Genomic DNA, 47,452 nt, shown 5'->3' with positions numbered 1-47,452 from the left:
GCCCCCCCTGGGGCGGGCGGCCCCGCCCGCGCCGCCGCGGGCCGGGGGGGGCCGGGGGGGGGGGGGGGGGGGGGGGCACCCGCAGCGGTCGGCGCGTCGGCGGACGGCGGGTCGGCACGCGAGCCCACCGCGCCGTGACGAAGACGGACATCCCGGGCGCGGCCCCGGCCACCCCCGGCGGTAAGGCTCGCACCCCGCCCACCTCGGCCGACAGAAAGCGCGAACTATCACGTAGCGCTCCGCGACGACCCGTACACCGCCCGGAATCAGTTCAACCTCTTGACGGGAGGCGACCCGAACGGCTCAGCTTAGAGTTCACTAGTTGGACATAGACGGGGCCTCATCGAAGCGGCCCCGTGCGCAGGAGGTCGTCGTGGAGACTCCGGGGTCGCAGTCGTCGCTGCACCGAGCCAACCTGGAGCGGGTCGTACGAGCCGTGCGCCTGGCGGGCTCCCTCACCCAGGCCGAGATCGCGCGGACGACAGGTCTGTCCGCGGCGACGGTCTCCAACATCGTCCGGGAGTTGAAGGACGGCGGCACCGTCGAGGTCACTCCGACCTCCGCCGGCGGCCGCCGGGCCCGCAGCGTGTCGCTGAGCGGCGACGCCGGCATCGTCATCGGCGTCGACTTCGGCCACACCCACCTGCGTGTCGCCATCGGCAACCTCGCCCACCAGGTCCTGGCCGAGGAGTCCGAGCCGTTGGACGTGGACGCCTCGTCCAACCAGGGCTTCGACCGCGCGGAACAGCTGGTCACCCGCCTGATCGAAGCCACCGGCGTCGACCGCTCCAAGATCGCCGGAGTCGGTCTCGGCGTCCCGGGCCCCATCGACGTCGAGTCCGGCACCCTCGGCTCGACCGCCATCCTCCCCGGCTGGACCGGCACCAAGCCCGCCGAGGAGCTGCGCGGACGCCTCGGCGTGCCCGTGCACGTGGACAACGACGCCAACCTCGGCGCCCTCGGCGAAATGGTCTGGGGCAGCGGCCGAGGCGTCCGCGACCTGGCATACATCAAGGTCGCGAGTGGTGTCGGCGCCGGCTTGGTGATCGACGGCAAGATCTACCGTGGTCCCGGCGGCACCGCTGGAGAAATCGGACATATTACACTCGATGAATCCGGCCCGGTCTGCCGTTGCGGCAACCGCGGCTGCCTGGAGACCTTCGCGGCCGCGCGCTACGTGCTCCCGCTCCTCCAGTCCAGCCACGGCACCGATCTGACCATGGAGGGCGTCGTGCGGCTGGCCCGGGACGGAGACCCGGGCTGTCGTCGGGTGATCGCCGACGTCGGCCGCCACATCGGCAGTGGAGTGGCCAATCTCTGCAATCTGCTGAACCCGAGCCGGGTGGTCCTCGGCGGTGATCTCGCCGAGGCCGGTGAGCTGGTGCTCGGGCCGATCCGGGAGTCCGTCGGCCGCTACGCGATCCCTAGCGCGGCACGCCAGTTGTCCGTTCTCCCCGGTGCCCTCGGCGGCCGTGCGGAGGTGCTCGGAGCGCTCGCTCTCGCGCTCAGCGAGATGGGCGATTCGACCCTTTTGGACGGGACTGCCACGGGCTCCCTGAAGGCCGCTACCCCTGCCTTCACTTAGAGAACGGATGGCACCGTTGCCATCTCGTTAAGGATTTACTTCTTGACGTCGCACGTGCGGCCGAGTTGACTTCCAGCCACCTCGGCCGCAACGTCGCGGCCTCGTCAGGGAGGTTTCTGAAGTGAACACGCGTATGCGTCGCGCCGCTGTCGCCATTGCCGCCGGTGCGATGGCTGTTTCGCTTGCTGCCTGTGGCAGCGCCAAGGAGTCGGGCGACAACGCCGACTCCACGGGCTCCGCCAAGAAGGGCGACGACATCAAGGTCGGCCTGCTCCTTCCCGAGAACGCGACCGCCCGTTACGAGAAGTTCGACCGGCCGCTCATCGAGAAGAAGGTCAAGGAACTCACCAACAACAAGGGTGAGGTCGTCTACGCCAACGCCAAGCAGGACGCCAGCACGCAGAACCAGCAGGTCGACACCATGGTGACCAACAAGGTCGACGTGCTGATCGTGGACGCGGTGGACTCCAAGGCCATCGCCGGCTCGGTGAAGAAGGCCAAGGACGCGGGCATCCCCGTCGTCGCCTACGACCGCCTGGCCGAGGGCCCGATCGACGCCTACACCTCGTTCGACAACGAGACGGTCGGCAAGACCCAGGGCGAGGCCCTGCTGAAGGCGCTGGGCGACAAGGCCAAGGACGGCCAGATCGTCATGATGAACGGTTCCTCCACCGACCCCAACGCCGCCCAGTTCAAGAAGGGCGCGCACTCCGTGCTCGACGGCAAGGTCAAGATCGGCCGCGAGTACGACACCAAGGAGTGGAAGCCGGAGAACGCCAACTCCAACATGGAGGGCGCCATCTCCGCCCTCGGCAAGGACAAGATCGTCGGCGTCTACTCCGCCAACGACGGCATGGCGGGCGGCATCATCACCGCCCTGAAGGCCGCCGGCATCGCCGACATCCCGGTCACCGGCCAGGACGCCGAACTCGCCGGCGTGCAGCGCATCGTCACCGGTGAGCAGTACATGAGCGTCTACAAGCCCTACCCGCAGGAGGCGGACGTCGCGGCCGAGATGGCCGTCGCCCTCGCCCAGGGCAAGTCGCTCGACTCGATCGCCAAGGACAAGGTCGACAGCCCGACCACCAAGGCCATCCCCTCCGTCCTCGTCCCGGTCGTCTCGCTGACGAAGGACAACATCAACGACACGGTCATCAAGGACGGCATCTACACCGTCAACGAGATCTGCGCGGGCAAGTACAAGGCCGCCTGCGACAAGATCGGCCTCAAGTAAGCAGCCGCCGAGTTCCCCGAGGGGCACGGGAGTCCGGACCGGACTCCCGTGACTCCCGTGCGGGGACAGGCGCCCCCGAGTTCCTCCGGCGCTCCGCCACATCAGCCCCGCAAGCTCCGCGGGGCGCCGGACGGATCACTCCTCCCACACTTCTGCACAACCTCCCGCCGGGTCAGGCGGCGAAGGAGATGGTTCACGTGTCCGCTACGCCCGTGCTGGCGTTGCGCGGGGTCTCCAAGCGGTTCGGTGCCGTTCAGGCGCTCACCGACGTAGAGCTTGAGGTCCACGCCGGTGAAGTGGTCGCCCTGGTCGGCGACAACGGAGCCGGAAAGTCCACGCTGGTCAAGACGATCGCCGGCGTGCACCCCATCGATGAGGGTGTCATCGAATGGGACGGCAGGTCCGTCCAGATCAGCAAGCCGCACGACGCTCAGAACCTGGGCATCGCGACCGTCTACCAGGACCTCGCGCTCTGCGACAACATCGACGTCGTCGGCAACCTCTACCTGGGCCGGGAGATCCGCAAGCGCGGCGTCCTGGACGAGGTGGAGATGGAGCGCCGCTCCCGCGAGCTGCTCGACACGTTGTCAATCCGCATCCCCAGCGTGCGCATCCCGATCGCCTCGCTCTCCGGCGGTCAGCGCCAGACCGTGGCCATCGCCCGTTCCATGCTCGGCGAGCCCAAGCTGGTCATCCTCGACGAGCCCACCGCTGCCCTCGGTGTCGAGCAGACCGCGCAGGTCCTCGACCTGGTCGAGCGGCTGCGCGAGCGCGGCCACGCCGTGATCCTCATCAGCCACAACATGGCCGATGTGAAGGCCGTCGCGGACAAGGTCGCCGTCCTGCGCCTCGGGCGCAACAACGGCGTCTTCGAGGTCAAGTCGACCTCGCAGGAAGAGATCATCTCCGCCATCACCGGCGCCACCGACAACGCCGTGACCCGCCGTGCGGCGCGCACGAACGGGGAGGGTTCCAAGTGAGCATCGACAAGACCTCCGCGGCTCCGGACGACCACGTCGTGGAGAACCCCGAGGCGGCCAAGGCCGCCGTCACGGTCGTGGACCCCCGGCTGCTGGTGCGCGAACAGGGCCTCAAGGGCTACGTCAGCGAATTCAAGCGGAAGATGAAGTCCGGTGACCTGGGCTCCATTCCGGTCGTCATCGGCCTGGCCGTCATCTGGCTCATCTTCACGAGCCTGAACTCCAACTTCCTCACCGCGGGCAACCTGTCCGACATGTCCGTCGCCATGGTCGGCACCGGCATGATCGCCGTCGGCATCGTGTTCGTGCTGCTGCTCGGAGAGATCGACCTGTCGGTCGGCTCGGTGTCCGGTGTCGCGGGCGCGAGCTTCGCGGTGCTGAACGTCACCAACGGCATGAACGAGTGGCTCGCCTTCGTACTGGCCATCCTCACCGGCACGGTCGCCGGCGTGCTGCACGGCTTCTTCTTCGCGAAGATCGGCGTTCCCGCCTTCGCCGTCACGCTCGCCGGCCTGCTGTTCTGGAACGGCTTCATGCTCCAGATCCTGGGCGACAACGGCACGATCAACCTCGACCCGGACGGGGTCGTGGCCCAGCTGACCAGCTACTACTTCTCCGACGTGGCCGCCGCGTACGCGCTGGCCGCGGTGGTGACCGCCGGATTCTTCATCAGCTCCTTCCTCGGCAACCGGCGCCGCGAGGCCGCGGGCGTACCGTCGCGGCCGCTGAGCGAGACCATCGTGCGGACCGTGCTGCTGGCGGTGCTCGCCTTCACCGTGGCCATCGTCTTCAACCAGTACAAGGGCCTGCCGCTCGCCGTGGTGATCTTCATCGTGGTGCTGCTGGTGACGGACTTCGTGCTGCGCCGCACGTCCTACGGCCGGAAGGTCTTCGCGCTCGGCGGCAGCGTCGAGGCGTCCCGCCGTGCCGGCATCAACGTGGAAATGGTCCGGATCTCGGTGTTCGCGATCTCCGGCACCTTCGCCGCGGTGGGCGGTCTGTTCATCGCCTCCAAGATCGCCGCGGCCAACCAGGGAGCCGGTGGCGGTGACCTGCTGATGAACGCGATCGCCGCGGCGGTCATCGGCGGCACGTCGCTCTTCGGCGGCCGGGGACGCACCTGGAACGCGCTGCTCGGTGTCCTGGTGATCGTGTCGATCCAGTACGGCCTCGCCTTGGAGGGCATCGCCTCCCCGGTGCAGTACATGATCACCGGTGGTGTGCTGTTGGCCACGGTCGTCATCGACGCCGTCACCCGTAAGACGCAGAAGACCGCAGGGCGCGCGTAGCCCCGGGAACACCCCTGTGCCCGGTACCTCTCAGGTACCGGGCACAGCCGTGTCGTAGGTGTGGCGCACCATGGGTAGAGCCGAACGCGTGACGTACGACGCACAGCCTCGGCGCCGCCCGCAAGGGCGGAACATTAGACTCGACAAGCCCGGCAACAGCTCTACTGCAAGGAGGCACGGGTGCCGCTGCTGACCCGTATCAGGGGACCGCGCGATCTGGACCGGCTCAACCTGGAGGAGCTGAACCAGCTGGCGGAGGAGATCCGCAGCTTCCTCGTCGAAGCGGTCTCCAAGACCGGCGGACACCTCGGCCCCAACCTCGGCGTGGTGGAGCTCACCATCGCCCTGCACCGGGTCTTCGACTCGCCCAAGGACAAGGTGCTCTGGGACACCGGCCACCAGTCCTACGTCCACAAGCTGCTCACCGGCCGCCAGGACTTCTCGAAGCTGAAGATGAAGGGCGGCCTGTCCGGCTACCCCTCGCAGGCCGAGTCCGAACACGACGTCATCGAGAACTCGCACGCCTCGACCGTCCTCGGCTGGGCCGACGGCATCGCCAAGGCCAACCAGATCCTGGAGCGCGACGACCGCGTCGTGGCCGTGATCGGTGACGGGGCGCTGACCGGTGGCATGGCCTGGGAGGCGCTGAACAACATCGCCGACGCCAAGGACCGCCCGCTCGTCATCGTCGTCAACGACAACGAGCGCTCCTACGCGCCGACCATCGGCGGCCTCGCCAACCACCTGGCGACCCTGCGCACCACCGACGGCTACGAGCGCTTCCTCGCCCGCACCAAGGAGGTCCTGGAGCGCACGCCCGTCGTCGGACGGCCGCTCTACGACACCCTGCACGGCGCCAAGAAGGGGCTGAAGGACTTCATCGCCCCGCAGGGCATGTTCGAAGACCTCGGCCTGAAGTACGTCGGCCCGATCGACGGGCACGACCTGGAGGCCCTGGAGTCGGCGCTCGCCAAGGCCAAGCGGTTCGGCGGGCCGGTCATCGTGCACTGCCTCACCGAGAAGGGCCGCGGCTACCAGCCCGCCCTCCAGGACGAGGCGGACCGTTTCCACGCCGTCGGCAAGATCCACCCCGACACGGGCCTGCCGATCGCCAGCTCCGGCGCCGACTGGACGTCCGTCTTCGGCGAGGAGATGGTCAGGCTCGGCGAGGAGCGCGAGGACATCGTCGCCATCACGGCGGCCATGCTCCAGCCGGTGGGCCTGGACAAGTTCGCCAAGCGCTTCCCCAAGCGCGTCTACGACGTCGGCATCGCCGAACAGCACGGCGCCGTCTCCGCGGCCGGTCTGGCCACGGGCGGCGTGCACCCGGTGTTCGCCGTGTACGCCACGTTCCTCAACCGCGCCTTCGACCAGGTGCTGATGGACGTGGCCCTGCACAAGTGCGGCGTCACCTTCGTGCTCGACCGGGCCGGCGTCACCGGCACCGACGGGGCCTCCCACAACGGCATGTGGGACATGTCGATCCTTCAGGTCGTCCCGGGGCTGCGGCTGGCCGCGCCGCGCGACGCCGACCAGGTGCGCGCCCAACTGCGCGAGGCCGTCGCCGTCGACGACGCGCCGACCGTGGTCCGCTTCTCCAAGGGCGCCGTCGGCCCCGCCGTGCCCGCCGTGCGGCGCGTCGGTGGCATGGACGTCCTGCGCGAGCCCGGCACCGACCGGCCGGACGTGCTGCTGGTCTCCGTCGGTGCCCTCGCGCCGATGTGCCTGGAGATCGCCGGCCTGCTCGACCAGCAGGGCATCTCCACGACCGTCGTCGACCCGCGCTGGGTCAAACCCGTCGACGAGGCCATGGCCCCGCTCGCCGAACAGCACCGCGTGGTCGTCACCGTCGAGGACAACAGCCGGGTCGGTGGCGTCGGTTCGACGATCGCCCAGGCGCTGCGCGACGCGGGCGTGGACGTGCCGCTGCGGGACTTCGGCATCCCGCCGCGCTTCCTCGACCACGCCTCCCGTGCCGAGGTCCTGGCCGAGATCGGCCTGACCGCGCCGGACATCGCCCGGCAGGTGACCGGCCTGGTCGCCAAGCTGGACGGACTCCCCACCGGCCGTGGCGCCGCGGACGCCGTGGAGAGCGCGCGCGACTGACCCGGCCGATGCGGCCGAACGGGTACCGGATGGGCCGGTTTCCCCACCATGAGGGTGGTGGAACCGGCCCATTGGCGTGAATTGGCCCGTGCCGGGGCATACGGGTGGTGCCACCTCTCGATCATGGCGAGGACGACGAGCGTGGGAGGTAACCCCGTGAGCACTACCCTCTTCCGGACGAAGAAGGTCGAGCAGTCCATCCTCGACACCGAGGAGCCAGAACACGCGCTCAAGAAGTCCTTGTCCGCGCTGGATCTGACCGTCTTCGGCGTCGGTGTGATCATCGGTACCGGCATCTTCGTTCTCACCGGCACAGTCGCCAAGAACAACGCCGGGCCGGCCACGGCTCTGGCGTTCGTGGCGGCCGGTGTCGCCTGCGCCCTGGCAGCCCTCTGCTACGCCGAGTTCGCATCCACGGTCCCGGTCGCCGGGTCCGCCTACACCTTCTCGTACGCCTCCCTCGGTGAACTGCCCGCCTGGATCATCGGCTGGGACCTGGTTCTGGAGTTCGCACTCGGTACGGCGGTGGTGGCCGTCGGCTGGTCCGGCTACATCCAGTCGCTCATGGACAACGCGGGCTGGAACATGCCGGCGGCCCTCGGCAGCCGCGAGGGCGCCGACGCCTTCGGCTTCGACATCCTCGCCGCCGCACTCGTCCTCGTCCTCACCGGCATCCTCGTGGTCGGCATGAAGCTGTCCGCGCGGATCACGTCGATCGTCGTCGCCATCAAGGTGACGGTCGTCCTCGTCGTGATCATCGCGGGCGCGTTCCTCATCAAGGGCGACAACTACGACCCGTTCATCCCCAAGGAGCAGCCCGTGGAGGCCGGGGCGAGTCTCGACTCCCCTCTGATCCAGCTCATGTTCGGCTGGGCACCCTCCAACTTCGGTGTGATGGGCATCTTCACCGCCGCCTCGGTCGTCTTCTTCGCCTTCATCGGCTTCGACGTCGTGGCCACGGCCGCGGAGGAGACCAAGAACCCGCAGCGTGACATGCCGCGCGGCATCCTCGGCTCCCTCGTCATCTGCACGACGCTGTACGTCCTCGTGTCGATCGTCGTCACCGGTATGCAGCACTACAGCGAGCTGTCCGTCGACGCCCCCCTCGCCGATGCCTTCAAGGCCACCGGGCACCCGTGGTACGCGGGCTTCATCAGCTTCGGCGCCGCGGTCGGCCTGACGACGGTGTGCATGATCCTGCTGCTCGGTCAGACGCGTGTGTTCTTCGCGATGAGCCGCGACGGCCTGCTGCCCCGGTTCTTCTCGCGCGTCCATCCGCGGTTCAAGACACCGCACCGGCCGACCATCCTGCTCGGCGTGATCATCGCCGTCCTCGCCGGGTTCACGCCGCTGACGGAGCTGGCCGCGCTGGTCAACATCGGCACGCTGTTCGCCTTCGTGGTGGTGGCCATCGGCGTGATCATCCTGCGCAAGAGCCGCCCCGACCTGCCCCGGTCCTTTCGCACCCCGTGGGTGCCGGTCATCCCGATCCTGTCGGTGTGCGCCTCGCTGTGGCTGATGATCAACCTTCCCGCCGAGACGTGGGTCCGCTTCGGCGTCTGGATGGCCGCCGGCGTCCTCGTCTACTTCCTGTACGGCCGCACCCACAGCCGCCTCGCCGGCCGTGGGGCGGGAGAGGAACAGCCGAGCGTGGGCGGCGGCACGCCGTAAGCGGCTGCGGCCCCCGGCCCACACCCGGCGCGCCTGGCGCCGGGTGTGGGCCGGGGCCGTGCCGGGGACCCGTCCTCGGAACGGCGTGCGGGGGTCGTATACCGACCGACTCCCCGTCGACGCGCCAACCGCTGTGGGCGCAGACCTCGGCCACAGTCGCGGGCGTGCCGCTCGGGGCGGCACGGGCGGGCGCAGCGGCCCTTCGTGACGCCGGGCGGTCACGCCCACCCGGCGCCGGCCCTTACGGGCGGACGGACCGCGGCCCCGCCACCTCCGCGCCCAGTTCGCCGACCCGCCTGCGCAGCTCCCGGTCCGCCGTGATCACCAGGACGGAACGCTCACCGGCCGACGCCACCACCTCGACGATGTGGTCGTCCCCGTCGCCGGGCGCCGACGACACCCGCACCCCCGGCACGGACTCCACCCCCCGCGCCGCCCCCTCCACCACCAGGACGATCTCCGCCGGACCGGGGACGGCGGGAACCCCCTTCGACGCCAGCCGGTCCCGCAGCCGTTCCGCCGCACCCCGGCGGTCCCGCCACCACCCGTCCGGCACCGATCCGACGACGTTCGCGGCGTCGACGACGACGAGGACAGGCGCGTTGGCGTTCATGTGGCCAGGGTCGCACGGCAGATGGACCCGAGGCAGGGGCCGCGAGGCGCACCGGGCGCTGTCGGCCGCATAAAGTGAACAGGTGAACGGCGACTGGCTCATCCGCGGCCGCGACGGCCGCCTCACTGTCTATCTGCCCTCCGGCGACGCCGTCCTGTGCCGTGCGGAACGGGGTCCCGCCGGCTCTTGGGAGGACGCTCCACGCACCGTCGGCGGCAGCCAGAAGCTGCACCCGGGCGCGGCGGTCGGCCAGGGCACCGACGGGTACGCCCACCTGGCCGCCTGGCGGCCCACCGTGCCGGGGGAGTCCGGGCTCGTGCACTCCACGCACTTCCGGCCGGGGCTCGCGCCCCTGGACTGGATTCCGATCGGGCACCCGGACCAGAAGGGCGAGCGGACGGGCCCGCCGGCCGTCACCGTCGACGGTGCGGGACGCGGCTACGTCTTCGTCCGGAACAACAGCGGCGGGGTGAGCCTGCGCAACCAGAAGGTCAAGGGCGGCTGGGGAGGCTGGCTGAACCTCGGAGGGCAGGACGTCGAGGGGGAGTTGGCCGCCGTGACGGGGGAGTCGGGGCTCGTCGAGGTGTACGCCTGCGTGCCCGGCGGGATCCTGCGCTGGCGGCAGGAGGGGGACGGGAAGAAGCCGGTGCGGGCCGAGGACGTCGACGCCCCCGTCCGTCCGGGGACCCTGCGCGCGCTCGCCACGTCCGCCGACCACACCACGCTCTTCTTCACCGACAAGTCGGGGGACCTGTGCGCCTGGCGCCCCGGTGAGAAGCCGGTGACCCTCCTCACGTCCGCCGGCCCCGGCCCGGTCTCCGCGGTGCGGTGTGCGATCGAGGGGCACGACTGCACGGTGCTCGCCCAGCGGTCGGCGAGCGGACGGGTCGCCTTCGCCGCGTACCCGACCGAGCAGGAGTCGGCCGGTGCCTGGTGGACCGAGTCCGGCCCTCAGCTGCCCGCCGACGCCATGGTGTCGGTGGCGCTCGACGAACACGACGAGGTCGTCGCCGCCTCCCTGTCGCCTTCGACGGGGACCGTGCTGCTCACCCGCCGCAAGGACGAGCCGGGGCTCGCGCTGGAGGCCTGGAGGGAGGTCTGACCCTCTCCGGTAACCGGAACAGGCCCCTTCGCTCTGTGGGTTCGACGCTCCAGGCAGCCGAGGCGCGTCAAGGGGCGTACGGAGGCGGGGGAACGACGGCCGGATCGTGTGAGGATCCCGTCTGTGGCGGCACGCGCAAAGGGGGGCGGGTGTACGGATGGTTACCGTACGCCCCACCCCCCTCAGGGGTAACGCGCTACGCCGGGACGCTCGCGACGCCCTGGGCCAGGAACCTCTTGCCGTTGACGCGCTCGGAGACACCCTCGCGGTCCAGGTACGGCGTGATGCCGCCCAGGTGGAAGGGCCAGCCGGCGCCCGTGATGAGGCAGAGGTCGATGTCCTGGGCCTCGGCGACGACGCCCTCGTCGAGCATGATGCCGATCTCCTGCGCCACCGCGTCCAGGACGCGGTCGCGCACCTGCTCCTCCGTCAGGACGGTGTCGCCCTGCTTCAGCAGCGCGGCGACCTCGGGGTCGAGCTCGGGCTTGCCGCTGTCGTAGACGTAGAAGCCGCGCTTGCCCGCCTCGACGACCGCCTTGAGGTTCGGGGAGACCGTGAAGCGGTCCGGGAACGCCCGGTTGAGCGTCTCGGAGACGTGCAGGCCGATCGCCGGGCCGACCAGCTCCAGCAGGACCAGCGGCGACATCGGCAGACCGAGCGGCTCGACGGCCTTCTCGGCGACCTCGACGGGGGTGCCCTCGTCGATCACGTTCTGGATCTCACCCATGAAGCGGGTCAGGATGCGGTTCACGACGAACGCCGGGGCGTCCTTGGTGAGGACCGCGGTCTTCTTCAGCTTCTTGGCGACACCGAACGCCGTGGCCAGCGAGGCGTCGTCGGTCTGCTCACCGCGGACGATCTCCAGCAGCGGTAGCACCGCGACCGGGTTGAAGAAGTGGAAGCCCACGACCCGCTCGGGGTGCTTCAGCTTCGAGGCCATCTCCGACACCGACAGCGAGGAGGTGTTGGTGGCGAGGATCGCGTGCGCCGGGGCGACCGCCTCGACCTCGGCGAACACCTGCTGCTTGACGCCCATCTCCTCGAAGACCGCTTCGATGATGAAGTCGGCGTCCGCGAAGCCCTCGGCCTTGTCCAGCACACCGGTGACCAGCGCCTTGAGGCGGTTGGCCTTGTCCTGGTTGATCCGGCCCTTGCCGAGCAGCTTCTCGATCTCGGCGTGGACGTAGCCCACGCCCTTGTCGACGCGCTCCTGGTCGATGTCGGTCAGCACGACCGGCACCTCCAGGCGGCGCAGGAACAGCAGCGCGAGCTGCGAGGCCATCAGACCCGCGCCGACGACGCCGACCTTGGTGACCGGGCGGGCCAGGGACTTGTCCGGGGCGCCGGCCGGGCGCTTGCCGCGCTTCTGCACCAGGTTGAAGGCGTAGATGCCGGAGCGCAGTTCACCGCCCATGATGAGGTCGGCGAGCGCCTTGTCCTCGGCGTCGTAGCCCTGCTGGAGGTCGCCGTTCTTCGCGGTGGCGATGATGTCCAGGGCGCGGTAGGCGGCCGGGGCGGCGCCGTGCACCTTGGAGTCCGCGATGAAGCGGCCCTTGGCGACGGCCTGGTCCCAGCCCTCGCCGCGGTCGATCACCGGACGCTCGATCTCCAGCTCGCCCTTGAGTACGGCGGCGGTCCAGATCAGCGACTGCTCCAGGAAGTCCGCGCCCTCGAAGATCGCGTCGGCGATCCCGAGCTCGTAGACCTGCTTGCCCTTGAGTTGCTTGTTCTGGTTGAGGCTGTTCTCGATGATCACCGAGACGGCCTTCTCGGGGCCGATCAGGTTCGGCAGCAGCGTGCAGCCGCCCCAGCCGGGGACCAGCCCGAGGAAGACCTCGGGCAGGGAGAACGCGGGCACCGCCGCGGAGACGGTGCGGTAGGTGCAGTGCAGACCGACCTCGACACCGCCGCCCATCGCGGCGCCGTTGTAGTACGCGAACGTCGGCACGGCCAGCTTCGACAGCCGCTTGAAGACCTCGTGGCCGCCCTTGCCGATGGCGAGCGCGTGCTCGTACTCCTTGAGGATCTCCACGCCCTTGAGGTCGGCGCCGACGGCGAAGATGAACGGCTTGCCGGTGATGCCGACGCCGATGATCTCGCCGTCCGCCGCCTCCTTCTCGACCTGGTCGATGGCGGTGTTCAGGTTCGCCAGCGAGGCCGGGCCGAAGGTGGTCGGCTTGGTGTGGTCGTGCCCGTTGTCCAGGGTGATCAGGGCGAAGCGCCCGGCACCCAGGGGGAGGTCGAAGTGGCGTACGTGCGCACTCGTGACGACCTCGTCCGGGAACAGTTCGGAGGCCTGCTTCAGAAGCTCGGCGGTGGTGCTCACTTGTCCCCCTCGAAGTGCGGGTTCTCCCAGATGACCGTCGCGCCCATGCCGAAGCCGACGCACATGGTCGTCAGGCCGTAGCGGACGTGCGGCTGCTCCTCGAACTGGCGGGCCAGCTGCGTCATCAGGCGGACGCCCGAGGAGGCCAGCGGGTGGCCGAACGCGATCGCGCCGCCGTACTGGTTGACGCGCTCGTCGTCGTCGGCGATGCCGTAGTGGTCCAGGAAGGCCAGCACCTGGACGGCGAAGGCCTCGTTGATCTCGAACAGGCCGATGTCGGAGATCGACAGGCCCGCCTGGGCCAGCGCCTTCTCCGTCGCCGGGATCGGGCCGTAGCCCATGACCTCCGGCTCGACGCCCGCGAAGGAGTAGGAGACCAGGCGCATCTTGACGGGGAGGTCGTGCTCGCGCGCGAAGTCCTCGGAGGCGATGAGCGAGGCGGTGGCGCCGTCGTTCAGACCGGCCGCGTTGCCCGCGGTGACCCGGCCGTGCACACGGAACGGGGTCTTCAGGCCGGAGAGGTTCTCCAGGGTCGTGCCCGGGCGCATCGGCTCGTCGGCGGTGACCAGGCCCCAGCCCGTCTCACCGGCCTCGGGGGAGGTGCGGCGTACCGAGATCGGCACCAGGTCGGCCTGGATCTTGCCGTTGGCGTACGCCTTGGCGGCCTTCTCCTGGGAGCGCACGGCGTACTCGTCGGCGCGCAGCTTGGTGATCTGCGGGTAGCGGTCGTGCAGGTTCTCTGCGGTCATGCCCATGAAGAGGGCCGACTCGTCGACCAGCTTCTCGGAGACGAACCGCGGGTTCGGGTCCACGCCCTCGCCCATCGGGTGGCGGCCCATGTGCTCGACACCGCCCGCGATGGCGATGTCGTAGGCGCCGAAGGCGACGGAACCGGCGACCGAGGTGACGGCCGTCAGGGCGCCGGCGCACATGCGGTCGATGGAGTAGCCCGGCACAGACTGCGGGAGACCGGCGAGGATCCCGGCGGTGCGGCCGATGGTCAGGCCCTGGTCACCGATCTGCGTGGTCGCGGCGATGGCGACCTCGTCGATCTTCTTGGGGTCGAGTCCGGGGTTGCGGCGCAGCAGCTCCCGGATCGCCTTCACGACGAGGTCGTCGGCACGGGTCTCGTGGTAGATGCCCTTCGGGCCCGCCTTGCCGAACGGGGTGCGGACGCCGTCGACGAAGACGACGTCCCTGACGGTACGAGGCACGATGGCTCTCCTCCAGGGTCAGGATCTGCATTGCTGCTGCGATGCGCTGAGCGCGCGCTCAGGCCCCATGCTACTTATGAGTAACGTAGCTGCACAGTCCTGACAGGGGGAGCGGTGAAGGTCACACCTTCGGCGGTGCCGTGGAGCCCCGGGGGGTCAGCACGGGAGTGGGCACCGGATGCGATCCGGCCTCACCCCCGGTGATCACCGAGAACAGCGTCCGGACCACCTCCGCCCCGAACCCGTGCACATCATGGCTCATCGCCGACAGGGTCGGGTGCGTCAGCCGGCACAGCTGCGAGTCGTCCCAGGCCAGCAGCGACACGTCCTGAGGCACCCGCAGCCCCATCTCCGCCGCCACCGACAGCCCCGCCACCGCCATGATGTCGTTGTCGTACACGATCGCCGTCGGCCGGTCGGCCGGCGACGCCGTCAGCAGCGACCGTGTCGCCCGCGCCCCCGCGTCCCCCGAGAAGTCCGTCGCGACCTGCCACGCCCCGGCCAGTGCCAGTGCCCCGGCCGCCTCGTCGAACGCCGCCGTCCGGATCGCCGTGTGGCCGAGTTCCGCCGCCCCGCCCACCCGGGCGATCCGCCGGTGCCCGAGCGCGGCCAGATACCGCACCGCCTCCGTCACGGCGGTGGCGTCGTCCGTCCACACCGACGTGAGCCCTCCGGTCAGCGCGGGGTGCCCGACGGCGACCACCGGCATCCCCAGGCGCTCCGCCAGGGCCGAGCGGGGGTCGTCGGCCCGGAAGTCGACGAGGACCGACCCGCCGATCTGCCGCCCCCGCCACCACGCCTCCTGGACGGCCATCTCCTCGTCCATGTTCCGCACGAGCCGCAGCAGCAGCGAACTGGAGTGCTCGGTCAGCACGCTCTGCACCCCCGAGACGAACTCCATGTACCAGGGCTCCAGTCCGAGCACCCGCGCCGGCCGGCACACGGCCAGCCCGACCACGTCCACCCGCGATCCGGCCAACGTCCGTGCCGTGAGGCTCGGCGCCCAGCCCAGCTCCCGCGCCGCCCGGAAGATCCGGTCCCGGGTGGCCTCCGACAGCCCGGGCTTGTGGTTGAAGGCGAGGGACACGGCACCCTTGGACACACCGGCGCGCGCGGCGACGTCCTTGATGGTGACGCGAGGGGTCGGCGTTGCCGTCATCGGGTGGGCTCCACGCAGTACAGGGCAGAACGAGCGGTCTCCGCGTCCGGAGTCTTCCAGCCGCGCACCCCGATGGTCACCTCTTCGCCCGGCAGCAGCGTGACCAGGCCCCGGTCGGCGCGCGCCCCGGGCTCCAGCCGGTCGGCCTGGAGCAGCAGGTCCCGGACCAGGGTGCGGGCGGTCACCGTGATGCCGCCCGGAGTGAGCGCGACGTCGAACCGCGGGGCGGGATAGGGGACGTCGCGGTCGGGCACGGGGAAGTGCACCGCCCGCAGCCCGCCCACGTCGGCGACCAGGAACTCCTTCGGCCCGTCGGGCGTCAGCTCCCGCGGCACCTCGACACGCGCCACGGTCCGCCGCCCGGCCGTCAGTTCCACATCCGCCCGCCCCAGCACCTCGCCCTCGACGGAAAACCGCCGCAGGGTCAGTGTTTCTTGCCAGTCGTCCGCTCCCTGGTTGACGGCCGCCAGCTCCAGCCCGCCGTCCCCCGCCCGGATCGTCAGCAGCCGGTCCGCGTACAACCGCTTCAGTTCGTGGTACAACGGCTTCTCCCGGCCGTCCCCGTCGATCGCCGCCCAGGACGTCACCGGCCAGCAGTCGTTGAGCTGCCAGACGACCGTGCCCGCGCACACCGGCCAGTGCGCACGCCAGTGCTCGATCCCGGTCGCGACCGCCCGGGCCTGGTTGAGCTGCATGAGGTAGTGCCACCGGTCGAAGTCCCCCTCCGGCAGGGCGAAATGCCGCCGGAGCCCCCGCTCCAGCTTGCCGTTGCCGTCGTGCGCCTTCTGGTGGTGCAGCATGCCGGGGGAGTCCGGCGCGAGCTCCTCCCCGGGCAGGGCCCGCCGCAGGGTGGTGTACGCGGGCGGCGCCTGCCAGCCGAACTCGGCGACGAACCGGGGCACGCTGAGCCGGTAGTCCGCGTAGTCCTCCCGGTTCCACACCTCCCACGAGTGGTGGGTTCCGTGCGCCGGGTCGTTGGGGTGGTGGTCCCATGACCCGGACCAGGGGCTGCCCGCCGTGTACGGCCGGGTCGGGTCCGACTCGGCCACCACCCGCGGCAGGAGGCCCAGGTAGTAGCCCTCGCCCCAGGAGTCCCCGGCCAGTCGCGGCTCCCACTCCCAGTCCCTGAAGCCCCAGAGGTTCTCGTTGTTGCCGTTCCACAGCACGAGCGAGGGATGCGGCATCAGCCGTACGACGTTCTCCCGCGCCTCGGCCTCCACCTCGCCGCGCAGCGGCTGCTCCTCCGGGTAGGCCGCGCAGGCGAACGGGAAGTCCTGCCAGACCAGCAGGCCGAGTTCGTCGCAGGCGTCGTAGAAGTCCTCGCTCTCGTAGATCCCGCCGCCCCAGATCCTTACGAGATCCACGCCCGCGCCGGCCGCCTGCTCCAGCCGCTGCCGGTAGCGCTCGCGGGTGATGCGGGACGGGAAGACGTCGTCGGGGATCCAGTTGACGCCCCGCGCGAAGAGCCGCTCGCCGTTGACCACGAGGGTGAAGCCGGTGCCGTGCGCATCGGGCCGCCGGTCCAGCTCCACGCTGCGGAAACCGATCCGCCGCCGCCACACGTCCAGGTCGTCCTCGCCGTGCAGCAGCCTCAACTCGACGTCGTAGAGCGGCTGTTCACCGTAGCCGCGCGGCCACCAGAGTCGCGCGTGGGGCACCCGCAGCCGTACGGTCCCGCCCGCGCCCTCGATCTCCGCCCGCGCCCGCACCCCCGCGACGGTCGCCTCCACGGCGAGCGGCGCCTCCACCCGGGTCCGCTCGACGTCGACGGCCAGCTCGACGACGCCCGTACCCTCCTCGACGGTGACCAGCGGGCGCACCCGGGCGATCCGGGCCGTCGACCAGTGTTCCAGGCGCACCGGCCGCCAGATCCCGGCCGTCACCAGGGTCGGTCCCCAGTCCCAGCCGAAGGAGCAGGCCATCTTGCGCAAGTACTGGTAGGGCTCGGCGTAGGCGCCGGGCCGTTCGCCCACCCGGCTCCGCACGGCCTCGGCCTCGGCATAGGCGGAGACGAACCGCACGGACAGCCGCCCGGACAGGCCCGTCACGTCGAACCTGTACGAGCGGTGCATGTTGCGCACCTTCCCCAGCAGCCGCCCGTCCAGGGAGATCTCGGCGACGGTGTCGAGCCCGTCGAAGACCAGGTCGGCCTGCTCCTGCCCCCACGAGCCGCCGATCTCCCGCTCGTACGTCCAGTCGCGGCGCGCCACCCACGCCACCTCGGTCTCGCCCGAGCCGAGGAACGGGTCCGGGATCAGCCCGGCCGCCATCAGATCGGTGTGCACGCAGCCCGGCACGGTGGCCGGCAGTGTGTCCGAGTCGTGCCGCAGGATCCATCCCTCGCCGAGCGGTGTGGCCTCCAGCATGCGCACTCCCTTAACCGGTTCAGTGAAGAGTCGGGTGACCGATTCGCATCGTTGGCGGGATTGGGACTTTACCGGTTGAGTGCACGCTGCCAGAGTTCCGAACCAGCCATACCGCACGTGCTCGTCCGTCCCGAGTCCCCCTCCGCGAACGGAGCTGACGCACATGAACCGCCGTACCCTCCTCGCCCTCGCCGCGGGCGCCGCCCTGCTGGCCTCCGGCTGTACCGGATCCCAAGGCTCCTCGAAGGGTGCCGACGCCGAGGCGCCCGATGACCCCTCCAAGGTCGACGGGACCATCACCGTCCTCACCCACCGGACCGACCTCGTGCAGGACGGGACGCTGAAGAAGTACGCCGCCGAGTTCAACAAGACGTATCCGAAGGTGAAGGTCGAGTTCGACGGCATCACCGACTACGAGGGCGAAGTCAAGATCCGTATGAACACGGAGAACTACGGGGACGTCCTCATGATCCCCGCGGTGATCGAGAAGAAGGACTACCCGAAGTTCTTCGCCTCGCTGGGCGGTCAGAAGGAGCGGAGCAAGAAGTACCGCTTCACCGACACCACGACCGTCGACGGCAAGGCCTACGGCCAGAGCCCGCTCGGCGCGCTCCCGGGGTTCATCTACAACAAGAAGGTGTGGAGAAAGGCCGGGGTCACCGAATGGCCCACGACACCGGCCGAGTTCCTCGCCGGGCTCAAGGCGATCAAGTCGAAGACCGACGCGATCCCCTACTACACGAACTTCAAGGACGGGTGGCCGCTCAGCCAGTGGACGGGGGTCAACGGCTCGGTCAGCTGTGACGAGCAGGCCACCACCAGGCTGGCCGAGGGCAACCCCTGGGCCGAGGGCGCCGACCTGCGGGTGGCGGACACACTGCTGTACGACATCGTGCACGAAGGGCTCATCGAGAAGGACCCGACGACCACCAACTGGGAGGCGTCCAAGCCCAAGCTGGCCAAGGGCGACATCGCCACCATGTGGCTCGGCTCCTGGGCGGTCATCCAGATGCGGGACGCGGCGAAGCAGGCCGGCAGCGACCCGGACGACATCGGGTTCATGCCCTTCCCCGCCCAGAAGGACGGCACGTTCTGCGCGGTGACGTCGCCCGACTACCAGCAGGCCGTCAACATCCACTCCGAGCACAAGCAGGCCGCCCGCGCCTGGATCGACTGGTTCACCGACGAGTCCGGCTACGCGCAGGACAACCTGGCGCTGTCGCCGCTCAAGGACGCCCCGCTGCCCGGTGTCCTGAAGCCGTACGAGGAGGCGGGCGTCAAGCTCCTCGAACTCGACGACCGCAAGGGCGCGGAGGTGAAGACCATCGAGAACCAGTCCGAGGTCGGCATCAACAAGCCCGACTACCGCCAGGAACTCGTGGACATGGCCCGCGGCGCCAGGAAGGGCGACCCGGACGCCTACCTGGACGGCCTCGGTGAGAAGTGGACCGAGACCCGGAAGTCGCTGGGGTCCTGATGACGGGCACGACCGAGACGGCGGCCGTCACGGCCGCCTCGGGGGCGGCCGCCGCCCCGGCCCCCAGCCCCCGCCGGGCCCGTCTGCGGCGCGGGGCCACCCCCTGGCTCTTCCTGCTCGCCCCGCTCGCCTTCCTGATCGTCTTCACCTACGCGCCGATCGCCAACATGGTCGCGTACAGCTTCACCGACTGGGACGGGGTGAGCCCCGAGCTGCGCTACACGGGCACCGAGAACTACGCCGAACTCTTCACCCGCTCCGAGCTGTTCGAGGTCTTCTGGGTCAGTGGCTACTACCTGGCGGCCTCCGTGTTCCAGATCGTGGCCGCGCTGTACTTCGCCACGATCCTCAGCTTCAACGTCCGCTTCCGGAACTTCTTCAAGGGCGTGCTGTTCTTCCCGTACCTGATCAACGGCGTGGCGATCGGGTTCGTCTTCCTCTACTTCTTCCAGGACGGCGGCACCCTCGACTCGGTGCTGGGCCTGTTCGGCGTGGAGACGGAACGGGCTTGGCTGGGCACCCCCACATCGGCGAACACGTCCCTCGCGGCGGTCTCCGTCTGGCGCTACCTGGGCCTGAACTTCGTCCTCTTCCTGGGGGCGATCCAGTCGATACCGGGGGAGCTGTACGAGGCGGCCGAACTGGACGGCGCGAACCGCTGGCACCAGTTCCGCCACATCATCGCGCCGGGCATCAAGCCGGTCCTGTCCCTGACGGTGATCCTGTCGATCTCGGGCTCCCTGTCGGTCTTCGAGATCCCGTACATCATGACCGGCGGCGCGACCGGTACCGAGACGTTCGTGATCCAGACCGTGAAGCTCGCCTTCCAGTTCAACAAGACGGGCCTCGCCTCGGCGGCCGCGGTCGTGTTGCTGCTGATCGTCCTGGCGGTGACCTGGGTGCAGCGGCGCCTCGCCCCCGACGACAAGGCGGACCTCGTATGACACGCCGCGCGATGACCCGCGTCCTCGTGTACCTGTCGCTGATCGCCGCGACCGCGGTGGTCCTGCTCCCGCTGGCCGCCGTGCTCCTGACCTCCCTCAAGTCCGAGCAGGAGATGGCGGACGGCAGCGGAGCGCTCGCGCTGCCCGACGACCCGCTCAACCTCCACAACTACGTGACGGCGTTCCAGGACGGCCGGATGCTTTCGGCGTTCGCCAACACCGCGATCATCCTCGTCGTCGCCATCGGCGGCACCGTCCTCATCGGCTCGATGACGGCCTACGCCATCGACCGCTTCCGGTTCCGCTTCCGCACGTGGGTCCTGGCCCTGTTCCTCATCGCCGCGCTGGTCCCCGGAGTGACCACCCAGGTGGCCACCTTCCAGATCGTGAACAGCTTCGGCATGTTCGACAGCCTCTGGGCGCCGATCGCCCTCTACATGGGCACGGACATCGTCTCGATCTACATCTTCCTGCAGTTCGTCCGGTCGATTCCGGTCTCCCTGGACGAGTCGGCCCGCATCGACGGGGCCAACGCCTTCACGGTCTACCGCAAGGTCATCTTCCCGCTGCTGAAACCGGCGATCGCGACGGTCGTGATCGTGAAGGGGATCACCGTCTACAACGACTTCTACATCCCCTTCCTCTACATGCCCTCCGAAGATCTTGGCGTGATCTCGACGTCGCTGTTCCGCTTCAAGGGCCCGTTCGGCGCCCACTGGGAGACGATCTCGGCGGGAGCGATCCTCGTCATCGTCCCCACTCTGATCGTCTTCCTGTTCCTCCAGCGGTTCATCTACAACGGCTTCACCCGGGGGGCCACGAAGTAGCCCGGCCTTCCTCAGGCCTCCTTCGGGGACAGGGCCTCCACCAGCACCGGCGTCACCTGCTCCACCTGCCACGGCCGCGCACCATGACCGGCCAGGGCGGCCGCCACCGACTCGGCGTCCACCACCGCCGGCGGCTCCCAGCACACCCGCCGCACCGTGTCCGGCGTGATCAGATTCTCCTGCGGCATGGTGAGCTGCTCGGCCAGCGCCGACACCCCGGCCCGGGCCGCGGACAACCGCGCCGCGGCCGCGGGGTCCTTGTCGGCCCAGGCGCGCGGCGGCGGAGGCCCGGTCACGGACAGCCCGGGCTGGGGCAGCTGCGCCTCGCTCAGCGCCTTCGCCCGGTCCACCGCCGCCTGCCACTGCTCCAGCTGCCGCTTGCCCACGCGGTGGCCGAAACCGTTCAGCGCGGCCAGCGCGTGCACATTGGCCGGAAGCGCCAGCGCGGCCTCCACGATGGCCGCGTCCCCGAGCACCTTGCCCGGCGACACGTCCCGCCGCTGCGCGATCCGGTCCCGGGTCTGCCACAGCTCCCGAACGACGGCCAGCTGCCGGCGCCGGCGCACCTTGTGCATGCCGGACGTACGCCGCCACGGGTCCTTGCGGGGCTCGGGCGGGGGAGCCGAGGCGATCGCGTCGAACTCCTGGTGGGCCCAGTCCAGCTTGCCCTGCCGGTCCAGCTCCTTCTCCAGCGCGTCCCGCAGGTCGACGAGCAGCTCGACGTCCAGCGCCGCGTACCGCAGCCAGGGCTCGGGCAGGGGCCGGGTCGACCAGTCGACGGCGGAGTGGCCCTTCTCCAGGACGAAGCCCAGCACGCTCTCGACCATCGCGCCGAGGCCGACCCGGGGGAACCCGGCGAGCCGCCCGGCCAGCTCCGTGTCGAACAGCCGCGTCGGCACCATGCCTATCTCGCGCAGGCAGGGCAGGTCCTGGGTGGCGGCGTGCAGCACCCACTCGACGCCGGACAGGGCGTCTCCGAGGGCGGACAGGTCGGGGCAGGCCACGGGGTCGATCAGGGCCGTTCCGGCGCCCTCGCGACGCAGTTGCACGAGGTAGGCGCGCTGCCCGTAGCGGTAGCCGGACGCGCGCTCGGCGTCGACGGCGACGGGCCCGGTTCCCGCCTCGAAGGCGGCGATCACCCGGGCCAGGGCGGTCTCGTCCGCGATGACGGGCGGAATGCCCTCACGCGGCTCCAGCAGAGGGATCGGCGCCTCCGTAGCAGAAGATCCGCCGTCGTCCGGAGGAGCGCCTCCGGTGGTTCGCAGTGAGCTGTCTGCTGCGGTGTCGTGGGCGTCGGTCACATGTCAAGGGTATCCATGTATGGACAGCGCCCGCCGACGGAACGTTCCGTCGGCGGGCGGTCCAGGGTCGCAAACCAGTCATGTCGGGGAAGCGGCGGGTTCGCGAACCCTGCGTGACGCGGACGGGGCCGGAGCCCGATCCCGTTCACGTGAACGAATGATCATGGGAGGTCACGGCGGAGCGGGTCAGTGGATGATCCCGGTCCGCAGCGCCACCGCGACCATGCCGGCGCGGTCGCCCGTGCCGAGCTTGCGGGCGATGCGGGCGAGGTGACTCTTGACGGTCAGGGCGGACAGCCCCATCGAGACGCCGATCGCCTTGTTCGACTGGCCTTCGGCGACCAGCCGCAGCACCTCGACCTCACGGCCGGACAGTTCGCGGTAGCCGCCCGGGTGGCTCGGGGCACCCGGGGGGCGGCGGTGCAGACGGGCGGCGGCGGCGCCGATGGGGGCGGCGCCCGGGCGGGTGGGGAGTCCGACGTTGGTACGGGTGCCGGTGACGACGTAACCCTTCACTCCGCCGGCGAGTGCGTTGCGCACGGCGCCGATGTCGTCGGCGGCGGAGAGGGCGAGCCCGTTGGGCCAGCCCGCGGCGCGGGTCTCCGACAGCAGGGTGAGGCCGGAGCCATCCGGCAGGTGGACGTCGGCGACACAGATGTCGCGGGGGTTGCCGATGCGGGGACGAGCCTCCGCGATGGACGAGGCCTCGATGACATCGCGCACACCGAGCGCCCACAGATGGCGGGTGACGGTGGAGCGGACGCGCGGGTCGGCCACGACCACCATGGCGGTCGGCTTGTTCGGGCGGTAGGCGACCAGGCTTGCGGGCTGCTCGAGGAGAACGGACACCAGGCCTCCTGGGGTGCGGACGGGGCCGGCTCGTGGGGGTGAAGCCGGGACGAACCGTGCTTTCAAGGTCACAGTCGTCTTCGGCACCGAACCCGTCCGCCTTTAGAGAATGATCACGATTCGGTGATAACAATCCGCGCAATTCGGACACCCGGTCGATCATTCGAAGGTCGAACGGTTTCGGTCTGCGTCACTACGCGGTCGAAAGTGGCCGTATCGACAAAGTGATTCGGCCAAGAGGGGGACGCGAGTGTGATCGTCGGCAGGACATGGTTGACCGCCCCGCACAAGATCGATCAGTGCGGGGCGGTCGGCGGTGGATCAGCGGGACTGCGGCCCTCGCCGCTGGGGCAGCGTCACGATCGACGCGTCCCCGGGCCCGGCCGGGGGCAGCCCGGCGATCTGGGCCAGCAGATCGCACCAGGACGCGAGATGGGCGGCCGTGTCCGGTACCCCGCCCACGCCCTCGCGCGGCGTCCACGACGCGCGGATCTCGATCTGCGAGGCGGCCGGGCGCGCGGACAGCCCGCCGAAGTAGTGGGAGCTCGCGCGAGTGACGGTGCCGCTCGGCTCCCCGTACGTCAGTCCGCGCGTGTGGAGCGCGCCGGTCAGCCAGGACCAGCACACCTCCGGCAGCAGCGGGTCCGCCGCCATCTCCGGCTCCAGCTCCGCGCGCACCAGCGTCACCAGCCGGAACGTGCCCCGCCAGGCGTCGTGCCCGGCCGGGTCGTACAGCAGCACCAGGCGGCCGTCGGCCAGGTCCTGGTCGCCGTCGACGACCGCGGCCTCCAGCGCGTAGGAGTAGGGAGCGAGCCGCTTCGGCGCAGGCGTCGGCTCGACCTCGATCCGGGGCCGCAGCCGCGCCGCCCTCAGCGCGTCGACGGCGGCCCGGAAGGGCAGCGGGGCGGAGTCCGCCTCCCGCCCGCCGTTCTCGGTGTCCTTCGCTTCGTCCATTCCGCCAGCGCCGTCCGACAGTCGTCCCTGAGCCGCAGCCATGCGGGAAGATTACGGGGACCGGAGCCCGGGTGTCGGGCTAGACACCCCGCGCCTCTCCAGGGGCTGAATCGCGCCGCACGGCAGCGTGCGAAACTTGGCCCCGTGAGTGCCAACGACGCCCCTCGGGCCCAGCAGCCGTCCGCCCCGTACGAATCCGCCTTCCTCAAGGCCTGCCGGCGCGAGCCCGTGCCGCACACGCCGGTGTGGTTCATGCGGCAGGCCGGGCGCTCACTGCCGGAGTACCGCAAGGTGCGCGAGGGCATCGGGATGCTCGAGTCCTGCATGCGGCCCGAACTGGTCACCGAGATCACCCTCCAGCCGGTGCGCCGGCACGGCGTGGACGCGGCGATCTACTTCAGCGACATCGTCGTCCCGCTCAAGGCCATCGGCATCGACCTCGACATCAAGCCCGGCGTCGGCCCGGTCGTCGAGCACCCGATCCGCACCCGCGCGGACCTCGCACAGCTGCGCGACCTGGCCCCCGAAGACGTCTCCTACGTCACCGAGGCCATCGGCCTGCTCACCCGTGAGCTCGGCGCCACACCCCTCATCGGCTTCGCCGGCGCCCCCTTCACCCTCGCCAGCTACCTCGTCGAGGGCGGCCCGTCCCGCACGTACGAGAACGCCAAGGCGATGATGTACGGCGACCCCGAGCTGTGGGCCGACCTGCTCGACCGCCTCGCGGACATCACCGCCGCGTTCTTGAAGGTGCAGATCGAGGCGGGCGCCTCGGCGGTCCAGCTGTTCGACTCCTGGGCCGGCGCGCTGGCCCCCGTCGACTACCGCCGCTCGGTACTGCCGGCGTCGGCGAAGGTCTTCGAGGCCGTGGCCGGCCACGGCGTGCCGCGCATCCACTTCGGCGTCGGCACCGGCGAGCTGCTGGGTCTCATGGGCGAGGCCGGCGCGGACGTCGTCGGCGTCGACTGGCGGGTCCCGATGGACGAGGCCGCCCGCCGGGTCGGCCCCGGCAAGGCACTGCAGGGCAACCTCGACCCGACCGTGCTGTTCGCCCCGACGGAGGCCGTCGAGGCCAAGACCCTTGAAGTCCTGGACGCGGCGAAGGACCTCGAGGGGCACATCTTCAACCTCGGCCACGGCGTCATGCCGTCCACGGACCCGGACGCGCTGACGCGGCTCGTGGAGCACGTGCACATGCGGACCCTGCGCTGAGACGAAAAGCCCGATCGGCCGGACCGGTGAACGCGGCCGTACGGGCGTGCGTATGTGTCGGCAACCGCCCGCGACGCGGGGAAGGCGGGTCGCGGGGCCGACGTGAGGAACAGGCGATGAACGACCGAGTTACTCCCGCGATGCACGCACTGCCCGACGGCGAGGCGGAGCTGACGCTGGTGGTGCGGCTGCCCTGGGAGGACGTGGCCCGCCTCGGCCAGGAGGCGGGGCGGCTGGCCACCCAGTTGCGGCGGCCCGTGACGCTGGAGGAGGCGGTGAGCCACCGGTTGCGGTCGACCCGGGTGGCCTCGCACGCGAAGCCGGCCGGGGAGCAGCCGCCGGCGGTGACGGCGTCGGCGTCGGTGTCCTCCCTGCCGTCGCGGCCGCCGGCGGAGCAGGCGCGCCAGGCGATCGACCGGATCAACGGGACGGTCGGGACGGCGTAGGACTTCGCCGCAGGGGGTGCGGGGGCCGTCGCCGGGTGCGCGACGTCTGTGGCTCGTCGCCCCGTTCCCCGCGCCCCTGAAGCACCCGCCCCGTCACGAGGCGCCGCGGACCTTTGCCGCCGCCTTGCGGGCCGCCACCAGGACCGGGTCCCAGACCGGGGAGAACGGCGGGGCGTAACCGAGGTCCAGCATGGTCATCTGTTCCGCCGTCATGCCCGCGGTGAGGGCGACCGCCGCGATGTCGACCCGCTTGCCCGCGCCCTCCCGGCCGACGATCTGCACGCCGAGGAGGCGGCCCGTACGGTGCTCGGCGAGCATCTTGACCGTCATGGGGGAGGCGTTCGGGTAGTAGCCCGCGCGGCTGGTCGACTCGATGGTGACCGAGTGGAAGCGCAGCCCGACCCGGTGGGCGTCCTTCTCGCGCAGGCCCGTGCGGGCGATCTCCAGGTCGCAGACCTTGCTGACCGCGGTGCCGACCACGCCCGGGAAGGTCGCGTAACCGCCGCCGACGTTGGTGCCGATGATCTGGCCGTGCTTGTTGGCGTGGGTGCCGAGCGGGATGTGCCGCTCCTGGCCGGAGACCAGGTCGAGGACCTCGACGCAGTCGCCGCCGGCCCAGACGTTCTCGTGGCCGCGCACCCGCATCGCCCGGTCCGTGAGGAGACCGCCGTGCGGGCCGAGCGGGAGGCCCGCGGCCCGGGCGAGGGTCGTCTCGGGGCGGACGCCGATGCCGAGCACGACCACGTCTGCCGGGAACTCGCGGTCCTGCGTGACCACCGCCCGCACCCGCCCTCCCCCAGGCTCTCGGCTTCGCTCGAGCGGGGAGGTGCCCCCATCGCCGGTGAGGATCTTCGTGACCTCGGCGTCGTTCACCATCGTGATGCCCAGGCCCTCCATGGCCTCGTGCACCAGGCGGCCCATGTCCGGGTCGAGGGTCGACATCGGCTCGCTGCCGCGGTTGACGACCGTCACCTCGTAGCCGCGCTTGATGAGCGCCTCGGCCATCTCCACACCGATGTAACCGGCCCCGACGACCACCGCCCGGCGGCCCTGCGTGTGTTCCAGGGTGTCGAGAAGCGCCTGGCCGTCGTCCAGCGTCTGCACTCCGTGCACCCCGGGCGCGTCGGCACCGGGCATGTCCGGCCGGATCGGCCGGGCGCCGGTCGCGATCACGAGCCGGTCGTACGACGTCCAGGACTCCTGACCGGAGTCGGCGTCACGGGCGCGTACCCGCTGCCCGTCGAGGTCGAGTTCCGTGACCTCGGTGCGCAGCCGCAGGTCGATGTCCCGGGCGCGGTGCTCCTCGGGGGTGCGGGCGACGAGCCGGTCCCGGCCGGTGACGTCGCCGCCGACCCAGTAGGGGATGCCGCACGCCGAGTACGACGTGAAGTGGCCCCGTTCGAACGCCACGATCTCCAGTTCCCCGGGGCCCTTCAGGCGGCGCGCCTGCGACGCCGCGGACATGCCCGCGGCGTCGCCGCCGATGACGACCAGTCGCTCCCGTGTACGGCTCATGTTCATGCGAACACGCTACGGGAGCACGGCATTTCACTCCTGCCCGTCCGGGGTCCGCGGCCGTGTGGACTCCGGTGCCGGGCGGGCCGTCGGCAGCGGGCCCAGCGCGGTCGTCGTGGGCGCGGGCTCGGGGCGGCGCGGCAGCCGGGGGCGTACGACACGCAGCCACAGCAGCACGATCAGGGCCGCCACCGCCGCGAACGGCAGCACCGCGCCGAAGGCCACCGCGAGCCAGCGCAGCATCGTCACGAAGGCGTTCCAGCCGCCCGCCAGCGCGTCCACGAACCCCGGGTCGTCGTCCTCGGCCGCCTTCTTCACCGGGGTCTCGGACAGCGACAGGGTGATGGTGGCCAGGCTGGTGCGGTCCTTGAGGGACTCCTGCCGGGCGAGCAGCGCCTCGAGGTCGGCCTGGCGGCTGCTCAGCTCGCCCTCCAGGGTCACCACGTCGCTGAGCTTGCCGGCCCGGTCCATCAGCTCGCGGATCCGGGCCACGCTGGCGCGCTGCGTCCTGATCCGGCTCTCCACGTCGACGACCTGGTCCGTGACGTCCTCGGCCTTCGCGCTGCGGTCGAGGAGCTTGCCGGCGCCCTCCAGGTCGGCGAGGACCTCGTCGTACTTCTCGACGGGAACCCGCAGCACGACCCGGGTGCGCTCATGGCCCTCGGCATCCCGGGTGGTGGTCTCGTTGCCGACGTAGCCACCCGCGTTCTCGGTGCCGGTGCGGGCCTGCTCCAGGGCTTTCGGGACGTCCTTGACCTGCACGGTCAGGGAGGCCGTGCGGATGATGTGGCTCGCGGCGAGCTTCGGCGGCGCCGTGGTCCTGGCGCCGCTTCCGGTGCCGCCGGGGTTGGCCTCCGCCGAGCCGGCCTTCTCGTCCGCCCCGGGGGCGGCGACGCCGCGGTTGGCGGCGGAGCTGCCGCCGGCCCCGTCGTCCTGGGCGCTGCACCCGGTCAGTGCGACGGCGGCCGCCAGCAGGAGCGCTGCCAGGGCCGGGGCGGGGTGTCGTACGGATCGTCGTGTGCGCATGCGGGCATCCCCCGGGGTCGATTCTGCTGACGCTTCTTCGACGCCCGGACGGCGCCGATCGTTTGGCCCTGGACGGTTCCGATGCGGTCACGGTCGGGACTCGTGACGGACACCGGGGCGCGGCGGCGGTGTCAGCGGGGTCTGAGAGGCTGGGGGCATGCGCGAAGTTCAAGGGCAGGTCGTCGTCATCGGAGCGGGCATCGCGGGGCTGGCCGCCGCACACCGGCTGCTGGAGCGCGGGGCGCGGGTGACCGTGCTGGAGGCCTCCGGCCGGGTCGGCGGCAAGCTGCTGCCCGGGGAGATCGCGGGCGCGCGCGTGGACCTCGGCGCCGAGTCGATGCTGGCCCGCCGCCCCGAGGCGGTGACACTCGCGCGCGAGGTGGGCCTCGCCGAGCTTCTGCGGCCCCCGGCCACCGCGACGGCCTCGCTGTGGACCCGCGGCGCCCTGCGCCCCTTTCCCAAGGGGCATGTGATGGGAGTGCCCGGCACCGCGTCCGCCCTGGCCGGTGTGCTGTCCGAGGAGGGCCTCGCCCGCATCGGGCGGGATGCCGAGCTGCCCCGCACCGAGGTCGGCGACGACGTGGCGGTGGGGGAGTACGTGGCGGAGCGCCTCGGCCGCGAGGTCGTCGACCGCCTGCTGGAGCCCCTGCTGGGCGGGGTGTACGCGGGCGACGCGTACCGCATCTCCATGCGCTCGGCCGTCCCGCAGCTCTTCCAGGTGGCCCGGAGCCACACCTCCCTGACGGCGGGGGTCCGCGAGCTCCAGGCGAAGGCGGCCGCGGCCCGGCAGACCGGCCCGGTCTTCATGGGGATCCGGGGCGGCGTCGGCACCCTGCCCCTCGCGGTGGCGGACTCGGTCAGGGCCCGCGGGGGCGAGATCCTCAACGGGACACCGGTGACGGATCTGCGTCGCACCCCCGAGGGCCGCTGGCACGTCGCCTCGGCCGGGCGTGAGTGGCTCGCGGACGCCGTGATCGTCGCCGCCCCCGCTCCCGTCGCCGCCCGGCTGCTGCGCGCCGAGACCCCGGGGGCCGCCGCGGAGCTCGACGGTGTCGAGTACGCCTCCATGGCCCTGGTTACCCTCGCCTACCGCCGCGACGGGGCGGCCCTGCCCGACGGCAGCGGGTTCCTCGTGCCGCCCGTGGACGGGCACACCATCAAGGCGTCCACGTTCGCCTCGCAGAAGTGGGACTGGATCGCCGAGGAGAACCCGGACCTGGTCGTCCTGCGCACCTCCGTCGGACGCCACGGCGAGACGGAGATCCTCGGGCGCGACGACAGCGAGCTCGTCGACGTCTCCCGGCACGACCTGAAGGCCGCCACCGGCCTCGCCGCCACACCCGTCGCCACCCTCGTCACTCGCTGGCACGACGGTCTGCCCCAGTACCCCGTGGGCCATCACGCGCGCGTGTCCCGCATCCGCGAGCACATCGCCCGCCTCCCCGGCCTCGCCGTCTGCGGCGCCGCGTACGACGGCGTCGGCATCCCGGCCTGCATCGCCGGTGCGTACGCCGCCGTCGACCAGATCCACGGTGACCTGCGCGGTGTGCAGGAGCTCACCGCCCACCCGGTGCAGAGTCTGCACGGCGGAGCGGGAGAATGAGGAGCATGAGTGACGACGCCTCCACCACGGCCTCCAGCACCGCGCCCGAGCGCATCCCGAACAAGGGCAAGCTGGCCAAGGACCTCAACGAGGTCATCCGCTACACGCTCTGGTCCGTCTTCAAGCTGAAGGACGTCCTCCCCGAGGACCGCGCCGGGTACGCCGACGAGGTCCAGGAACTGTTCGACCAGCTCGCCGCCAAGGACGTGACGATCCGCGGCACCTACGACGTGTCGGGCCTGCGCGCCGACGCCGACCTCATGATCTGGTGGCACGCGGAGACCAGCGACGCGCTGCAGGAGGCGTACAACCTCTTCCGCCGCACGAAGCTGGGCCGCGCCCTGGAGCCCGTCTGGTCGAACATGGCGCTGCACCGCCCCGCCGAGTTCAACCGCTCGCACATCCCGGCGTTCCTCGCCGACGAGACGCCCCGCGACTACGTGAGCGTCTACCCCTTCGTGCGCTCCTACGACTGGTACCTGCTGCCCGACGAGGACCGCCGCCGCATGCTGGCCGACCACGGCAAGATGGCCCGCGGCTACCCGGACGTCCGCGCCAACACCGTCGCCTCGTTCTCCCTCGGCGACTACGAGTGGATCCTCGCCTTCGAGGCCGACGAGCTGTACCGCATCGTCGACCTCATGCGTCACCTGCGCGCCTCGGAGGCCCGCCGGCACGTCCGCGAGGAGGTGCCGTTCTACACGGGCCGCCGCAAGGACATCGCCGAGCTGGTCGCCGGTCTGGCCTGATCAGCGGCTGCGCCCGACGGCCCTGGACCCCGGGGCCGTCGGCTTCGGCTCGGCGTGCGGGGCGCATTCCGCGTGCCGCCCCGGCAGCCGGCCCTGAAGCAGATACGCCTCCATGTGCCCGTTGACGCAGGCGTTCGGCCCGCCGGCCAGGCCGTGGGTACCGGCGTCCCGTTCCGTCACCAGGACCGAACCCGCGAGGCGGTCGTGGAGTTCGAGGGCGCCCTCGTAGGGCGTGGCGGCGTCCCGCTCGGCGGCCAGGATCAGCGTCGGGGGCAGCTCGCCCGGCCCGGCCGCCACATCGAGCGGCCGCTGCCGGGGCACCCGCCAGTACGCGCACGGCAGGTTCGTCCACACGTTGTGCCAGGTCTCGAAGGGCGCCACCCGCGCGAGCCGGGTGTTGTCCCGGTCCCACACCCTGAAGTCGGTGGGCCAGGGGGCGTCGTTGCATTCGACGGCCACGTAGACCGCGCGCGAGTTCTCCGCCTCGACGGCTGCTTCCGGGTGTTGCTCCATCTGCTCCACCAGCGGCTTGGCGTCGCCCTTGAGATATGCGGACAGCGCGTGCGCGCGGTGCGGCCACTGGTCGTCGTAGTACCCGGCCTGGAGGAACGCCCCCTGCAGCTGACCCGGGCCGACCTTTCCGCCCGCCGGCTCGGCGGCCAGCTTCGCGCTCGCCCGCTCGTAGCCGCGCAGCACCTCCCACGCGGTCCCGCCCAGCCCGTACACGTCGTCGTGCCGGGCGATCCACGCCCGGAAGTCCGCCCAGCGACGCTCGAACGCCGGCGACTGGGCGAGGCTGTTGCGGTACCAGATCCGCGCCGGGTCGGGGTGGACCACCGAGTCGAACACCATCCGCCGTACGTGCGCCGGGAACAGCGTCGCGTACAGGGCAGCGGGATAGGTGCCGTACGAGGAGCCCATGAACGTCAGCCGTTCCTCACCGAGCGCGGCGCGCACCACGTCGAGGTCCCGGGCGTTGTTCAGTGAGTGGTAGTGCCGCAGCGCGTCGCCGGCCCGCTCGGCGCAGCCCCGCGCGTACGCCTTCGCCTGCGCGACGCGTTCCCGCTTGTAGGCCTCCGAGGGGTGCGTCGGCGCTGGCGAGGGCCCGTTGAAGAATCGCTTCGGGTCGGTGCACGACAGCGGCGCCGACCGCCCGACCCCACGCGGGGCGTAGCCGACGAGGTCGTAGGCGGCCGCGATCCGTTTCCACTCGGGGAGCAGGCCGATGAGCGGGAAGTACAGGCCGGTGGCGCCCGGCCCGCCCGGGCTGTAGAGGAGGGCGCCCTGCCTGGGGACCGTGTGGGCGCCGCGGCGCGGGTCCTTCCGTGTGGCACGGGCCCTGCTGACGGAGAGTTCGATCCGCTTGCCGTCCGGGCGGGCGTAGTCCAGCGGGACGCTCACCGTGCCGCACTGCATGCGGCCGGGCAGGTCCTGCGCGTCGGGGCAGGGGCCGAAGTCGACACCGGCCGCCTTCGCGCGGGCGGCGGCGACGGCGGTGCCCCGCATCTCGGCCGCCCCCGTTCGGTCCTCGGTGGCCGGGGCCGCGGTGAGGGTGCTCAGCAGCAAGGACCCGGCGGCCGAGCAGAGGAGGGCGGCTCTCATCGCGTATCCCTTCGGTGCACGGTGGCGACGAGAGGGATGTTTCGTTCCCCACGGCGGGAAGGCAAGCACTGTCCGCCGGTGTCGGGCCCCTTGCCCCGTGTGCGCCCCCGGTCGGTCAGTCGTGCGACTCGCGGTGCGTGAACGCGGCGCGCAGATCCGGTTCGCCGATGGCGCGGACGCCGCGCACGGCCACCGAGGTGAGGTACGTACGGTCGTCTGCGGCGCCGTCCGCGGTCCGGGTCAGCGCGCCGAGCAGCCGCTGACCGGCCGGGGAGGCCCAGCGCGAGTAGGGATGGATCTCGACCCGCGCGACGGCGAGGCAGCTCAGGGTCAGGGCGAGCGGCAGCGCGAACCACAGGGCGACCAGATGCCGCGGCATGTCCGGCAAAGCGGGCGTCAGCAGTGCTGCCACGCCCAGTCCGAGGACCGCGACGGCTGCCCCGCGCACCTGCCGGACGGCCGCCGCGACCGTGGTACGGGCGCTGTCCGGCACCGCGAGCCCCGCGCGCACCAGCCCTTCGGCGATTTTGCGCACCGCGTCCGCCGTAGCGGCCGTGGCCCGCACCGGCCCGATGCGGGACTGCCCCTCGGGGCCGATGGCCCCTATCACCGACCGCTCCATCTCGTCCCGCCCGCGTGGGTCGACGACCGTGGCCCAGCCGGTGTGGGCGAGGAGCAGACGGCGCTGGCGGGCCATGGCGACCAGGGTGACGTCGGCGACCCGCCCGGGGCCGCCGGAGAGGAACGCGGCCTCGTACAGCGTGAGTTCACGCCCCCGGCCGGAACCCGTGTCCACGGCCGCGGCACGTACGGCGGCCAGGCACAGACGCGTGCACGCCGTTCCGGCCACGGCCCAGGCCGCCAGCAGGAAAAGAACCCAGAGCATATGTTCGTTGTATGTGACACGGTCCCGAAAGCACCATGCCTCGTTCGCGATCCGGACGGAGTGTTGTCGGTATGTGACGTTCCGTTTCGATCGGGTGGCGGACTGTAGGCGGGTGGCGGGTGGCGGGTGGCGGGAGCGTGTAGTGCGGTGACAGGGACGCGGGCGGGCGGTACGGCCGGCCCCGGACCGGCGGCCGGAGGGACGCTGTCGCCGGCCACATCACGGGCCACGGCGTCGAATTCGGCATGGTCCGTGGCCTCCAAGACCTTGATGTGGTCGAGGACGGCCGTGGTGGCATGTCGGGGCAAGAGGGGAAGGGCCGCCTATGGCGCCGGTCCGCTTCACATGGCGACCGCGCACCACCACGGGCGCGGCGACGCACCGGCGGGCGAGGCCGTGACGGAGAAGGCGGTGCGCTGCCGGGGGCATCTCCCGGGCAGGGGGGGGAGGCGAGGAGCCGGGGGCCCGGCCCGGCCCCCGAACTCGTCAGCGCCGCGACAGCACCCTGCGCGTGGCGCGGGCCAGGCGGTGGCCCGGGCGCCGGGAGCGTGGCGCCGGACCCGACCGTTCCAGCCACCACTCCCGCAGCTCCCGCCGTGCCCGCGTGTCCCCGGGGTGCCCGGTGGACAGCAGGTGCTCGGCGAAGGTGAGGGCGTCGCGCCGGTAGCCGGCGGTCATCGGGCGGGTCTGGGCGTAGCCGAGGAACGCCGTGCGGTAGTCGCCACCGAGGATCACCGGCAACTCCGGAGCGACCTTCGCCACGACATCCGCCCGCTTCGCGGCGAGCGCCCGCGCCTGTACGCCGATCCGCGTCCGGTCGAACCCCTCGGGCACGGGCGTCCCCGCGACCAGCGCCGACAGCAGCGCCGCCTGCGCCAGCCCGAGCCGCTGCCGAGCGCCGTCGACGCCCTCTGGGTGGGGCGGGCCGAAGGCGCCCCGTGTCGCCTCGACCGCCCCGGTCTCATGGCCCCGCGGTCCGGCGCCGCCGCCCCGGGCCTCTTCCCGCGGTCCTGCGCCGGCGCCTGCGAACGGACCAGCGTCGAGGCGCCCGGCTTCGTCCCGCCGCCCGGAGCCGGCTCGCGAAGGTGCCTCGTCGCGCCGTGCGGCCTCCGCCCGTCCAGCGGCCGCGAGGACCGTCGAACGGAACTGTGCCTTCACGCGCTCGACCGCCCCTGCCTCCAGCGCCCGGCGGATCGACGTCAACTCGCCTTCCAGTTCCGCCGGTTCCGGGAAGTTCTCGTCTCGTTCCAGGAGGACACCCGCAGGGCAGACCCGGGAGGCGAGGTCCGTGAGGATGTCGAGGACCGGCCGGGGAACGGGGTGGGCGTGGCTGTCGTGCCAGACGCCGTCGCGCTCGAAACCGCCGGCGACGTGGACGTAGGCGATGGCCTCCAGGGGGAGCTCGGCGAGGGCCTTGGCCGGGTCCTCGCCCCGGTTGACGTGGTTGGTGTGCAGGTTGGCCACGTCGATCAGGAGACGGACGCCCGTGCGGTCGGCGAGGTCGTAGAGGAACTGGCCCTCCGTCATCTCCTCGCCCGGCCAGCAGATCAGCGCGGCGATGTTCTCCACGGCCAGTGGCACCGGCAGTGAGTCCTGCGCGATGCGCACGTTCTCGCAGAGCACGTCCAGCGCGTCCCGGGTTCGCGGGACGGGGAGCAGGTGGCCCGCCTCCAGACGCGGGGACGCCGTCAGTGATCCGCCCGCCCGTACGAACGCGATGTGCTCGGTGACCAGCGGCGAGCCCAGCGCCTGCGCACGCTCGGCCAGTGCGGTCAGCCGGCCCGCGTCGGGCCGGTCCGCGCCTCCGAGGCCGAGCGAGACGCCGTGCGGCACCACGGTGACGCCGCGCTCGCGCAGCCGCCGCAGAGAGTCGGGCAGGTGCCCGGGGCAGACGTTCTCGGCCACGGCCTCGACCCAGTCGATCCCCGGCATCCGCTCCACGGCGTCCGCGATCTCCGGCCGCCACCCGATGCCCGTCCCCAGTCGCTCCATCGTCCCCTCCTCCACCCGGCCCGTTCCTCGAACGTGAGGGGGGTATGGCCCAGCCGTCCGCGCCCGAACCCCACCCGGCCCGCCTTCAGAGCAACATTTGAGGTTCGGCCGGATCACCGGTCCGTCCCGGCCCCGCCCCACCGACGGAGCCCCCGGGCTCGCGCCACCCGCTGATACGACGTACACCGGACCTATGCGCGAAGGCAGTGAGCAGGCGCACCGCCCCGCGCGGAGGCCGGGCCCCGGGGGCCGCGGCCCGGTGGCTGTGGACCGGCGCCGGCGCTCTGGTCGTCGCCGTCGGCACGGCCTACTTCCTGCTGCCGCTGGAGGGGCTCGGCGCCGACCGCCCCTGGGTGGGCTGGCCCCTGTTCGGCCTGTGCCTGGGGGTGCTGGCCGCGCTGCTGCTGCGCCAGGTGCGCGACGTGGTGCTGGAGAAACCGCACACCCGGTCGGGCATCATGATCCCGCTGCTGATGTGCCTGGCGGTGCTGGTCTTCTCGTCCGGCTACTTCGCGCTCGCCCAGCAGCCGGGCCAGTTCGCCGGTCTGCGCACCCGGGTCGACGCGCTGTACTTCACCGTCGTCACGCTCGCGACCGTCGGCTACGGCGACATCACCCCGCTCGGGCAGGAGGCCCGGCTGGTGGCCGTCGCTCAGATCCTGTACGCGTTCGTCTTCCTCACGGCGGCGGCCACCGCGCTGACCCGCCGGATGCACGCGGTGGTCGCGGAGCGCGAGCGGCGCCCGCCGCCTTCTTCCTGACCGGGGGCCCTACACCGGGCGCGAGGAGCGGTAGTTGAACACCGACCACAGGACGAACAGGCCGGTCACGATCATGATGATCGACCAGAAGGGCTGGTACGGGAGCCAGAGGAAGTTCGCGATCAGCGCCAGGCCGACCACGATCGCGCTCACGACCCGCGCCCAGGCGGCCCCCGTGAACAGGCCGCACCCGGCGGCCACCACGAGCACACCGACGATCAGATGGATCCAGCCCCACGCGGTCAGGTCGAACTCGAAGGAGTACTGGCCGAAGCTCGTGTACACCTCGTCGCCGGCGATCGCCGCGATGCCCTGGAGCACCGCGAAGAGGCCGTAGACGACCATCAGGATGCCACCGAGAGCGAGACCCCCCGCCGCCCACGGGGCACCGGGTTCGCCCGGGCCGGGGCCGCCGGGCATCCGGTCGTCGGAGGCGGGCGGGGCGGGGGGAGGGGGCGCGGCGCTGGACATGGCTGCCTCCTGGGTCGGGTCGACTGGTAACCCCACTGGAGCACTCGTCCACGGCCGCCGCGCCCGGGGCTACTCCGAACGGGTGGGCGCCGGACCGCCCGTCCCGTGCGGCTCCTTGCGCAGCGCCGGGTGGTCCGCCACCACCGTGCACGAGCCGGGCGCGATCTCCGTGAATCCCGCGTCGCGCACCAACGGCAGTCCGCTGCCGGTCAGTCCGGGCCAGCGGTGAGCATCGGCTGTACGGACGGCGAGCGGGAAGCCCGCCCCCCGCCAGGCCGTGCGCTCCCCGTCGGACAACTCCCACCAGGCCAGTTGGGCGGCGTGGCCCGCCTGCGCCATCGCCTTCCCCGCCGACATGCCGAGATCCGGGTTCAGCCACAGCACGGGAGCGGCCGGGTCCGCGTCCACCGGCGGCTCCGGGTCGTCCAGGTCCGTGCCGGACACCTGGAGCCTGGCCAGGTCCTTGGGCCAGCCGTCCAGGGGGACGGGCGGGAAGACCCGCACCTGCGCCGACTTGCCGGTGACCGTGATGCCGTCCAGCGCCTCGGCCCGCCGCCACTCCGCGCCGCGCGCCCGCCGCACCACCTTGCGGATCCGGGCGTCCTGCCAGTCCCGCATCGCCCCGGCCCACTCGCCGTCACCGGTCGACCGTTCGTCGGCCAGCATCGTCAGCACGGCTCGCGCGGCCGTCTCCAGGGCGTCCGTGCGCGCCGGCGGGTCCGCCCGCTCGATCCGCACGACCAGGGGCAGCACGAACTGCGGTGCCTCGTCGCGCGAAGAGCGCTCGGACCGGAAGGGACTGTCGTTCACGGGCGTCGGGTCTTCATGCACGAAGCCCAGTGTGCCAGCCCGAAGATCGTGCAGGATGGGCCCATGCGCCCCGACCCGTGTCTGCGGAACGCGGGCCGACGGTACGGTCCGCACGGCCCCTGGGTGCTGCGCGCTGCCGACCTGACACTGGCCCCGGGCCGGCTCGTCCGTGTCGAGGGCGCCAACGGCAGCGGCAAGTCCACGCTGCTGCGGCTGCTCGCCGGCATCGACGCCCCCGGCTCGTGGAAGGGCGTCGTCCCGCTGCCGCTGCCGCCCCTGGCCGCGGCGGCCCTGGTCACGGCAGGGACGCTGGCCCTGGCCGGTGCGCCGGCCTCCCGCAGATCACCCTGAGCAGGCGGTGCGCTGCGCCTCCTGCCATTCGCAGACGGGGCAGAGCGTGATGCCCTTGTACGACTCGGGGTACTCCGTCGGCTCCCGGCACAGCACGCACTCGGCAAACGGCGGCCCCTCCGCCCGGGGCGGCCTGGTCGCGTCGATCAGGCAGTAGTCGTCCTCGCTCATACGTCCAGCGTAGGCCCGGGCGGTCGTCAGAGGTCGCGCTGCTCCAGTGGCTTGGTCGCAGGGCCCTGGATCACCTTGCCGTCCGTGTCGAAACGGGAGCCGTGGCAGGGGCACTCCCAGGCGCGTTCGGCGGCGTTGAAGTCGACCAGGCACCCCAGGTGGGTGCAGCGGGCGGAGACGGCGTGGAGCCGGCCGTCGTCGTCCCGGTACACCGCGAGACGCCGGCCGTCGGCGCGGACCACGGCGCCCTCGCCGGGCGGCAGGGACTCCACCGGCGGGGAAGGCCGCAGCCGGTCGCCCACGAAGTGCCCGGCGACCTTGGCCTGGGTCTTGAGGAACGTCGGCGCCTCACGCACCGCGGCCTTCACCCGGCGCGGGTCGTACAGCGCGCTCCACTCGCACTCCTCGCCCGTGATCTGCGCGGTCAGCAGCCGGCCCGCCATGATGCCGCCGGTCATGCCCCAGCCGCCGAAGCCGGTGGCCACATAGGCGTGCCGGGCACCCTGGTGCAGCGGGCCGACCATCGGCACGGTGTCCGTGGGTTCGGTGTCCTGGGTGGCCCAGCGGTGGGTGACCTCCAGGTCCGGGAAGTGGCCGGTGGCCCAGGCGGTGAGGCGTTCGAAACGGGCCCGCGGGTCGCCCGTGCCCGGTGTGAAGTGTTCACCGGTGACGATGAGCAGCCGCCGGCCGCCCTCGTACGGCGCGGTGCGCACCGAGCGGGTCTCCTCGTCGGGGGTGATGAACATGCCGTCCGGGTCCTGCTCGGCGGGGATCGTCCCGGCGACCACCAGCTCGCGGCGCGTGGAGAGGCGGGCGAAGAGCAGGGCCCGGTCGAAGATCGGGTAGTGCGTCGCGACGACGACGTCCCGGGCCCGGACGGTCGCCCCCGTCGCGGTGGACACCCGGCACGGCTCGCCCTCGTCCAGGCCGAGAACGGTGGTGTCCTCGTAGATCCGCCCGCCGTGCTCGACCAGGTCGGCGGCGAGGGCCAGCAGATACTTGCGCGGGTGGAACTGGGCCTGTCCGGTGACCTGGACCGCGCCCGCCACCGGGAAGGGCAGCCCGGTCTCCGTGACGAACGAGGCGGGCAGCCCGGCCTCGGCCGCGGCCCGGGCCTCCGCGCGCAGTTCCTCCAGCCGGCTCGCGTCGCGGGCGTAGGTGTAGGCGCTCCTCGTCTCCCACTCGCAGTCGACGCCCAGTTCCCCGGCGATCCGGGCCGCGTGCTCGATGGCCTCGGACTGGGACCGCGCGTACAGCCGCGCGCCCTCGGGGCCCCGGGTGCGCCGCAGCTTGTCGTAGACCAGTGTGTGCAGGGCCGTGACCTTGGCGGTGGTGTGCCCGGTGACGCCCGCGGCGACGCGGCCGGCCTCCAGCACGGCCACGCTGCGCCCGGCCCGTGTCAGCTCCCACGCGGTGGACAGCCCGGCGATCCCGGCGCCGATGACCGCCACGTCGACGTCCAGGTCCTCCGTCAGCGGCGGGTGGTGACCGTCCGGTGCGGTCTCGAGCCAGTACGAGCTTCTGACCTGCTGCTTTTCGCCCATGCAGCATCGAGTACCCCTGTCCGTCCGCTTCATGGTCGGGCGGGTCGCTTTACAGAAGGGGTGATCAGGACTAACGTACAACCAAATGGTTGTAGATGAGTTGAGTGACGAGACGGTGGACCGGCTGTTCCACGCCCTGGCCGACACCACGCGCCGGGACATACTGCGGCGCTGCGTGCGCGGCGAGCTGTCGGTGTCCCGGCTGGCGGAGTCCTACCCGATGAGCTTCGCCGCCGTGCAGAAGCACGTCGCGGTGCTGGAACGGGCGGGTCTGGTCACCAAGCAGCGCAGCGGACGGGAGCAGCTCGTGCGCACCGACCCCGACGCGGTGGGCCGCGCACGACAGGCCCTGGACGCACTCGAATCGGCGTGGCGCGGGCGTGTGGACCGAATGGCCCGGCTGCTCGCCGAGGACACCGAAACCGAAGAGAACGACACGACGGAAGGACCCGGGCGATGAGCGTCACCAGCGTCGACAAGGACCTCGACCACCTCACCCTCACCCTGATCGCCGACTTCGCCGCCCCGGTCGAGCGGGTGTGGCGGCTGTGGGCCGACCCCCGGCAGCTGGAGCGCTGGTGGGGCCCGCCGACCTACCCGGCGACCGTGCAGGAGCACGACCTGAGCCCCGGTGGAGAGGTCGCCTACTTCATGACCGGCCCGGAGGGCGACCGGCATCGCGGCTGGTGGCGGATCACCTCGGTCAGCGAGCCGACCACCCTGGAGTTCACCGACGGCTTCGCCGACGACGACGGCAAGCCCAAGGACGACATGCCGACCACGTCCGTGCGGGTGCGGCTCAGTGAGCACGCGGGCGGCACCCGCATGGAGATGCGCTCCCTGTTCGACTCCCGCGAGCAGATGGAGCAGATGGTCGCCATGGGCATGGAGGAGGGCCTGACGGAGGCCGTCGCCCAGATCGACGCCCTGCTCGCCGCCTGACCGGAGGGATCAGGGCTGCTCCAGCAGCCGTCTGCGGCACTCGTCCACGTCGAAGTCCGCCTTCGGGTACCGCGGGTCCAGCTCCTCGAAGTGCTCCAGGAGCAGGGTGCTGACCGCCCAGTTGCGGTACCACTTGTGATCGGCCGGGATCAGGTACCAGGGCGCGTCCGAGGTGCCGCAGCGCCCCAGGGCGATGGCGTAGGCCTCCTGGAAAGCGGGCCACAGGGCACGGTCGTCGATGTCGGAGGCGGCGAACTTCCAGTGCTTCTCCGGCTTGTCGAGGCGTTTGAGCAGCCGGCGGCGCTGCTCGTCGTAGGAGAGGTGCAGGAAGCACTTGACCAGGGTCACGCCGTCGTCGGCGAGAGACCGCTCGAAGCGGTTGATCTGCTCGTAGCGCCGTGCGATCTCGGTGGCGGGTGCGAGCTCCCGGACGCGGGCGATCAGCACGTCCTCGTAGTGGGAGCGGTCGAAGATGCCCAGCTCGCCGTGGGTCGGGAGCGCCTGCTCCACCCGCCACAGGAAGGGGTGCGCTCGCTCCTCGGCGGTGGGCGCCTTGAACGCGGTGATCCGGCAGCCCGACGGGTTGAGCAGGCCGATGACGTGCTTGACCGTGCCGCCCTTGCCGCTGGTGTCCATGCCCTGCAGGACCAGCAGGACCCGGCGCCGGTCGCCCTTGGTGCTCGCCGCCCACAGCCGCTCCTGGAGGACGGCCAGCCGCTCGCCGACACGGGCCGTGGCGGCCCTGCCCGCCGCCTTGCCGTCCGGGGCGGCGGAGGTTGCTGCGGCGTCGTACCGGGTCAGGTCGACCGGCTCACCCGGCGGGAGGCGGAGCCGGTCGCGCAGCGGAGTGCTGTCCTGGTGTGTCATCGGGCCACCTTGCGGTCCTGTGCCTCGCCGGTCCGGCGGGACGCCGAATCTCGCCGGCGCCCCGTCCGGCAACTGAGCGCCGGTCAGCGGCGCCAGGGGCCCGTCACCGCGAACGTGGTGCCGGGCGTGTAGCAGTTCACGTACATCGTGTCGCCGTCGGGCGAGAAGGTCACCCCGGCGAACTCACCCCACTCGGGCTCCTGCTCGGTGCCGATGTTCTGTCGGTTGCGGGCCATCGCGTAGACCTCCCCCCGCCTGGTGACGCCGTAGACGTGCTGGGCGCCGTTGCCGTCCTCGCACACCATGAGTCCGCCACTGGGCGCCAGGCAGATGTTGTCCGGCGACTCGCCCGGCAACTGCACATCGGTGTCCGGGCCGAACACGATCACCAGGGTGAGCCGGCGGCGTTCCGGGTCGTAGCGCCAGACCTGCCCGAAGTGGTCGGCGGCCGAACCGTCCGAGCGGCGGGCGAAGGACGACACGAAGTACACCGACCGGCCGCCCCAGTAGCAGCCCTCCAGCTTCTGCGCGTGCGTGATGCCTCCGCGACCGAAGTCCTGGAACCGGATCGGCGTCCGTGCGGCCTGCGGGTCCGGGACGTCCACCCACTCGATGCGGTCGAACTCGGCGCCGACGTCCTGGACGGAGGACAGGTCCGGCACGCCCGGCACGCGCATGGCCTGGAGCCGGCCACCCGCGCGCAGCGAACCCCGTCCGCCCAGCGGGCGTTCCGGCAGGAAGCGGTAGAAGAGGCCGAAGGGCTTCTCGAAGGCGTCCTCGGTCTCGTACACCACGCCCCGCCGGGGGTCGACGGCGATCGCCTCGTGCGCGAAGCGGCCCATCGCGGTCAGCGGCACGGCCCCGGTGCGGTGCGGGTCGGCAGGGTCGACCTCGAAGATGAAGCCGTGGTCCTTGGTGTAACCGTTGGTGCCCGCCTTGTCCTCGGTCTCCTCGCAGGTCAGCCAGGTGTCCCACGGGGTGGGGCCACCCGCGCAGTTCACGGCCGTACCGGCGATCGCGACGCGTTCCGACCGGACCCGGTTGTGACAGTCCAGCGTCAGCGCCGTACAGCCGCCCTTGGCGGCCGGGTCGTAGGTGAGACCCTCGACGGCTGGGACGGGCACCTTGCCGCTGGCGCGGTTCTCGTGGTTGCGGACCAGATGGACACGGCCGCCTCTGCCCGGGAAGGCCGACATGCCGTCGTGGTTGGAGGGGACCTTGCCCTCGCCGGAGCGGAGCTCGTCTCCCTCGCGGGAGAGGATCCGGTAGCGGAACCCCTCCGGCAGGTCGAGGACGCCCTCGGGGTCGGGGACGAGCGGGCCGTAGCCGGTGCGGCCGAGGCCCTGTGCGGCGGCGGTGCCTGCGAAGAGTTCGGACAGGGCGCCGGAGAACGCGATCCCGATGCCCAGGGCGCCCGTCCCGGCGAGCATCTGACGTCGTGTGGCGGAGCGACCGGATGCGGTCATGGGGAAACCTTCCTGCTGGCGGACAGGAACTGTGATCCCGCTGTGTCTATCACCTGGTGCGGGCGGCGGGAACCACGCGCGTGGCGCTGGTCACTGCTCGACCGCGCGCCTCAGCTGCTCCATGGCCTCTTCGGCCCGTTCCGTGCGGTCGACGGAGTCCTCCGCCCGTTCCGCCCGGTCCGCCGCATCGGCGTGTCCCGCGCTCTGCGCGGGGGGCTGCTGGCCCCGTTCCAGGAACCGCAGCAGCTCCACCGGGATGGGCAGGACCAGCGTGGAGTTCTTCTCCGCCGCCACCGCCATGACGGTCTGCAGCAGCCGGAGCTGGAGCGCCGAGGGCGTGTCGGCCATCTGCTGGGCGGCCTGGGACAGCTTCTTGGAGGCCTGGTACTCGGCGTCGGCGTTGATCAGCCGGGCCCGCCGCTCCCGGTCGGCCTCCGCCTGGCGGGCCATGGAACGCTTCATGGTGTCCGGCAGGGAGACGTCCTTGATCTCCACGCGGTCGATGGTCACGCCCCACTCCACGGCAGGGCTGTCGATCATCAGCTCCAGGCCCTGGTTGAGCTTCTCCCGGTTGGACAGCAGGTCGTCCAGCTCGCTCTTGCCGATGATCGAGCGCAGCGAGGTCTGCGCCATCTGCGAGACGGCGAAGCGGTAGTCCTCGACGTTGACGATGGCGGCCGCCGGGTCCACCACCTTGAAGTACACCACCGCGTCGACCCGCACGGTCACGTTGTCGCGGGTGATGCCCTCCTGGGCGGGGATCGGCATGGTCACGATCTGCAGGTTGACCTTGCGCATCCGGTCCACCGCGGGGACGACGAGGGTGAACCCGGGCCGCCGCACCTCCCCGTGCAGCCGCCCGAGCCGGAAGACGACGCCGCGCTCGTACTGCTTGACGACCCGCGCCGCGGAGGCCAGGTACACCAGTGCCCCGGCCCCGGCCGCGGCCACCACACCGACCAGCTCTTCGACCATGCCGACCTCCCCGTTCAGAGGTCCGAAACCTTCGCCTTCTGTAACGATATGCCCGGATCACGGTGCGGGGCCACGCCCCGCGGGCCGGGACGGAACGGGAGCGGACGCGAGTGGTCCGGGGCGCGCAGCCGGCGCGCCCCGGACCGGGGATCGGGTGGTCCGGCCGCCCGCTAGGCGGCAGTGACCTTCTCAGCCGGGGCCCCGACGGGCTCCGTGACCTTCACCGGCTCGGTACCCGTCGCGCTGTGCCGCGTGGCCCAGTTCTCCAGGGCTGTCCGGCAGGCGTGGTCGAGGTGGTGCAGGCCCGAGAGGTCCAGCTCGACCGGGCGGTCCTGCGGCAGGCTCTCCAGGCTGTCGAGGATCTTCGGCAGCCGCAGGAAGGTCGCGTTGCCGGACAGGTACGCCTGGATCGGGCCGGCGCCCTTGTCGATGATCTCGAGCTTGACGTGCGAGGCCTCCCAGGCGGTCTTCACGACCGACAGGGCCAGACCGATGAGCACGCCCTCGAACATGTTCACCGCGACGATCGACACCGCGGTGACGACCAGGATGAGCGCCTCGCCCTTGTGCTCCCGCCACAGCGCCGTGATCTGGTTGAACGGGATCAGCTTCCAGCCGGCGTGCACGAGGATGCCGGCCAGGGCGGGGATCGGGATCAGAGCCAGGGCCCACGGCATCGCGGCGGCGAACAGCAGCAGCCACACGCCGTGCAGCACACGCGACGCCTTGGTCTTCGCGCCCGCGTTGACGTTTGCGGAGCTGCGCACGATGACCGCGGTCATCGGCAGCGCGCCGAGCAGACCGCACAGGGTGTTGCCCACGCCCTGGGCGACCATCTCCTTGTTGTACTCGGTGCGCGGACCGTCGTGCAGCCGGTCCACGGCCGCCGCGCTGAACAGGCTCTCGGCGGAGGCGATCAGCGCGAAGGCGATGATGGTGCCCCAGATGGCCGGGGTGGCCAACTCGCCGAAGGCCTCGGCCCCGGGCGGCTGGATGACGCCGAGCAGACCCTCCACCTGAACGGTGGCGACCGGCAGGCTGAAGGCGAGCGCGGCGACCGTGGCCAGGATGACCGCCGCGAGGGCGCCGGGCACGGTCTGAACCGCCTTCGGCAGCTTCTTCCACAGCACGATGACGGCGACGGTGCCCGCGCCGATCGCGAGGGAGGCCAGGGCCTCGGTGCTGCCGAGCGCGTCGGCGAACGCCCCGGGCAGACCCGCGATCTTTCCGAGACCGGACTCCGGGGCCTTCAGCCCCGCTGCCGCGTATATCTGCCCGGCGATGATCACCAGACCGATACCGCAGAGCATGCCCTCGACGACGGAGACGGAAATCGCCCTGAACCAGCGGCCTATCCCGAAGAAGCCCATGGCGAGCTGGAGCAGCCCGGCGAACAGCACGATCACGCCGAGCGTGGCCACCCCGAACTCGCTGACGGCCTCGAAGACCAGCACGGTCAGGCCGGCGGCGGGCCCGGAGACCTGGAGGCTGCTGCCGCGCATGAGCCCGGTGACGATCCCGCCCACGATGCCGGTGATCAGGCCCAGCTCCGCGGGAACGCCGGATGCGACCGCCACGCCGACGCACAGCGGCACGGCGACCAGGAAGACGACGATGGAGGCGAGGAAGTCCTGCCTCAGGTAAGGGAACTTCGACAGCATGGTCACAGCCCCCTCAGAGCGTCTCGAACGTGTCGGATTCCGTGCGGTGTTCCCGCACGACGCCGGTGTGGACCTCGTAGTACCAGCCGTGCAACCGGAGTTCACCCGCGTCGAGGCGCTTTTCGATGCACGGGTAGGAACGCAGCCGCAGCAGCTGCGTCAGCACGTGGTTCTGCACGGCCTCGGCGACCGTCGGGTCGGCCGGGTCGGAGCACTTGGGCTCGTCACAGGCGTGCGCGAGCCAGTCGCGCACGGCGGGTACGACCGTCAGATCGTCGTGGCGTACCACCGCGCCCACGGCACCGCAGTGCGAGTGGCCGCAGACCACGATGTCCTTGACGCCCAGGACTTCGACGGCGTACTCGATCGTGGCCGCCTCCGAGGTGGGGTGCTCGAGGGCGTGGGGGGGAACGACGTTGCCCGCGGTGCGCAGCTCGAAGAGCTCGCCGGGACGGGCGCCCGTGATCAGGGCCGGTACGACTCTGGAGTCGGAGCAGGTGATGAACAGGACGTCGGGGGACTGGCCCTCGGCGAGGCGGGCGAACTCCTCAGGGCGCTGTCCGAACTTGCGGGCGTTGTCGATGAGGGGCTGCATGGTGTGGTGACTCCTCCTGGCGCGCAGTGGGGGCGCGTCGGACGGGCATGACAGAGGTGGGGGGGGTACTGCGTTTCGCTGCTCAGCAGCGGAAGACCTGCAGGGCTGCAGGGGTGCGCGACGCCGAGGATCTCGACGTGCGTTCGTACGCGGCGCCGGGTCTGACCGGTTCGTCTGCTGTCGGTCGGGTGTGCCTCGGCAGCGGCCGTTCGGGCGCCGTGGGCGCCGAGTCGGCGGCGTGGGACCGGTCACGGGTGCGCAGGGGACCGGTCGGGTCCCCGTGGCGTCCCGCGCGGCACGAGGCCGCCTCGTCACGCAGGGCCTTCCCGGCGAGTTCGGCGCCGGGTCGTGAGGACTTCCCGGAGGGCTTGGTTCCGGAGGCAGCCTTGGCCTGGGCTTCGCTCGACGTGTGCGCGGACGCGAACGACGCCGTGGGTGCGAAGAACTGAAGGGCGAGCAGGGCGGCGGCGAGGATCGAAACCACGGTCCGTGCCGTCGTACCTCGATGCATGCGCCCCCCTTCATATGTGCCGCACGTCTAGTGCGGACCAACGGTTGGTCAACGGCTGGTCAAGAAACACGTTAACCCGGCAAAGTCATTTGCAGGGTTAACTTAACGTTTCCAGCTGAAGAGAGCCTGAAAACCGTGGGTGGGGTGGCTCGAATCGACGCTTCCCTCACGGCTGTTGAAGTTGTAGTGGAGCGGTGATCACCGCGCGTTCGCCAGTGCGCCCGCGTCGCGGGCGAGGGCGGTGAGCCGGGAGATGGCCCGAAAGTACTTCTTGCGGTAGCCGCCGTTCAGCATCTCGTCGCTGAAGAGCTGGTCGAAGGGCAGGCCCGAGGCCAACACGGGCACCTCGCGGTCGTAGAGCCGGTCCGCGAGGACGACGAGCCTGAGGGCCGTCGACTGGTCGGGGACCGGCCGTACGCCGGTGAGGCAGACGGCCTTGATCCCGTCGGTCAGGGCGCCGTACCGGCTGGGGTGGACGCGGGCGAGGTGCTCCAGGAGGGGCGAAAACGCGTCGAGGGAGGCGCCGTTCGTGGCGTGTGCCGTCTTGGTCACCTGTTCGTCGGAGTACGGCGGCGGCGCCTCGGGCAGACCGCGGTGCCGGTAGTCCTCGCCGTCGATGCGCAGGGCGCGGAAGTGGGCGGACAGGCCCTGGATCTCGCGCAGGAAGTCGGCGGCGGCGAACCGCCCCTCGCCGAGCTTGCCCGGCAGCGTGTTGGAGGTGGCGGCGAGCGCGACGCCGGCGTCGACGAGTTTGCCGAGCAGCGTGGAGACCAGGACGGTGTCGCCCGGGTCGTCGAGCTCGAACTCGTCGATGCACAGCAGGCGGTGGCCGGACAGTGTCTGGACCGTCTTCTGGAAGCCGAGGGCGCCGACCAGGTTGGTCAGCTCCACGAACGTGCCGAAGGCCTTGAGCGCGGGCTCGGCCGGGGTGGCGTGCCAGAGGGAGGCCAGCAGGTGGGTCTTGCCGACGCCGTAGCCGCCGTCGAGGTAGACGCCGCGCGGGCCGGAGGGGGCCTTCTTCGCCGCCCTGCCGAAACCGAACAGCCGCCGCTTGCCCGGACCGGCGCTCGCGCCGAGTCCTGCCGCGAAGTTCTCCAGGACGGTGACGGCCTCGGTCTGGCTGGGCTGGTTCGGGTCCGGGATGTACGTGCTGAAGCGGACGGAGTCGAACCGCGGCGGCGGCACCATCTCGGCGACCAGCCGGTCCGCTGGCACATGCGGCTCACGGGCGCACAGCGAGAGCGGGGCCGGGTCGCTCACGGGGCCGTTTCCGGAAGGGGCAGGGGAAGAGGACACGGT

At 71.4% G+C, this 47,452-nt stretch carries 42 protein-coding genes; 18 read left to right on the top strand and 24 right to left on the bottom strand.

What is annotated here, in order from left to right:
* Positions 1-373 precede the first annotated feature (373 nt).
* From ACIQHQ_RS10335 to ACIQHQ_RS10310, 6 genes are all read left to right on the top strand, one after another.
* Entirely contained in the window at positions 374-1,585 is a 1,212-nt protein-coding gene (locus ACIQHQ_RS10335) for an ROK family transcriptional regulator (protein WP_402611387.1), read from the top strand.
* Between the two features lie 133 nt (positions 1,586-1,718).
* Positions 1,719-2,819: a sugar ABC transporter substrate-binding protein gene (locus ACIQHQ_RS10330; RefSeq protein ID WP_402611642.1), complete on the top strand. Its 1,101-nt coding sequence runs from the start codon at positions 1,719-1,721 to the stop codon at positions 2,817-2,819.
* A gap of 188 nt (positions 2,820-3,007) precedes the next feature.
* The gene (locus ACIQHQ_RS10325; protein ID WP_361305481.1) at positions 3,008-3,799 is read left to right on the top strand and encodes an ATP-binding cassette domain-containing protein; all 792 of its coding nucleotides are present in this window, start codon (positions 3,008-3,010) and stop codon (positions 3,797-3,799) included.
* Complete coding sequence (locus ACIQHQ_RS10320) at positions 3,796-5,088, top strand: sugar ABC transporter permease (protein ID WP_402611386.1); 1,293 nt, start codon at positions 3,796-3,798, stop codon at positions 5,086-5,088. Before ACIQHQ_RS10325 ends, ACIQHQ_RS10320 begins: the two co-directional genes overlap by 4 nt.
* 180 nt (positions 5,089-5,268) lie before the next feature.
* A complete protein-coding gene (gene dxs / locus ACIQHQ_RS10315) occupies positions 5,269-7,194 on the top strand; it encodes a 1-deoxy-D-xylulose-5-phosphate synthase (RefSeq protein ID WP_402611384.1) in 1,926 nt (641 codons plus the stop codon).
* A gap of 156 nt (positions 7,195-7,350) precedes the next feature.
* Entirely contained in the window at positions 7,351-8,865 is a 1,515-nt protein-coding gene (locus ACIQHQ_RS10310; protein WP_402611383.1) for an amino acid permease, read from the top strand.
* Between the two features lie 241 nt (positions 8,866-9,106).
* Here the strand turns inward: ACIQHQ_RS10310 and ACIQHQ_RS10305 are convergent, their stop codons facing one another.
* Positions 9,107-9,478: an NTP pyrophosphohydrolase gene (locus ACIQHQ_RS10305; protein ID WP_402611382.1), complete on the bottom strand. Its 372-nt coding sequence runs from the start codon at positions 9,476-9,478 to the stop codon at positions 9,107-9,109.
* Between the two features lie 82 nt (positions 9,479-9,560).
* Here ACIQHQ_RS10305 and ACIQHQ_RS10300 point away from each other — a divergent pair, with 82 nt between their 5' ends.
* Positions 9,561-10,580 carry a hypothetical protein gene (locus tag ACIQHQ_RS10300; protein ID WP_402611381.1) on the top strand — a complete coding sequence of 340 codons (1,020 nt, stop codon included), beginning with the start codon at positions 9,561-9,563 and terminating at the stop codon, positions 10,578-10,580.
* Between the two features lie 196 nt (positions 10,581-10,776).
* Here the strand turns inward: ACIQHQ_RS10300 and ACIQHQ_RS10295 are convergent, their stop codons facing one another.
* The 4 genes from ACIQHQ_RS10295 to ACIQHQ_RS10280 form a co-directional block, all read right to left on the bottom strand.
* Positions 10,777-12,906 carry a 3-hydroxyacyl-CoA dehydrogenase NAD-binding domain-containing protein gene (locus ACIQHQ_RS10295; protein WP_402611380.1) on the bottom strand — a complete coding sequence of 710 codons (2,130 nt, stop codon included), beginning with the start codon at positions 12,904-12,906 and terminating at the stop codon, positions 10,777-10,779.
* On the bottom strand, positions 12,903-14,120 hold the full coding sequence (locus ACIQHQ_RS10290) for a thiolase family protein (RefSeq protein ID WP_402611379.1): 1,218 nt from the start codon (positions 14,118-14,120) through the stop codon (positions 12,903-12,905). The genes ACIQHQ_RS10295 and ACIQHQ_RS10290 overlap by 4 nt, the downstream gene beginning before the upstream one ends.
* Before the next feature lie 121 nt (positions 14,121-14,241).
* On the bottom strand, positions 14,242-15,279 hold the full coding sequence (locus ACIQHQ_RS10285) for a LacI family DNA-binding transcriptional regulator (RefSeq protein ID WP_402611378.1): 1,038 nt from the start codon (positions 15,277-15,279) through the stop codon (positions 14,242-14,244).
* The gene (locus ACIQHQ_RS10280; protein ID WP_402611377.1) at positions 15,276-17,645 is read right to left on the bottom strand and encodes a glycoside hydrolase family 2 protein; all 2,370 of its coding nucleotides are present in this window, start codon (positions 17,643-17,645) and stop codon (positions 15,276-15,278) included. The genes ACIQHQ_RS10285 and ACIQHQ_RS10280 overlap by 4 nt, the downstream gene beginning before the upstream one ends.
* Positions 17,646-17,808: 163 nt before the next feature.
* On the opposite strand from ACIQHQ_RS10280, the gene ACIQHQ_RS10275 reads away from it, so the two are divergent.
* The 3 genes from ACIQHQ_RS10275 to ACIQHQ_RS10265 are packed head-to-tail and all read left to right on the top strand — an operon-like array spanning position 17,809 to position 20,893.
* Positions 17,809-19,122 carry an ABC transporter substrate-binding protein gene (locus ACIQHQ_RS10275; RefSeq protein ID WP_402611376.1) on the top strand — a complete coding sequence of 438 codons (1,314 nt, stop codon included), beginning with the start codon at positions 17,809-17,811 and terminating at the stop codon, positions 19,120-19,122.
* Positions 19,122-20,066 carry a carbohydrate ABC transporter permease gene (locus ACIQHQ_RS10270; RefSeq protein ID WP_402611375.1) on the top strand — a complete coding sequence of 315 codons (945 nt, stop codon included), beginning with the start codon at positions 19,122-19,124 and terminating at the stop codon, positions 20,064-20,066. Before ACIQHQ_RS10275 ends, ACIQHQ_RS10270 begins: the two co-directional genes overlap by 1 nt.
* Complete coding sequence (locus ACIQHQ_RS10265) at positions 20,063-20,893, top strand: carbohydrate ABC transporter permease (RefSeq protein ID WP_402611374.1); 831 nt, start codon at positions 20,063-20,065, stop codon at positions 20,891-20,893. The genes ACIQHQ_RS10270 and ACIQHQ_RS10265 overlap by 4 nt, the downstream gene beginning before the upstream one ends.
* An 11-nt stretch (positions 20,894-20,904) precedes the next feature.
* On the opposite strand, the gene ACIQHQ_RS10260 is transcribed toward ACIQHQ_RS10265, so the two are convergent.
* The 3 genes from ACIQHQ_RS10260 to ACIQHQ_RS10250 all read right to left on the bottom strand — a co-directional run bounded on the left by ACIQHQ_RS10260 (position 20,905) and on the right by ACIQHQ_RS10250 (position 24,039).
* Complete coding sequence (locus ACIQHQ_RS10260; RefSeq protein ID WP_402611373.1) at positions 20,905-22,194, bottom strand: ribonuclease D; 1,290 nt, start codon at positions 22,192-22,194, stop codon at positions 20,905-20,907.
* A 186-nt stretch (positions 22,195-22,380) separates the two neighbouring features.
* Entirely contained in the window at positions 22,381-23,043 is a 663-nt protein-coding gene (locus ACIQHQ_RS10255) for a response regulator transcription factor (protein ID WP_003993737.1), read from the bottom strand.
* A gap of 321 nt (positions 23,044-23,364) precedes the next feature.
* Positions 23,365-24,039, bottom strand: coding sequence for a DUF3000 domain-containing protein (locus ACIQHQ_RS10250; protein ID WP_402611372.1), 675 nt, complete (start codon positions 24,037-24,039; stop codon positions 23,365-23,367).
* Positions 24,040-24,141: 102 nt separating this feature from the next.
* Here ACIQHQ_RS10250 and hemE point away from each other — a divergent pair, with 102 nt between their 5' ends.
* Together hemE and ACIQHQ_RS10240 are read left to right on the top strand one after the other, a co-directional pair.
* On the top strand, positions 24,142-25,209 hold the full coding sequence (gene hemE, locus ACIQHQ_RS10245; RefSeq protein ID WP_402611371.1) for a uroporphyrinogen decarboxylase: 1,068 nt from the start codon (positions 24,142-24,144) through the stop codon (positions 25,207-25,209).
* A gap of 116 nt (positions 25,210-25,325) precedes the next feature.
* Entirely contained in the window at positions 25,326-25,655 is a 330-nt protein-coding gene (locus tag ACIQHQ_RS10240) for a hypothetical protein (RefSeq protein WP_386503853.1), read from the top strand.
* Positions 25,656-25,748: 93 nt separating this feature from the next.
* On the opposite strand, the gene ACIQHQ_RS10235 is transcribed toward ACIQHQ_RS10240, so the two are convergent.
* Together ACIQHQ_RS10235 and ACIQHQ_RS10230 are read right to left on the bottom strand one after the other, a co-directional pair.
* The gene (locus ACIQHQ_RS10235) at positions 25,749-27,176 is read right to left on the bottom strand and encodes an FAD-dependent oxidoreductase (RefSeq protein ID WP_402611370.1); all 1,428 of its coding nucleotides are present in this window, start codon (positions 27,174-27,176) and stop codon (positions 25,749-25,751) included.
* 27 nt (positions 27,177-27,203) lie between these two features.
* Entirely contained in the window at positions 27,204-28,196 is a 993-nt protein-coding gene (locus ACIQHQ_RS10230) for a DUF4349 domain-containing protein (RefSeq protein WP_402611369.1), read from the bottom strand.
* A 157-nt stretch (positions 28,197-28,353) separates the two neighbouring features.
* Between ACIQHQ_RS10230 and hemG the strand changes: the two genes are divergently transcribed.
* Together hemG and hemQ are read left to right on the top strand one after the other, a co-directional pair.
* Positions 28,354-29,799 (top strand): protoporphyrinogen oxidase, encoded by a 1,446-nt coding sequence (gene hemG / locus ACIQHQ_RS10225; RefSeq protein ID WP_402611368.1) that lies wholly within the window; start codon positions 28,354-28,356, stop codon positions 29,797-29,799.
* A gap of 5 nt (positions 29,800-29,804) precedes the next feature.
* Positions 29,805-30,548, top strand: a complete 744-nt coding sequence (gene hemQ, locus ACIQHQ_RS10220) for a hydrogen peroxide-dependent heme synthase (RefSeq protein ID WP_402611367.1) — start codon at positions 29,805-29,807, stop codon at positions 30,546-30,548.
* Here hemQ and ACIQHQ_RS10215 read toward each other — a convergent pair whose 3' ends face one another.
* The 3 genes from ACIQHQ_RS10215 to ACIQHQ_RS10205 form a co-directional block, all read right to left on the bottom strand.
* The gene (locus ACIQHQ_RS10215; RefSeq protein WP_402611365.1) at positions 30,549-32,150 is read right to left on the bottom strand and encodes an alpha/beta hydrolase; all 1,602 of its coding nucleotides are present in this window, start codon (positions 32,148-32,150) and stop codon (positions 30,549-30,551) included.
* A 115-nt stretch (positions 32,151-32,265) separates the two neighbouring features.
* Positions 32,266-33,036 carry a TIGR04222 domain-containing membrane protein gene (locus ACIQHQ_RS10210; RefSeq protein WP_402611364.1) on the bottom strand — a complete coding sequence of 257 codons (771 nt, stop codon included), beginning with the start codon at positions 33,034-33,036 and terminating at the stop codon, positions 32,266-32,268.
* 486 nt (positions 33,037-33,522) lie between these two features.
* Positions 33,523-35,028 carry a DUF692 domain-containing protein gene (locus tag ACIQHQ_RS10205; RefSeq protein ID WP_402611363.1) on the bottom strand — a complete coding sequence of 502 codons (1,506 nt, stop codon included), beginning with the start codon at positions 35,026-35,028 and terminating at the stop codon, positions 33,523-33,525.
* Positions 35,029-35,234: 206 nt separating this feature from the next.
* Between ACIQHQ_RS10205 and ACIQHQ_RS10200 the strand changes: the two genes are divergently transcribed.
* A complete protein-coding gene (locus ACIQHQ_RS10200; protein WP_402611362.1) occupies positions 35,235-35,789 on the top strand; it encodes a potassium channel family protein in 555 nt (184 codons plus the stop codon).
* Between the two features lie 9 nt (positions 35,790-35,798).
* Here ACIQHQ_RS10200 and ACIQHQ_RS10195 read toward each other — a convergent pair whose 3' ends face one another.
* Positions 35,799-36,260, bottom strand: a complete 462-nt coding sequence (locus ACIQHQ_RS10195) for a hypothetical protein (protein ID WP_402611361.1) — start codon at positions 36,258-36,260, stop codon at positions 35,799-35,801.
* A gap of 69 nt (positions 36,261-36,329) precedes the next feature.
* A complete protein-coding gene (locus ACIQHQ_RS10190) occupies positions 36,330-37,091 on the bottom strand; it encodes a peptidyl-tRNA hydrolase (protein ID WP_402611360.1) in 762 nt (253 codons plus the stop codon).
* Positions 37,092-37,133: 42 nt separating this feature from the next.
* On the opposite strand from ACIQHQ_RS10190, the gene ACIQHQ_RS10185 reads away from it, so the two are divergent.
* Entirely contained in the window at positions 37,134-37,421 is a 288-nt protein-coding gene (locus tag ACIQHQ_RS10185; protein WP_402611359.1) for an ATP-binding cassette domain-containing protein, read from the top strand.
* Here ACIQHQ_RS10185 and ACIQHQ_RS10180 read toward each other — a convergent pair.
* Entirely contained in the window at positions 37,413-37,592 is a 180-nt protein-coding gene (locus tag ACIQHQ_RS10180; RefSeq protein WP_402611358.1) for a hypothetical protein, read from the bottom strand. The two genes, ACIQHQ_RS10185 and ACIQHQ_RS10180, sit on opposite strands and share 9 nt — an antisense overlap.
* A 26-nt stretch (positions 37,593-37,618) precedes the next feature.
* Positions 37,619-39,136: an FAD-dependent oxidoreductase gene (locus ACIQHQ_RS10175; protein WP_402611357.1), complete on the bottom strand. Its 1,518-nt coding sequence runs from the start codon at positions 39,134-39,136 to the stop codon at positions 37,619-37,621.
* Between the two features lie 85 nt (positions 39,137-39,221).
* On the opposite strand from ACIQHQ_RS10175, the gene ACIQHQ_RS10170 reads away from it, so the two are divergent.
* A complete protein-coding gene (locus tag ACIQHQ_RS10170) occupies positions 39,222-39,596 on the top strand; it encodes an ArsR/SmtB family transcription factor (protein ID WP_402611356.1) in 375 nt (124 codons plus the stop codon).
* Positions 39,593-40,078: an SRPBCC domain-containing protein gene (locus ACIQHQ_RS10165; RefSeq protein ID WP_402611355.1), complete on the top strand. Its 486-nt coding sequence runs from the start codon at positions 39,593-39,595 to the stop codon at positions 40,076-40,078. The genes ACIQHQ_RS10170 and ACIQHQ_RS10165 overlap by 4 nt, the downstream gene beginning before the upstream one ends.
* Before the next feature lie 9 nt (positions 40,079-40,087).
* On the opposite strand, the gene ACIQHQ_RS10160 is transcribed toward ACIQHQ_RS10165, so the two are convergent.
* The 7 genes from ACIQHQ_RS10160 to zapE form a co-directional block, all read right to left on the bottom strand.
* Positions 40,088-40,945, bottom strand: a complete 858-nt coding sequence (locus ACIQHQ_RS10160) for a PPK2 family polyphosphate kinase (protein WP_402611354.1) — start codon at positions 40,943-40,945, stop codon at positions 40,088-40,090.
* 83 nt (positions 40,946-41,028) lie between these two features.
* Entirely contained in the window at positions 41,029-42,411 is a 1,383-nt protein-coding gene (locus ACIQHQ_RS10155; RefSeq protein WP_402611353.1) for a PhoX family protein, read from the bottom strand.
* A gap of 90 nt (positions 42,412-42,501) precedes the next feature.
* Positions 42,502-43,386 carry a slipin family protein gene (locus tag ACIQHQ_RS10150; protein WP_402611352.1) on the bottom strand — a complete coding sequence of 295 codons (885 nt, stop codon included), beginning with the start codon at positions 43,384-43,386 and terminating at the stop codon, positions 42,502-42,504.
* 170 nt (positions 43,387-43,556) lie between these two features.
* Complete coding sequence (locus ACIQHQ_RS10145; protein WP_402611351.1) at positions 43,557-45,047, bottom strand: SulP family inorganic anion transporter; 1,491 nt, start codon at positions 45,045-45,047, stop codon at positions 43,557-43,559.
* A 13-nt stretch (positions 45,048-45,060) separates the two neighbouring features.
* The gene (locus ACIQHQ_RS10140) at positions 45,061-45,642 is read right to left on the bottom strand and encodes a carbonic anhydrase (protein ID WP_402611350.1); all 582 of its coding nucleotides are present in this window, start codon (positions 45,640-45,642) and stop codon (positions 45,061-45,063) included.
* 82 nt (positions 45,643-45,724) lie between these two features.
* Entirely contained in the window at positions 45,725-46,153 is a 429-nt protein-coding gene (locus ACIQHQ_RS10135) for a hypothetical protein (protein WP_402611349.1), read from the bottom strand.
* A 198-nt stretch (positions 46,154-46,351) separates the two neighbouring features.
* Positions 46,352-47,449, bottom strand: coding sequence for a cell division protein ZapE (zapE, locus tag ACIQHQ_RS10130; protein WP_402611348.1), 1,098 nt, complete (start codon positions 47,447-47,449; stop codon positions 46,352-46,354).
* Between the last annotated feature and the right edge of the window lie 3 nt (positions 47,450-47,452).

This window comes from Streptomyces sp. NPDC092370, assembly GCF_044755265.1.
Lineage (GTDB): Bacteria > Actinomycetota > Actinomycetes > Streptomycetales > Streptomycetaceae > Streptomyces.
This window is presented reverse-complemented; position numbering and strand designations above follow the sequence as displayed.

Excerpts from the sequence above, each read along its gene's own strand:
- ACIQHQ_RS10170 (WP_402611356.1), top strand. The coding sequence starts at position 39,222 with ATGGTTGTAGATGAGTTGAGTGACGAGACGGTGGACCGGCTGTTCCAC.
- ACIQHQ_RS10150 (WP_402611352.1), bottom strand. The coding sequence starts at position 43,386 with ATGGTCGAAGAGCTGGTCGGTGTGGTGGCCGCGGCCGGGGCCGGGGCA.
- ACIQHQ_RS10160 (WP_402611354.1), bottom strand. The coding sequence starts at position 40,945 with ATGACACACCAGGACAGCACTCCGCTGCGCGACCGGCTCCGCCTCCCG.
- ACIQHQ_RS10165 (WP_402611355.1), top strand. The coding sequence starts at position 39,593 with ATGAGCGTCACCAGCGTCGACAAGGACCTCGACCACCTCACCCTCACC.
- ACIQHQ_RS10250 (WP_402611372.1), bottom strand. The coding sequence starts at position 24,039 with ATGGCTGCGGCTCAGGGACGACTGTCGGACGGCGCTGGCGGAATGGAC.
- ACIQHQ_RS10145 (WP_402611351.1), bottom strand. The coding sequence starts at position 45,047 with ATGCTGTCGAAGTTCCCTTACCTGAGGCAGGACTTCCTCGCCTCCATC.
- ACIQHQ_RS10140 (WP_402611350.1), bottom strand. The coding sequence starts at position 45,642 with ATGCAGCCCCTCATCGACAACGCCCGCAAGTTCGGACAGCGCCCTGAG.
- ACIQHQ_RS10195 (WP_402611361.1), bottom strand. The coding sequence starts at position 36,260 with ATGTCCAGCGCCGCGCCCCCTCCCCCCGCCCCGCCCGCCTCCGACGAC.
- ACIQHQ_RS10215 (WP_402611365.1), bottom strand. The coding sequence starts at position 32,150 with ATGAGAGCCGCCCTCCTCTGCTCGGCCGCCGGGTCCTTGCTGCTGAGC.
- ACIQHQ_RS10235 (WP_402611370.1), bottom strand. The coding sequence starts at position 27,176 with ATGAACATGAGCCGTACACGGGAGCGACTGGTCGTCATCGGCGGCGAC.
- ACIQHQ_RS10175 (WP_402611357.1), bottom strand. The coding sequence starts at position 39,136 with ATGGGCGAAAAGCAGCAGGTCAGAAGCTCGTACTGGCTCGAGACCGCA.
- ACIQHQ_RS10180 (WP_402611358.1), bottom strand. The coding sequence starts at position 37,592 with ATGAGCGAGGACGACTACTGCCTGATCGACGCGACCAGGCCGCCCCGG.
- ACIQHQ_RS10185 (WP_402611359.1), top strand. The coding sequence starts at position 37,134 with ATGCGCCCCGACCCGTGTCTGCGGAACGCGGGCCGACGGTACGGTCCG.
- ACIQHQ_RS10265 (WP_402611374.1), top strand. The coding sequence starts at position 20,063 with ATGACACGCCGCGCGATGACCCGCGTCCTCGTGTACCTGTCGCTGATC.
- ACIQHQ_RS10135 (WP_402611349.1), bottom strand. The coding sequence starts at position 46,153 with ATGCATCGAGGTACGACGGCACGGACCGTGGTTTCGATCCTCGCCGCC.
- ACIQHQ_RS10330 (WP_402611642.1), top strand. The coding sequence starts at position 1,719 with ATGCGTCGCGCCGCTGTCGCCATTGCCGCCGGTGCGATGGCTGTTTCG.
- ACIQHQ_RS10210 (WP_402611364.1), bottom strand. The coding sequence starts at position 33,036 with ATGCTCTGGGTTCTTTTCCTGCTGGCGGCCTGGGCCGTGGCCGGAACG.
- ACIQHQ_RS10275 (WP_402611376.1), top strand. The coding sequence starts at position 17,809 with ATGAACCGCCGTACCCTCCTCGCCCTCGCCGCGGGCGCCGCCCTGCTG.
- hemQ (WP_402611367.1), top strand. The coding sequence starts at position 29,805 with ATGAGTGACGACGCCTCCACCACGGCCTCCAGCACCGCGCCCGAGCGC.
- ACIQHQ_RS10305 (WP_402611382.1), bottom strand. The coding sequence starts at position 9,478 with ATGAACGCCAACGCGCCTGTCCTCGTCGTCGTCGACGCCGCGAACGTC.
- ACIQHQ_RS10155 (WP_402611353.1), bottom strand. The coding sequence starts at position 42,411 with ATGACCGCATCCGGTCGCTCCGCCACACGACGTCAGATGCTCGCCGGG.
- ACIQHQ_RS10325 (WP_361305481.1), top strand. The coding sequence starts at position 3,008 with ATGGTTCACGTGTCCGCTACGCCCGTGCTGGCGTTGCGCGGGGTCTCC.
- hemG (WP_402611368.1), top strand. The coding sequence starts at position 28,354 with ATGCGCGAAGTTCAAGGGCAGGTCGTCGTCATCGGAGCGGGCATCGCG.
- ACIQHQ_RS10205 (WP_402611363.1), bottom strand. The coding sequence starts at position 35,028 with ATGGAGCGACTGGGGACGGGCATCGGGTGGCGGCCGGAGATCGCGGAC.
- ACIQHQ_RS10285 (WP_402611378.1), bottom strand. The coding sequence starts at position 15,279 with ATGACGGCAACGCCGACCCCTCGCGTCACCATCAAGGACGTCGCCGCG.
- ACIQHQ_RS10240 (WP_386503853.1), top strand. The coding sequence starts at position 25,326 with ATGAACGACCGAGTTACTCCCGCGATGCACGCACTGCCCGACGGCGAG.
- ACIQHQ_RS10280 (WP_402611377.1), bottom strand. The coding sequence starts at position 17,645 with ATGCTGGAGGCCACACCGCTCGGCGAGGGATGGATCCTGCGGCACGAC.
- ACIQHQ_RS10270 (WP_402611375.1), top strand. The coding sequence starts at position 19,122 with ATGACGGGCACGACCGAGACGGCGGCCGTCACGGCCGCCTCGGGGGCG.
- ACIQHQ_RS10230 (WP_402611369.1), bottom strand. The coding sequence starts at position 28,196 with ATGCGCACACGACGATCCGTACGACACCCCGCCCCGGCCCTGGCAGCG.